Annotated in this window: 54 protein-coding genes and 2 tRNA genes (2 of these 56 cut by a window edge); 19 read left to right on the top strand and 37 right to left on the bottom strand. The window is 38.9% G+C overall.

The annotated features are described in order from the left end of the window. Nucleotides 1-60, bottom strand: the start of a protein-coding gene (locus MCBB_RS03620; RefSeq protein WP_071906492.1) for an endonuclease NucS domain-containing protein. The gene continues 1,848 nt to the left of window position 1, outside the view; only the first 60 of its 1,908 coding nucleotides appear in the window; the start codon lies at nt 58-60; its stop codon lies off the left edge, out of view. Nucleotides 61-144: 84 nt separating this feature from the next. Then, a complete protein-coding gene (locus tag MCBB_RS03615; protein WP_071906491.1) occupies nt 145-2,886 on the bottom strand; it encodes a DEAD/DEAH box helicase family protein in 2,742 nt (913 codons plus the stop codon). A gap of 263 nt (nt 2,887-3,149) precedes the next feature. On the opposite strand from MCBB_RS03615, the gene MCBB_RS03610 reads away from it, so the two are divergent. Continuing rightward, complete coding sequence (locus MCBB_RS03610) at nt 3,150-3,842, top strand: endonuclease/exonuclease/phosphatase family protein (protein WP_071906490.1); 693 nt, start codon at nt 3,150-3,152, stop codon at nt 3,840-3,842. 157 nt (nt 3,843-3,999) lie between these two features. Then, the gene (locus tag MCBB_RS03605; protein WP_071906489.1) at nt 4,000-4,848 is read left to right on the top strand and encodes an alpha/beta fold hydrolase; all 849 of its coding nucleotides are present in this window, start codon (nt 4,000-4,002) and stop codon (nt 4,846-4,848) included. Between the two features lie 81 nt (nt 4,849-4,929). Here the strand turns inward: MCBB_RS03605 and MCBB_RS03600 are convergent, their stop codons facing one another. From MCBB_RS03600 to MCBB_RS03575, 6 genes are all read right to left on the bottom strand, one after another. After that, on the bottom strand, nt 4,930-5,400 hold the full coding sequence (locus MCBB_RS03600) for a flavodoxin family protein (RefSeq protein WP_071906488.1): 471 nt from the start codon (nt 5,398-5,400) through the stop codon (nt 4,930-4,932). Nucleotides 5,401-5,509: 109 nt separating this feature from the next. Then, nucleotides 5,510-6,022 (bottom strand): hypothetical protein, encoded by a 513-nt coding sequence (locus tag MCBB_RS03595; protein WP_071906487.1) that lies wholly within the window; start codon nt 6,020-6,022, stop codon nt 5,510-5,512. Nucleotides 6,023-6,180: 158 nt separating this feature from the next. Next, nucleotides 6,181-6,963, bottom strand: a complete 783-nt coding sequence (locus MCBB_RS03590; RefSeq protein WP_071906486.1) for an EFR1 family ferrodoxin — start codon at nt 6,961-6,963, stop codon at nt 6,181-6,183. A 38-nt stretch (nt 6,964-7,001) separates the two neighbouring features. Further along, complete coding sequence (locus tag MCBB_RS03585; RefSeq protein ID WP_071906485.1) at nt 7,002-7,547, bottom strand: PadR family transcriptional regulator; 546 nt, start codon at nt 7,545-7,547, stop codon at nt 7,002-7,004. Between the two features lie 319 nt (nt 7,548-7,866). Then, nucleotides 7,867-8,196, bottom strand: a complete 330-nt coding sequence (locus MCBB_RS03580; RefSeq protein ID WP_071906484.1) for a DUF2098 domain-containing protein — start codon at nt 8,194-8,196, stop codon at nt 7,867-7,869. 26 nt (nt 8,197-8,222) lie between these two features. Then, nucleotides 8,223-8,516: a PRC-barrel domain-containing protein gene (locus MCBB_RS03575; protein WP_071906483.1), complete on the bottom strand. Its 294-nt coding sequence runs from the start codon at nt 8,514-8,516 to the stop codon at nt 8,223-8,225. Between the two features lie 207 nt (nt 8,517-8,723). Between MCBB_RS03575 and MCBB_RS03570 the strand changes: the two genes are divergently transcribed. The 4 genes from MCBB_RS03570 to MCBB_RS03555 all read left to right on the top strand — a co-directional run bounded on the left by MCBB_RS03570 (nt 8,724) and on the right by MCBB_RS03555 (nt 12,997). After that, nucleotides 8,724-9,782, top strand: coding sequence for a CBS domain-containing protein (locus tag MCBB_RS03570; RefSeq protein ID WP_071906482.1), 1,059 nt, complete (start codon nt 8,724-8,726; stop codon nt 9,780-9,782). Between the two features lie 202 nt (nt 9,783-9,984). After that, nucleotides 9,985-11,619: a tRNA uridine(34) 5-carboxymethylaminomethyl modification radical SAM/GNAT enzyme Elp3 gene (locus MCBB_RS03565; RefSeq protein WP_071906481.1), complete on the top strand. Its 1,635-nt coding sequence runs from the start codon at nt 9,985-9,987 to the stop codon at nt 11,617-11,619. Nucleotides 11,620-11,748: 129 nt separating this feature from the next. Then, nucleotides 11,749-12,417, top strand: a complete 669-nt coding sequence (deoC, locus tag MCBB_RS03560) for a deoxyribose-phosphate aldolase (protein ID WP_071906480.1) — start codon at nt 11,749-11,751, stop codon at nt 12,415-12,417. 226 nt (nt 12,418-12,643) lie between these two features. Then, entirely contained in the window at nt 12,644-12,997 is a 354-nt protein-coding gene (locus tag MCBB_RS03555) for a cyclophilin-like fold protein (RefSeq protein ID WP_071906479.1), read from the top strand. A gap of 130 nt (nt 12,998-13,127) precedes the next feature. On the opposite strand, the gene cofH is transcribed toward MCBB_RS03555, so the two are convergent. Further along, nucleotides 13,128-14,243 carry a 5-amino-6-(D-ribitylamino)uracil--L-tyrosine 4-hydroxyphenyl transferase CofH gene (gene cofH / locus MCBB_RS03550; RefSeq protein WP_071906478.1) on the bottom strand — a complete coding sequence of 372 codons (1,116 nt, stop codon included), beginning with the start codon at nt 14,241-14,243 and terminating at the stop codon, nt 13,128-13,130. Nucleotides 14,244-14,396: 153 nt separating this feature from the next. Between cofH and hfoA2 the strand changes: the two genes are divergently transcribed. Further along, a complete protein-coding gene (gene hfoA2, locus MCBB_RS03545) occupies nt 14,397-14,603 on the top strand; it encodes a histone HfoA2 (protein WP_071906477.1) in 207 nt (68 codons plus the stop codon). Between the two features lie 302 nt (nt 14,604-14,905). Next, a complete protein-coding gene (locus tag MCBB_RS03540; RefSeq protein ID WP_071906476.1) occupies nt 14,906-15,397 on the top strand; it encodes a rubrerythrin family protein in 492 nt (163 codons plus the stop codon). Nucleotides 15,398-15,597: 200 nt separating this feature from the next. Here the strand turns inward: MCBB_RS03540 and MCBB_RS03535 are convergent, their stop codons facing one another. The 3 genes from MCBB_RS03535 to MCBB_RS03525 all read right to left on the bottom strand — a co-directional run bounded on the left by MCBB_RS03535 (nt 15,598) and on the right by MCBB_RS03525 (nt 17,029). Next, nucleotides 15,598-15,891: a hypothetical protein gene (locus MCBB_RS03535; protein ID WP_071906475.1), complete on the bottom strand. Its 294-nt coding sequence runs from the start codon at nt 15,889-15,891 to the stop codon at nt 15,598-15,600. After that, nucleotides 15,839-16,474 carry a hypothetical protein gene (locus MCBB_RS03530; protein ID WP_071906474.1) on the bottom strand — a complete coding sequence of 212 codons (636 nt, stop codon included), beginning with the start codon at nt 16,472-16,474 and terminating at the stop codon, nt 15,839-15,841. Before MCBB_RS03530 ends, MCBB_RS03535 begins: the two co-directional genes overlap by 53 nt. Nucleotides 16,475-16,576: 102 nt before the next feature. Further along, on the bottom strand, nt 16,577-17,029 hold the full coding sequence (locus MCBB_RS03525) for a GerW family sporulation protein (protein WP_071906473.1): 453 nt from the start codon (nt 17,027-17,029) through the stop codon (nt 16,577-16,579). Between the two features lie 392 nt (nt 17,030-17,421). Here MCBB_RS03525 and MCBB_RS03520 point away from each other — a divergent pair. From MCBB_RS03520 to MCBB_RS03510, 3 genes are all read left to right on the top strand, one after another. Next, nucleotides 17,422-17,493 (top strand) — tRNA-Val (locus tag MCBB_RS03520). A 3-nt stretch (nt 17,494-17,496) separates the two neighbouring features. Next, nucleotides 17,497-17,569: transfer RNA gene (locus MCBB_RS03515), tRNA-Phe, on the top strand. A gap of 235 nt (nt 17,570-17,804) precedes the next feature. Next, the gene (locus tag MCBB_RS03510; protein ID WP_071906472.1) at nt 17,805-17,999 is read left to right on the top strand and encodes a hypothetical protein; all 195 of its coding nucleotides are present in this window, start codon (nt 17,805-17,807) and stop codon (nt 17,997-17,999) included. A 29-nt stretch (nt 18,000-18,028) separates the two neighbouring features. Here MCBB_RS03510 and MCBB_RS03505 read toward each other — a convergent pair whose 3' ends face one another. The 9 genes from MCBB_RS03505 to tes form a co-directional block, all read right to left on the bottom strand. After that, entirely contained in the window at nt 18,029-18,733 is a 705-nt protein-coding gene (locus MCBB_RS03505; protein ID WP_071906471.1) for a hypothetical protein, read from the bottom strand. Between the two features lie 252 nt (nt 18,734-18,985). Then, entirely contained in the window at nt 18,986-19,705 is a 720-nt protein-coding gene (locus tag MCBB_RS03500) for a zinc-ribbon domain-containing protein (protein ID WP_071906470.1), read from the bottom strand. A 92-nt stretch (nt 19,706-19,797) separates the two neighbouring features. Beyond that, on the bottom strand, nt 19,798-20,553 hold the full coding sequence (locus MCBB_RS03495; RefSeq protein WP_071906469.1) for a hypothetical protein: 756 nt from the start codon (nt 20,551-20,553) through the stop codon (nt 19,798-19,800). Nucleotides 20,554-20,663: 110 nt separating this feature from the next. After that, the gene (locus tag MCBB_RS03490; protein ID WP_071906468.1) at nt 20,664-21,938 is read right to left on the bottom strand and encodes a tRNA (N(6)-L-threonylcarbamoyladenosine(37)-C(2))-methylthiotransferase; all 1,275 of its coding nucleotides are present in this window, start codon (nt 21,936-21,938) and stop codon (nt 20,664-20,666) included. Nucleotides 21,939-22,122: 184 nt separating this feature from the next. Further along, the gene (locus MCBB_RS03485) at nt 22,123-22,776 is read right to left on the bottom strand and encodes a protein-L-isoaspartate O-methyltransferase (protein WP_071906467.1); all 654 of its coding nucleotides are present in this window, start codon (nt 22,774-22,776) and stop codon (nt 22,123-22,125) included. Between the two features lie 30 nt (nt 22,777-22,806). Further along, nucleotides 22,807-23,439: an HVO_0476 family zinc finger protein gene (locus tag MCBB_RS03480; RefSeq protein WP_071906466.1), complete on the bottom strand. Its 633-nt coding sequence runs from the start codon at nt 23,437-23,439 to the stop codon at nt 22,807-22,809. 546 nt (nt 23,440-23,985) lie between these two features. After that, nucleotides 23,986-24,486 carry a homoaconitase small subunit gene (gene hacB / locus MCBB_RS03475; protein ID WP_071906465.1) on the bottom strand — a complete coding sequence of 167 codons (501 nt, stop codon included), beginning with the start codon at nt 24,484-24,486 and terminating at the stop codon, nt 23,986-23,988. A gap of 22 nt (nt 24,487-24,508) precedes the next feature. Further along, complete coding sequence (locus tag MCBB_RS03470; protein WP_071906464.1) at nt 24,509-25,501, bottom strand: beta-ribofuranosylaminobenzene 5'-phosphate synthase; 993 nt, start codon at nt 25,499-25,501, stop codon at nt 24,509-24,511. A gap of 11 nt (nt 25,502-25,512) precedes the next feature. After that, complete coding sequence (gene tes, locus MCBB_RS03465) at nt 25,513-27,003, bottom strand: tetraether lipid synthase Tes (RefSeq protein ID WP_071906463.1); 1,491 nt, start codon at nt 27,001-27,003, stop codon at nt 25,513-25,515. A gap of 76 nt (nt 27,004-27,079) precedes the next feature. On the opposite strand from tes, the gene MCBB_RS03460 reads away from it, so the two are divergent. Beyond that, nucleotides 27,080-27,598: a CDP-2,3-bis-(O-geranylgeranyl)-sn-glycerol synthase gene (locus MCBB_RS03460; protein ID WP_071906462.1), complete on the top strand. Its 519-nt coding sequence runs from the start codon at nt 27,080-27,082 to the stop codon at nt 27,596-27,598. 436 nt (nt 27,599-28,034) lie between these two features. Here MCBB_RS03460 and MCBB_RS03455 read toward each other — a convergent pair whose 3' ends face one another. The 6 genes from MCBB_RS03455 to truA all read right to left on the bottom strand — a co-directional run bounded on the left by MCBB_RS03455 (nt 28,035) and on the right by truA (nt 35,320). Next, entirely contained in the window at nt 28,035-28,721 is a 687-nt protein-coding gene (locus MCBB_RS03455; protein WP_071906461.1) for a hypothetical protein, read from the bottom strand. Between the two features lie 290 nt (nt 28,722-29,011). Continuing rightward, nucleotides 29,012-30,037, bottom strand: a complete 1,026-nt coding sequence (locus MCBB_RS03450; RefSeq protein ID WP_071906460.1) for a hydantoinase/oxoprolinase family protein — start codon at nt 30,035-30,037, stop codon at nt 29,012-29,014. Nucleotides 30,038-30,257: 220 nt separating this feature from the next. After that, nucleotides 30,258-31,373, bottom strand: a complete 1,116-nt coding sequence (locus MCBB_RS03445) for an ATP-grasp domain-containing protein (RefSeq protein WP_071906459.1) — start codon at nt 31,371-31,373, stop codon at nt 30,258-30,260. Between the two features lie 54 nt (nt 31,374-31,427). Beyond that, on the bottom strand, nt 31,428-32,744 hold the full coding sequence (wecB, locus tag MCBB_RS03440) for a non-hydrolyzing UDP-N-acetylglucosamine 2-epimerase (RefSeq protein ID WP_071906458.1): 1,317 nt from the start codon (nt 32,742-32,744) through the stop codon (nt 31,428-31,430). Nucleotides 32,745-32,838: 94 nt separating this feature from the next. After that, complete coding sequence (locus tag MCBB_RS03435) at nt 32,839-34,260, bottom strand: DUF460 domain-containing protein (RefSeq protein ID WP_071906457.1); 1,422 nt, start codon at nt 34,258-34,260, stop codon at nt 32,839-32,841. Nucleotides 34,261-34,501: 241 nt separating this feature from the next. Continuing rightward, nucleotides 34,502-35,320, bottom strand: coding sequence for a tRNA pseudouridine(38-40) synthase TruA (truA, locus tag MCBB_RS03430; RefSeq protein WP_071906456.1), 819 nt, complete (start codon nt 35,318-35,320; stop codon nt 34,502-34,504). Between the two features lie 252 nt (nt 35,321-35,572). Here truA and MCBB_RS03425 point away from each other — a divergent pair, with 252 nt between their 5' ends. Further along, nucleotides 35,573-36,565 (top strand): DMT family transporter, encoded by a 993-nt coding sequence (locus MCBB_RS03425; RefSeq protein WP_331709799.1) that lies wholly within the window; start codon nt 35,573-35,575, stop codon nt 36,563-36,565. 280 nt (nt 36,566-36,845) lie between these two features. After that, a complete protein-coding gene (gene hisA / locus MCBB_RS03420; protein WP_071907973.1) occupies nt 36,846-37,589 on the top strand; it encodes a 1-(5-phosphoribosyl)-5-[(5-phosphoribosylamino)methylideneamino]imidazole-4-carboxamide isomerase in 744 nt (247 codons plus the stop codon). Nucleotides 37,590-37,704: 115 nt separating this feature from the next. Here hisA and MCBB_RS03415 read toward each other — a convergent pair whose 3' ends face one another. After that, nucleotides 37,705-38,946, bottom strand: a complete 1,242-nt coding sequence (locus tag MCBB_RS03415; protein WP_071906454.1) for a putative PEP-binding protein — start codon at nt 38,944-38,946, stop codon at nt 37,705-37,707. Between the two features lie 295 nt (nt 38,947-39,241). After that, nucleotides 39,242-40,813, bottom strand: coding sequence for an oligosaccharide flippase family protein (locus MCBB_RS03410; RefSeq protein WP_071906453.1), 1,572 nt, complete (start codon nt 40,811-40,813; stop codon nt 39,242-39,244). A gap of 385 nt (nt 40,814-41,198) precedes the next feature. On the opposite strand from MCBB_RS03410, the gene MCBB_RS03405 reads away from it, so the two are divergent. Next, nucleotides 41,199-41,642, top strand: a complete 444-nt coding sequence (locus MCBB_RS03405) for an adenylyltransferase/cytidyltransferase family protein (protein ID WP_071906452.1) — start codon at nt 41,199-41,201, stop codon at nt 41,640-41,642. Nucleotides 41,643-41,935: 293 nt separating this feature from the next. Here the strand turns inward: MCBB_RS03405 and MCBB_RS03400 are convergent, their stop codons facing one another. The 3 genes from MCBB_RS03400 to MCBB_RS03390 form a co-directional block, all read right to left on the bottom strand. Further along, entirely contained in the window at nt 41,936-44,230 is a 2,295-nt protein-coding gene (locus MCBB_RS03400; protein WP_231916395.1) for a transglutaminase domain-containing protein, read from the bottom strand. Between the two features lie 526 nt (nt 44,231-44,756). Further along, nucleotides 44,757-45,932, bottom strand: a complete 1,176-nt coding sequence (locus tag MCBB_RS03395; protein ID WP_071906450.1) for a putative glycoside hydrolase — start codon at nt 45,930-45,932, stop codon at nt 44,757-44,759. 465 nt (nt 45,933-46,397) lie between these two features. Beyond that, a complete protein-coding gene (locus MCBB_RS03390) occupies nt 46,398-47,552 on the bottom strand; it encodes a putative glycoside hydrolase (RefSeq protein ID WP_231916394.1) in 1,155 nt (384 codons plus the stop codon). Nucleotides 47,553-47,931: 379 nt separating this feature from the next. On the opposite strand from MCBB_RS03390, the gene MCBB_RS03385 reads away from it, so the two are divergent. Then, on the top strand, nt 47,932-49,065 hold the full coding sequence (locus MCBB_RS03385; RefSeq protein WP_071906448.1) for a thiamine-phosphate synthase family protein: 1,134 nt from the start codon (nt 47,932-47,934) through the stop codon (nt 49,063-49,065). Continuing rightward, nucleotides 49,055-50,059, top strand: coding sequence for an SIS domain-containing protein (locus tag MCBB_RS03380; protein ID WP_071906447.1), 1,005 nt, complete (start codon nt 49,055-49,057; stop codon nt 50,057-50,059). The genes MCBB_RS03385 and MCBB_RS03380 overlap by 11 nt, the downstream gene beginning before the upstream one ends. Nucleotides 50,060-50,288: 229 nt before the next feature. On the opposite strand, the gene MCBB_RS03375 is transcribed toward MCBB_RS03380, so the two are convergent. From MCBB_RS03375 to MCBB_RS03360, 4 genes are all read right to left on the bottom strand, one after another. Further along, nucleotides 50,289-50,720 carry an Hsp20/alpha crystallin family protein gene (locus tag MCBB_RS03375; RefSeq protein ID WP_171899077.1) on the bottom strand — a complete coding sequence of 144 codons (432 nt, stop codon included), beginning with the start codon at nt 50,718-50,720 and terminating at the stop codon, nt 50,289-50,291. Beyond that, a complete protein-coding gene (locus tag MCBB_RS03370) occupies nt 50,686-51,696 on the bottom strand; it encodes an NOG1 family protein (protein ID WP_071906445.1) in 1,011 nt (336 codons plus the stop codon). Before MCBB_RS03370 ends, MCBB_RS03375 begins: the two co-directional genes overlap by 35 nt. A 445-nt stretch (nt 51,697-52,141) precedes the next feature. Further along, the gene (locus MCBB_RS03365) at nt 52,142-52,768 is read right to left on the bottom strand and encodes a TIGR00296 family protein (protein ID WP_084789749.1); all 627 of its coding nucleotides are present in this window, start codon (nt 52,766-52,768) and stop codon (nt 52,142-52,144) included. Beyond that, entirely contained in the window at nt 52,768-54,141 is a 1,374-nt protein-coding gene (locus tag MCBB_RS03360) for a TldD/PmbA family protein (RefSeq protein WP_071906444.1), read from the bottom strand. Before MCBB_RS03360 ends, MCBB_RS03365 begins: the two co-directional genes overlap by 1 nt. Nucleotides 54,142-54,462: 321 nt before the next feature. Between MCBB_RS03360 and MCBB_RS03355 the strand changes: the two genes are divergently transcribed. Both MCBB_RS03355 and MCBB_RS03350 read left to right on the top strand, forming a co-directional pair. Beyond that, on the top strand, nt 54,463-56,019 hold the full coding sequence (locus tag MCBB_RS03355; protein WP_071906443.1) for a homocysteine biosynthesis protein: 1,557 nt from the start codon (nt 54,463-54,465) through the stop codon (nt 56,017-56,019). Further along, nucleotides 56,016-56,402, top strand: a complete 387-nt coding sequence (locus MCBB_RS03350) for a 4Fe-4S dicluster domain-containing protein (RefSeq protein WP_071906442.1) — start codon at nt 56,016-56,018, stop codon at nt 56,400-56,402. The genes MCBB_RS03355 and MCBB_RS03350 overlap by 4 nt, the downstream gene beginning before the upstream one ends. Nucleotides 56,403-56,686: 284 nt before the next feature. Here the strand turns inward: MCBB_RS03350 and MCBB_RS03345 are convergent, their stop codons facing one another. Further along, a protein-coding gene (locus MCBB_RS03345; RefSeq protein WP_084789748.1) for a DUF362 domain-containing protein crosses the window boundary here: on the bottom strand, nt 56,687-57,671 show its 3' portion. 155 nt of this gene lie beyond the right edge of the window; the window shows 985 of its 1,140 coding nt (coding positions 156-1,140); its start codon lies beyond the right edge, outside the window — the gene reads right to left on this strand; it ends in the stop codon at nt 56,687-56,689.

Here is a 57,671-nt window from a genome sequence, read left to right as displayed (position 1 = left end):
TTCATTTTCTTTGAATTTTTCATTTGCCTTTTCAATGTAACTTGCTACTTCTGAACTCATGTCTTTTCACCGTTTAATCTTGTATTAACTCATGAAATTGATTTAAATAAAACAAAAATTATTTATAATAATTATAATGTGGTTTCAACACATCCTAATCCTGTTACAGCAATCCACAATCCTCTCAAGCTCCCCAATCTCAAATAATTCCAGAGGATTCTCATCAGATAGTGGTGGTTCAGCCATATCCCTCAGCTCAACATGCTTCCGCTCTGCAAAGATCTTCTTCAGGAGCATTAAGAATTCCAGTTGTCTGGAGTTGTAGTGGCTCTTTTCAACTATGAACTGGGTGAATCTTTTCTCTATAAGTTCCTTCGGGTCTTCGGTACGGCTCAGACCAATTATCTCTCTCAGGAAGATTAAAAAGTCCTTGTTCTGGTGTTTCTGGACGTTGTCAATTGTGAGTCCCTCTTTGAGGTTGTTCAGTTCCCTTTCAAGTTCCAGGAGTTCTGGTGAGGTGATTCCCTGTCCCTCACGTATCTTCCAGATTGTGTTGTTCCCATTTAAGAATTCCCTGATCTTGGGATCCTCTTCAACCTCCTTCACGAACTGCTCCCTGCTCATAACGTAATCCGGTGCATCACTCTGAATGATCTCCTTCCTTTCTGGTTCGAAGTACTTCATGAGTGGTGCCAGTTCCCTGACAAGGAATTCAACATCCTCAAAGCTCAGATCCTCCCAGAAATCGTTCTGCATGGCCCTGAATATTTTATCCTCATTGTCCTTTATCGCGTTGAGGTTGTTCTTGGTGAGGATGTTCCTGAGCATTCCGCTCACGTATCGCCTGATCCTGGCTATGTCCTCATGCTTCCTCTCCAGTATGAATCCGAAGAGGTTCTCTGTTTTGAGTATGAAGGATGATACAACTGAGTTTGCACCGGGTTCAAGTATCATCAAGGGTGCAATCTCCCCCTTAAGTTCTTCAACGTAGTCTTCAAGGTTACTGGAGCGTATCTCCTGTATCACAGGCAGCTTCTCCCTGACTATGAATGAAGCCTCATCCAGTGCATCAATGTTCTCCATGACCTTACAGGATATGAGTTCCTTCTGGCTTTCTGTGAGAGATTTGGAAAGTAGTTCTGCCCTGTTTTCAAATATCTGGACCATAACACTTTTTTTGGGGTCCTTTTCAGTCACACCGTTGGATTGGGTGTGGATCCTGATGTTGGAGTAGCCACCCACCGTGAAGTCGAATATGAGAAAGTCCTTCTTGTCCCTGTTTGGAAGCCATTCAGGGTGTTTGCATGACTTGAAGTTCCGTGTTCCCCTTCCGAGCATCTGCCAGAACCTTACATTGGAGAAAACCGGTTTTATGAAGACCAGGTTGCAGACCTCTGGTATGTCCACGCCTGTGTCGAGCATTCCAACGGATAGTGCTATCCTCGGTTCTGAACCTGTTTTGAACCGTTTGACCTCATCCTCTGCCCTGTACATGTCTGAGGTTATGACCTGCACATCCCCTGAAAGTTTTGGGAACAGCTCTCCGAAGACCTTCTTAACCTGACGTGCATGGCGCTGACTTGCACAGAAGAATATGGATTTGGCTGGTTTTCCCTCATCAGATTTGTAGCAGCCATCCATGAACTCCCTTATCACCAGTTCGTTGGTCTTGTCATCCATGAATATTCTGTCGAAGTCTGAACCTGTGACCTCGAAGGTTTCAGGGTCCTCCTCTTGCCTTCTGAGCTGATCTTTAAGGCGTTTGTCCAGTTCCAGTCCGTAGATACCCAGTGATAGTACCTTGGTGTCTATGATCTCGGCGTGGTAGGGTACGAGCACACCGTCGCGTATGGCCTCGTCGTAGCTATATTCAACTGTGGGTTTGCCTTCACCACAGCCGAAGAGTTCGTAGGTGCTCTGGCTCTCCCTCTCACGTGGTGTGGCTGTGAGTCCAATCATTATGGCATCGAAGTACTGCTGTATGAGGTTGTTCTTGTCGTATATTGAACGGTGGGCCTCGTCGAAGACTATTAAATCGAAGAATCCCGGGCTGAACCTTTCATACATTTTAGCCATCTTTCCACCCATGAGTGTCTGTACTGTGGATACGTAGAGTCTTGCTGTGCTTTTATAACCGTCCCTCAGATCTGCAACTGGTTCTGTGAAGAACTGTTCAAATCCTGCTGTTTTTGTCTGGTCAACCAGTGCTATTCTGTCTGCAACGAAGAGCACGTTCCTGACAACGTTTGCATTTATGAGAAGGTCAATGACTGCCATTGCAACCCTTGTCTTTCCTGTTCCTGTTGCCATCTGCACCAGGGCTGTTCTGTGGCCGTGTGAGAAATGTTCTGCCAGTTCCTTGACTATCTTGATGCTGCGGGGTCTGTCCACGATTCTGGGGTTTACCTTAACAGCTGCAGGGTCTCTCCATTTTTTGTGGAGTTCTCTTCTGCGTTTGAGGTCTTCCTGGGAGAATGGTCCACTGACCTTTCTTTCAATCCCATCTTCATCTATGAAACGCCAGATGGCACTGTTGGTTAAAAAGATAGGAACGTTCAGTCCGATCTGACCCTCAATGTCCTTGGAGTAGGTTCTTGCCTGTATCCTTCCATTTTCAGGGTTTTTTGTGAACCTCTTGGCCTCGATGACTGCCAGGGGTGTGTTGTCCTCGTCCAGAAGTAGATAATCAATGAACCTGTCAACGTTGTGTTCAGGGTTGCCCTTAAAAAGAATGAAATCCTTGTTTTTGAAGTCTGACTTGACTGAGTTGACTTCTTCCTTGATGTACCTATCCATCCAGCCCACTTTCTTCAGCACGGGATCGATGAGTTCCTTCCTTGTTTGATATTCTGTTTTTGGCTGGAAGTTCTCAGGATAAGTACTCATAATTAATAAAATAGGATTCTTTTATTTATAAATTATCATTTTTGTTTTTCAAAGTCATAATCAAGGTTACAGGCCTTCAGAAACCCAATTAATATTAATAATATAAAAATAAGTAATAATTATTCCTTTTGCCCAACATTGTCTCGTTGAGTTCATAATCTATTCCGGAATGGAACATTCTTCATTACTATTGGTGTTTAGATGAACGGATACAACCCTTCTAATGGAATAATTTATATAGTCGAAATTTATTAAAGAGCAATATGAAATTAATAAGTTTAAATCTACGTTTCGGTGGTCAAAGGAGAACTGATTCTATTCTGGATTATTTAATCAATCAGAATGCAGATCTTTTAGTGTTGGGCGAATATAAGGACAATGAAAACGGACAGAAGATAAAGGAAACTCTCAAAAAGGAAGGTTACTCTTATGAAACTAGTGCTGATGATCTCCTGGGAGTTCTAGTGGCATCAAAACATCCTTTTTCTCTAATTAAAAGGGAAAGCAGATTGCTGGGAATCGAGCTTTCAGATTACAATCTAAGGGTTTTAGGTGTTTATGTGCCCACTGCAAGTAAAGATAAAAAATTCAAGGATGCCGTTTGGCAGAAAATTCTCCAATTTGCCCAGGAAAATAAAGATATTCCTTGTATAATCACCGGTGATTTTAACAGTTGCACCAAAGAAGATTCAATGAACAGCACCCAATACAATGCAGCTGAATTAAAAAAATTACGGGATATTGGCTGGATTGATTCATGGACCCACTACAAAAATGATGCCTCTGAATGTTATACTTGGTATAGTAATATTGGAAATGGATTCAGATTTGATTACGCTTTCTTATCCCCCACGTTAGCAAAAGAACTTGAAGTGGTGGATGTTAGACATGATTCTAAAAAAAGAGAAGAAAAAATGAGTGATCATGCGCCTTTAATAATGGAATATTCATTCTGAAAGTTTATTTTATCCAATATTTCTTTTAAAGATAGTTATATCGAATTTAATTAAAAATTACTAAAAATATAGGAGTTTTAGAAATATTTTAATATTTTAATCCAAATATATGTATAACGCACAATATAACACCAATTAAACCTACCGAGGATATAATATGAATATTAAAAAGCGTTCAGTTGTGGTTGATGGCATCAATATTATATTCTATGAATCATTTGCCCAACAATCAGACAATCCCCTGATTTTACTGCATGGCGGAGGGCTTGACTCCGCATTACTTTCCTATGGGAGCATTATGGCAACTTTAGGTGAAAAATATCATATTATTGCCCCAGATATGCCTGGATATGGTAAGAGTGATAAGCCGGATGTCCCTTACACCATAGAATGGTATCATGAATTTTTGGATAATTTATTAATAGTTTTAGGATATGAAAAAATTGATCTGGCAGGTTTATCACTGGGTGGTGGTATTGCACTGAGTTATTCCCTCAATCATCCAGAAAAAGTTAGAAAACTGGTTTTAATTGCCCCTTACGGGCTGACTGATAAAATTCCCTATGCTAAAATTACAAAATGGTTACTGGAACATCCCAGTATCTACGACAGTATAAATAATCTGACTCTTTCTAATAAAATGCTTTTAAAGACCAGTTTGAAAAGAATCATGGTAAATCCCGAGGCAATGACAGAAGCCCTTGTGGAACAAGTTATGTTGGCCGGAAGTGACTCCAAGAGCAGTCAAGCCTGGAGAACATTTCAACTAAGCGAAGTTAAAAAATCAAAGCTTAGAACATGTTTTATTGATGAATTAAATAATCTAATAATGCCCGTACTCCTTTTAACTGGGAAAAAAGATTCTTTGGTACCCAGCAGAGATGTAGAAAGAGCCCATACTCTAATTCCACATTCTAAACTGGTTGAGTTGGAGGATTGTGGTCACTGGCTTCCTCGTGACAGAAGCCCTGAATTTATTCAAGCTTTAGATGATTTTCTTAAATGAATTTTATAATATTCAGGGAATTAAAGATTAAAAGTATGGTTTTTCAGAGCATGATCAAATATTATTCTAAATAATTTTTTGTTATTCCACTGCGTTCTCCTTTAAGTTCACAGCAAAATCTTCGGCATTTTTTAAATCCCGAGCATTAGGTCTACCCTTATTCATTCCCCCAAAGAGCCTGAGAAAGCTATTGGTGTTAAAACCTTTACATTGGAATTCATCAACAATTGTGTAGCCTTTTGATTCAAGTTTTTCTCTAAGCATAGAGTGATCCTTGTGGACTTTGGATTTCCCAGTCATTCCTGCAGTTGAAAAAATGAATACATTCTTATTATTCACTCCGGGTAGCTCATCGGCAAGTTTAAGTAGAGATTTATCATGTTTTGCACTATAAATTCCTGAGCCAAAACCTATTAAATCGTATTCTTGAAGTTCGTCCGGTTTAATTTCCTGTGGAGTTTTTATTTCTGCATCAAGAACTTTAGCAAAGACTTTAGCTATCTTATCAGTATTATAATGATGATACGAATACAAAACCAAAAGAGTTTTCATTAACTCACATCCCAGATCTTTACATTCTCAAACAAATAATTCTTACCATTAAGAGTTACAGCAGAATTATACATCATCCATTTAAAAATAAAAAAAGTGGTTAATATCTCTAAATGATAGTTAGAGATTGGAGTATTGTGCTGTATGCATCTTCTGTTTCGTTTAAAGCTCCTGTAGGGGTTATGTACTCAATGGTGTAGTAGAAGTCCTGTGTTTTGATTATGGTTATCTTCTGGGACAGGTTTGGGCCGAAGTTTGCAAGTTGAGATGCCTTGAATCCAGCCACATCCACAGTTGAAACACTGGAGTTGGTTGTGTTGCCTGCGAGTGCAGATGCACTTGGTAACTGGAGAACTCCCTCTGTTCTCTTCTGCATCTGAAGTACTATGTAAGCTGTTTGGGTTGTGTTGCCTGCTGCAACATCTTTGGTCAGTGTCACCTCAGAGTACAGGGCTGTGCTGTTGAATTCTCCAACTGTATGGTCCTGACTCCATGAGCTTGGGTACTGGAAGGATACGTTTCCTGTTTTGAAGGTGTTATCCCCTGAGAACACAAAAACAAGAATAATTCCCAGAATGACCAGAACAATTAAAATTGGTACGAGTAAACCTTCTTTTTCCATTTCATCACCTTTAATATAATTTTACTTTTATAGTGGAGGATATATATTTTTTTCTAAAAAGTTACTATGCGATTTGGTTTTCTTAGTATGCATTGGAATGGAATGGTTTTTTTACAAATTTTCCAGTATAATGATAATCCCTCACAGACATCATACACTCATTTAAGCATTTCACCAGGCTTCATGGCAGCGTAGGTTTTGCCCCTGTAATTGATGAAACATGGAATTGCACCGCGAGGACAGAATGAAGCACAGCGCATGCAGTACTGACAGTTGTCCCCTGTAACTGGATGTTCATCCATTTTTATGTTTCCAACTGGACAGAGATCTGCACAGGTTCCACATCCGTTACAAAGGGACTGGTTTACCCTGAACTTAAGGTACCTCTGGTGTGGCCCCCAGGCTGCAAGCTTCAGACCACCCATTGAAACTGTTTTCATGGCATCAGAAAGGATTGGAACGCGTCCCCACTGACTTTTACCTTCGATCAATGCATACGCATATTTTTCAGCCCTTTGCAGCCCCTTTTTAACCTTTTCATCACAAACAGCCCTGTCCTGGATGTAGAATATGTTCAGGGGCATTACTATTTCACAGGCTCCAATGGGTTTGTATCCCTTCTTCTCAAGGATATTCCTCAGGGGTCCAACGATTCCCCCGGAGTATCCTCCAAGGGTGTCCAACATGAACACTTCAGTCCCCGGGGATTCTGGAAGTGCATTTATGAAGTCCCATACGAAACTGTAGGTTGAAAGTATTGCAACTGGAAATCCTATCCCCAATGTGTGGTCCAAATCCACATCTTCAGGTCGGGAATCTTCTATTTTCTTCAGGGCGGCATCAACTCCATTTTTCCCGAAAATTTCAACCATCCTCTCAACAACGAGTCTGGTGTTTCCTGTGCCTGAGAAGTAGTAGAGATCAACGTTTTTCATGCTCATTTTTATTCACCATCTATAACCAATTCATTGAAATGTTTTTATTGATTATTTTTATCGTTCAAAAGCTTAAGAGCCTCATCAGACCATTCTATCTGGGATTTATAGGACGTTATTCCAAATGACGTGATCAAAAGGAAGTACAGATTGTCCTCACTTTCATCAAGGTTTTTATGAAGATCTTCCAGTGTTTTTTCAAGTCTTTCCCTATCATGAACCCGTTTTTCACGGAATCTCTGGATTTTTTCGATGTTTTCGTCAGGGGAGAGTCTGGCTCCGAAGAAGATTTTGAGGAGTATCTCGTACTCTCCGGCTTCATCCCTCTGAAGCCATTTTATAAATTCCTGCCTTCCTTTTTCTGTTATGGTGTACTGGTTGCGTTTTGGACCTTTATCTGGTTTGAATTCCCTTTTCACTGCGAGATCCTCTGCCTCGATCTTCTGGAGCGTTGGGTATATCTGACCGTAGCTGATGCTCCAGAAGTTGGAGATTGATGCTTCAACCCATTTTTTAATTCCATAACCAGATAATGGCTGTATTGATAATAATCCAAGAATTATGTACTTTGCAATGTTCTCCCTCGCCATCCCGAACCTCCTATCTATCCAAAAGATATATATCAAAAAGATATATTTAAGTTTTATGAAAGATCTTCATAAGGGCAGGTAGATATAAATATTCAAAAACAAGGATTTGATACTCTTAAATAATCCTTTAGAAGAATTTAAAGGATTATAACTAAATTTGTAATATTTTTAATAGTGGAGTTTTTTAATAATGGAGTGAAAAAAATAGGACTTTAGATCAGTGAAAATTACCTAAAAAATTCAAAAATATATTAAAAAAGAATAAAGAGTTCATAAAGGGCAGATTAAAATTTTCAAGCAGCATCCAGTGCTCTGGACTTTATCCTCCACCATCACAGAGTTCCGAACTCATATCAACGTCATCGAGTTTGATCTTCTTGGCCTTTTCAAGCTTTTTATTGGTCATTTCCCGGTCGGTTTGGGTTTCTTCAGGTTCTGAAGTTTTTCCATGGTTCAAATTCTCGTACTTAACCTTGTCAATGATTTCGAGGTACTGGCCCTGGTACCAGAGTTCTGTTGCATCTACCTTTGCCCAGTTTCCACTTTCATCAGATTTAAGATCAATAACAGTTCCTGCACTGCCTGTTCCAGAGTATCTCACATAAAATCCCTTTGAAATGGTTTTTCCAAGTGCGTCCTTAACTTCCATTCTGAATCCCCCATTGGATTATAGGATCATTCTGATTTTTTGAGGTTGATTCTTTTCTTTGAAGGTTCTTCCTCTTCTGGTTCCTGAATTCTATCCAGTATGGTCTGTTTATCAATACTTAAAAGAACGTAGTCCCCTACTTCAGCTATGTCCTTGGATGTTACCACGAGATCGTTCTTTCTAATGGCAATTTCACCAGTTGATATGATCACTGATTCCATAAGGCCCTTTTTCGGTTCTATATCCATTTCAGAAACTTTTCCAAGTTCCAATGCGTTTTTGTCCAGAACTTTTTTGCCCAAAAATTCACTAACCTTCATTAAAACACCGAAAAATGATCTGTTTTTTTATGAGTATATAGTTTTTTGTAGGTACCCCCTTGAGATAATCAAAAGATTTCATGTTCAATTCCACATGAAACTGTAGATAAAGGAGTTTTTAAACCTGGAAAACCCTTAAAATATCTGGTTTGTCCAAAGAAATACCTTATTATATTTCTTCCGACAGAGTTAATAAAGGTGAAAAATGTGAAGTACTCCCTTAAACTCTTCACAGTATTTGGAATACCCATTGAACTCCATGTTTCCTTTCTAATTCTCATGCTGTTCATCTATGCAGTGGCAGCTTTAAACCTTTTTCCAGGGATAAATCTTCTTCTGGCTGTTTTAATAACCCTTGTCTTTGTAACTGTGGTTATACATGAATTGAGTCACTCCTACGTTGCTCAAAGGTACGGGGTTAAGATTGAGAGGATAGTTCTGCTTCCAATTGGTGGAGTATCTGCAATGGAGGAGATACCCAAGGATCCAGGACAGGAGTTCAGGATAGCAGTTGCAGGTCCAGCAACCAACTTCGTGATAGCAGGGGTGTGTTACATCCTGGTTTTTCTTGGGGCTTCCCACCTATCAGGTACTCTCCAGGATGCCATCTACTACTTCGCACTTGTGAACCTGATACTTGGAGGTTTCAACATGCTTCCGGCCTTCCCAATGGACGGTGGAAGGGTTTTAAGGGCTTACCTTGCAGGGAGAATGAGCTACGTCAGGGCAACCAGGCTCGCAGCCAACATTGGAAAACAGCTTGCAATCATCATGGCAATAGTTGGAGTGTTCTACAACATATTTCTGATACTCATAGCTGTTTTCATCTACATAGGTGCTGAGCAGGAGTACAGAACCATCATGGTGTCCACACTCCTTGAGGGAATAACTGTGGGGAACGTAATGACCCGTGACGTTCAAACCGTTACCCCTGAAACCCCCATTAGTGAGGTTTTAAACCTCATGTTCCAGAAAAAGCATATGGGGTATCCTGTTGTGGAGAATGGAAATCTGGTGGGTATTCTAACCTTCCATGATGTATCAGGGGTGGTTCCAGACAGGAGAAGTGAAGCTGTGAGGCTTTTCATGACGAGGGACATCATTTCAACCTATCCTGAAGAGCCTGTGGCCGATGCCCTTGAAAGGCTTAACAAAAAACAGATCGGAAGACTACCTGTCCTGAGTGAAGGTGTTCTTGTTGGAATAATTTCAAAAACAGATATCTTAAGGGCAGTTGAGGTTATGAACCTTAAAATTGGAGAATGAATAAATGTACCATGAAACTGATATTGAATAACTAAAGAAATTAAAAAATGAACATTCAATCATATAACCATCAATCACATATCAACATCAAATTTCATAAGAATAATACTATTGAATCTATTAAAAATACATTGAATCTAATATTTTAATTGATAAAAATTGATAATTGAATTAAGATTGCTGTTTAAGGAGAAAATTTGTTATGGAAGATGCCTGCAGGTTCATAATCAACGAAATATTATCTGGACGAATAGAAACCAAGGAAGAACTTGAAAAGGCCAAACACAGAGCCTGTCGTGATTTCAAGCTTCCCAAGTTCATGAGTAACTCCATGATACTTGGAAGTGCAACCCTCGAGGAGAGGAAGAAGATAGCACCCCTTGTGAAGAAGAAGCCAACCCGAACCATCTCAGGTGTGGCTGTGGTTGCTGTCATGTGCCAGCCCCACAAGTGCCCCCATGGAAGATGTCTCTACTGCCCTGAAAGTGAAAAGGCACCCCCAAGCTACACTGGAGAGGAACCTGCAGCTTTAAGGGCACGTATGTTTGACTTCCACCCCTACAGACAGACCTACAACAGGCTGCTTCAGCTTGAGAGTATTGGCCATCCCCTTGACAAGGTGGAACTCATAGTCATGGGCGGAACCTTCCCATCAAGGTCGCTCTGCTACCAGGAATGGTTCATAACAGGTTGTCTCAGGGCCATGAATGATTTTGGTGTAAAGGATCCTGAAGAAAAGTTAAAACTTCAGTCTGAGAAGTACATGGCAGTTCCAGGAGACTTCAGGTACCTCCGGGATGTTCAGGACACCAACGAAAGATCCAGTATCAGATGCGTAGGAATGACCTTCGAAACACGCCCTGATTACTGTAAGATACCTGATGTTGACCGCATGCTGAATATGGGTGTTACAAGGGTGGAACTGGGTGTTCAAACAGTTTACAACTTCATATACAAACGAATAGACCGTGGACATAACGTTCAGGACGTTGTTGATTCAGCAAGGATACTCAGGGATTCTGGGATCAAAGTGGCGATGCACATCATGCCTGGCCTCTTTTCAGATCCAGAGCGGGATATGAGGATATTCCACCGCGTCTTTGAGGATGAACGCTTCAAACCAGACATGCTCAAGATATACCCATGTCTTGTAACTGAAGGCTCCAAGCTGTACGAACTATGGGAGAAGGGAGAGTACAAGCCCTACACAACTGATGAAGCCGTTGATCTCATCGTTGACGTTAAGAAGATGCTCCCCAAATGGGTGAGGACCATGCGTATTCAGAGGGACATTCCATCACCCCTAATAGAGGCAGGTGTTAAAAAATCCAACCTTGGTGAGCTTGTATATAACAAAATGAAAGAACATGGTGCCAACTGTAAATGTATCAGGTGCAGGGAAGTTGGCCACAGGGCAGGAGAGGGAATATTCCCAGATTCTGACAGCGTCAAACTTCTTCGTGAGGATTACACTGCAGGTGAGGGGCATGAGGTATTCCTCTCCTTTGAGGATGTGGCATCTGACATACTCATAGGATTTTTAAGGCTCAGAATACCCTCAGATAAAGCCCACAGGGTGGAAGTTGATGATAAAACTGCACTGGTACGTGAACTTCATGTTTACGGATCCATGGTACCGCTGGGCCAGAGAGAAAATGAAAGATGGCAGCACAGAGGTTACGGTGAGGAGCTTCTGGCAGAGGCAGAGCGTATTGCACGTGAAGAGTACGGTAAAACCAAGCTCCTGGTTATAAGTGGTATAGGGGCACGTAATTACTACAGGAAATTTGGATACGAAAGGGAAGGTCCTTACATGGCCAAAAAGCTGGAGGAATGATTTCAAAGAGGGTCCTGTTCTGATCATGAATCGTTCCACACGAATCGAAATATTATAATATTAAAAAATATTAATAGTATTTCATATGCATCAAGATCTTAAGGAACTGAAAAAAAGGAGTTGATCTGGATGATATTCCCTGAAGAACTTGCAAGGATGATAGATCACACAAATGTGAAGCCTGATGCAACCTTGAAGGACATAGAAAAGCTTTGCATGGAAGCAATTGATTATGGATTTTCCAGTGCATGTGTAACACCATCAAATACTGCACTTGCAAGTCGTTTTCTTAAACAAAGTGATGTTGGAGTTTGTGTTGTTGTTGGTTTCCCATTTGGGACTCCAAAATCTGAAACAAAAACCTTTGAAACCATAATGGCCATTGAAGAGGGTGCAAGAGATATAGATATGGTCATGAACATAGGTGCAATGAAATCTGGACTAACGGATCTCGTTGCCAATGATATTGCATCTGTTGTGGATGCTGCAGAGGACACACCTGTTAAGGTCATCATTGAAACTGCACTGCTCACAGACTCCGAGAAAGTGGCTGCCTGTGAAATTTCAAAGGAATCCGGGGCAAAATTCGTTAAAACCTCCACTGGAGTGGGTTATCCCGGTGCCAATGCCTATGATGTTGAGCTCATGCGAAGAACCGTTGGGAAAGAAATGGGAGTGAAGGCATCTGGAGGAATAAGAGACCTTGAAACTGCTGTAGAAATGATAGATGCTGGCGCATCAAAAATAGGAACCTCAACAGGTGTTGGGATAATGGAGGAGATCCTCAAGGAAGGATGATCCAAGGGCATTTAACCATCATAACTTTTAGGAACATTTAAGGCCTTAAAAACAGAATAAAGTATTAAGTATATGTTAAATTAATACAGTAAAACATCTGAATCAATTAAAACTGAAAGGGTTAGTTAACGGAAGATTTATTTTAAGGTTTTAATTGAATAAGTTCAATGAAATCGGAGTTTAATCAGTGAATATTTATAAATGAATTATTTTTAAGGAGATTTACATGGAAATAGAGATAGAAGTTGTTGGAAAAGGAAAAGCCATAGCTGTTCTGGATGATAGAAACCCTGAAACTGCAAAGATGATATACGAAAACCTCCCAGTTGAGGGAAAAGCTGTTACATGGCTTCAGGAGGTTTACTTCGACATGGATCTGCAGCTGGAATATGAAAATCCCTCTCCACGTGTTCGTGAAGGTGACCTGTCCTACTGGCCTCCAGGACCAGCATTCTGCATCTTCTACGGAGGTTCACAGCCGGTTTCTGAGGTTAATAACTTCGGAAGGATCAAAGAAAACCTGGATCTCTTCTTCAAGGTTGATGATGGAGACGTGATCATCATAAAGCCTGTAGGCTGATCTCATTCATAAACAAGTAATTATTGAATTAAAAAAAAGGAATTGGAAAGGGAATTTCTAAGAAAAATGGATTTCCAATTCTAAATCTTTAATATTCGCGTTTCTTATAAAAAAAGGGACTCTGCACAAATCATACTCTTTTAATGTCCGTGTAGAGGGTGTTCCTCTCTGCAGGAACTCTTCCCATGTTTCTTATTATTCTCTGGAAGTTTTCAGGTTCTGTTTTAACTCCGTACTGTGCCCCTGCTGATTTTGATATGTTCTCCTCGCCCAGTGTTCCTCCAAGGTCGTTTGCACCGGCTGTTAGGCATACCTGGGCAAATTTGAAGCCCAGCTTAACCCATGAAACCTGTATGTTAGGTAAAAGTTCCCTGAACATCAACCTTGCAACTGCGTAGACCTTCAGGTCCTCCACACCAGTTGATCCCGGACTTGAAATTCCACTTCTGTAAATGGGGGTGTAGGTGTGCATGAACGTGAGGGGCACGAACTCTGTGAAACCACCTGTTCTCCCTTGTATTCCCCTTAAAATATCCAGATGTTCCACCCTGTGTTTAAGCTCTTCGATGTGCCCGTACATCATGGTGCATGTTGTTGGAACACCGTTTTTATGGGCAGTTTCAACGATCTCCACCCATTTATCAGTGTTCATCTTGCTGGGGCAGAGGATCTTTCTAACGTCATCGTTGAGAATTTCTGCAGCATTTCCGGGCATTGAATTAAGACCCGCTTCCTTGAGCATTTTCAGTTCATCCTTGAGGGACATTCCTGCCCCTTCTGCACCGTGAAGTATCTCCATGGGTGAGAACGCATGTATGTAAATGTCTGGACATTCTTCCCTGACCTTTTTAAGGATTTCTTCGTAGAAGTACGCATCCACATCCTCATGCAGACCTCCCTGTATGCACACTTCAATTGCCCCGTTGTCCCATGCTTTTTTAGCCCTTTTAGCAATTTCATCAGGATTTAAGAAGTATGATTCACTGCTTTCTGGTTCCCTCTTAAATGCACAGAATCCACAGGTTCCAGTGCACATGTTGGTGAAGTTTATGTTCCAGTTTTTGATGTAGGTAACCCTGTCCCCAACGAGTTCCTCACGAAGGGTATCTGCAGTCATTAAAAGTGCCTGGAAGTCTCTTCCAGTTGTTTTCATTAGTTCCAATGCTTCTTCACGTGAAATTCTGGTTTTTAATGATTTTTCCAGTATCTCCGCTATCTGTGGGTCAATGTTCAACTGCTCAAACATGAATTTTTTTATTCTACTTTGTAACCTTTAAAGTTTTGGTTGGCTAACTATCTCCATTCATGGCACAGTATATTATATCTCATGGCTGAAAAACCTATAAAAACCGATAAATTTAAATATTATTTATTCGAAGGTAAAATAGGAGGTGAAAGTATGGCTGAATTACCAATTGCTCCAGTTGGAAGGATCATAAAAAACGCTGGTGCTCAAAGGATAAGCGATGATGCAAAGGAAGCTTTAGCAAAATCCCTTGAAGAAAAAGGTGAAGAAATCGCTAAAAAAGCTGTTGAACTTGCAAAACACGCTGGAAGAAAAACTGTCAAAGCTGAAGACATCGAAATGGCTGTCAAAACAGCTTAATTTTTCTTCTTTTTTATTTATATTAATTAATATTTGTTTTTTTAAGAATACGTTTATTTTTTTAGGAATAATTTTAATTTAGTTAAATTTATACTATTCTAATTCGTTAATTTTACCATTTAAACAGTTACCAGTTTAAATCTAATAAATTGCTCAAAGGATTATTTACTTTAAAATGTTCACGCAATTGGAATCTGTTCGTATTTTTATGAAAAAATTTAAGTAACTGGTTTTTCAATATAAAATATGCAAGATTGTACATAACTTTTGTAAAAAAATTCGTGACACATGGAGGTAGCGAAATGAGCAGTATGGATAATTTAAAAGAAGCATTCGCAGGAGAATCACAGGCTAACAGAAAATACCTGGCATTTGCAAAAAAAGCTGATGAGGAAGGATTTAAACAAATAGCTAAGCTTTTCAGGGCTGCTGCTGAAGCAGAGACTGTCCATGCACACAACCACCTTGAGATCATGGGTGGAATAAAGAGCACCAAGGAAAACCTTGAAGAGGCAATAAGTGGAGAAACAGAAGAGTTTGAGGAGATGTACCCAAATTTCATAGTTGAAGCTAAGGCTGAGAAAAATGATAAGGCTGTCTGGACCTTCGATGTTGCAAACAAGGTGGAACAGATCCATGCAGTTCTCTACCAGAAGGCCCTTGAAAACATTGGAAACAACAAAGAAGTGGATTATTACGTCTGTGGATTCTGTGGTAACACAGTTGAAGATGAGGCCCCAGAAAAATGTCCAATATGTGGAGCTCCAAAATCTGAGTTCTTCAAGGTGGATTGAAAGCCCATAATTTAGAGGGAAATTTCCCTTCAATCACTATTTATTTTTTTTAAAATTTTTAATATGAATTTTAGTATTGTAAAAAGATTTTAATCACTAAAAAGTTTTGTATCTATTAACCAATTTTTAATTAACCATTTTTTAATTCAATTTAAAATTAAAAAAAAAGTTTAGAGTTTAAGAAGAGCTTTATCAGTTACTTAAACTTCCTTATTTTCCTTCACCATGTTCCAGATATTCTCTGGATCCATTCCTAAATCAAGGATTTCACCAGAATCCGAATCTTCTTCAACCGCCTCAGATTTTACAGGTTTTAAGGGTATTATGTAATCTTCAGTATCTTCAACAGCCAGGCATATTGGATTTACTTGCTGTGTGAAGTAGTTGTAGCCATCCACTGTGTATACCTCCACAATGGCGTGGATGGTTCTTCCCTCAACTTCAAGGGTTTGAGCTACCTGAATTTTTTTTACGTCCTTTAAAAATTCCATCATCACTGGTTCCCCCTGAATTCTTTGAGGACCTTCTCCTTAAAATGTACATCAACATGTTTCGAACTGGTTTGTGTGAGAGTGCACGTAAGATCTCGTAGGTTATCCTTGAAAGCCTCAAACTGATGTGTGCATTACAATCCCCAGAGACACCTTTTCCATCAAGAACAGGGATCACCTCCAGTTGAAGGTTGGGCACTGGTTTCAGGAGAGCGGCAACTGCCCATAAACATCCAATTAAAAATTCAGTGTCAACTGAACTTTCAAATCCTATATTCACCCTTAATAGAATATTTTCAATGTTTATGGAATCTATGAAACCTGTTAAAATGGGTTTAAGATGGGGTAGGGCCTTCAGTCCTAAATGAAGAAATTCTTTTGCTTCATCAAGTTTGAATCCCTTTGATTCCTTCTCGTCCTTCTTTTCTTCCCTTTCAGGTTCTTTCTTTGAAGGTTCTTTTGAAGGTTCTTCTGAAGGTATTTTCCGTGAGACTATTTTTATTCCCATCCACTTTAACTGGAAGTTTCCAACCAGTTTCATGTCATGGAATGAAAGGTCGAAGAAAATATGGAATGGAACCAACATAACAATCCCAATCAGAACTAGAAGGATTATTATGATGGCTGTTAAAAGAAACACTTATTTCCGTCCTTTTCTTCGTTTAGTTCATCAATTGGATTTTTTTATCTATTCTGATCCTTCTGCAGTTTTTGTTTCTTCAGCTTCCTCAGGTTTTTCAGTTTCCTTGTGGTGTTTGTGTTTTTTACCCTTCATCATCTTACCGCCTTGACCCATTATCTCAACGGCAGCCGTTCCAACTTCACCTATGATAGTTGCAAGGGGGTCCCGTGATCTGAGTGATAAGAGTTTAACTCCCTCTGGACCTTCAACACCCTTAAATACCACTATCATGGCTATGGGCTCTATCTTGGCACCACCACCTGATGCTGCACCTTGACCTTCTTCAGATCCTGATTTATTTTTACTTCCACCCATTCCTGCGCCGAAGGCCATTCCCATTTTGGTTACAGGTATGAGAACCTTGTCCTCGGTTTCTATTACCTCACCAATCACATTCTCAATGTTCATAACCTTCCTTAACTCATCCACAGTTGTTTTTATTGGATCTCCAATATCCATTGAATCCACCCCACAGTTTTTTTTTTACAGTGTTCATTATTTTGTAGGTAGGGAATTATAAAATTTATTAAATGGTTTTATCATTGAGAATCAAAAAAAGCAGAACTGAAAACAAAGTTCAACACCAACTGTAACTGAACCTGATTAAAGTAGGATCCTTTGAAAGAAACCCTGAACAAATGATTTTAATTAAAAACATTATAATCTTCTTAAAGGATGTAATAAAATTGTATGGTTTGGGATTGTCTGAGATTTTGGAAGAAAGGTTTTTTTAAGAACAAATTCCAAGTTTTTCATAAAGATTGATGGAATAAGCAGATTTTATGGGGATTTTTCCATGAGGAGTGGAAAAGGTTATATACTACTACAACCATAATTTGGATAGTCGAAGGGGGCCGGTGGTCTAGGGGTATGATACCTCCCTGACACGGAGGTGATCACGAGTTCGAATCTCGTCCGGCCCATTTGCCGTGGTAGTTCAGTTGGGAGAACGCCAGACTGAAGATCTGGATGTCGCTGGTTCAAGTCCGGCCCACGGCACTTAAAAATCTATTTTTTATGAAGTTTCTTTTAAATAACTCATTTTACATCACGTAACCATTCCATAATTTTATATACTCATTTAACGTTTTAAATGGATTATTGTACATGATGAATCCTTTTTCAGCCATTATTTTTATAAAATCCATTTGTTCATCACCCACCATTAAACAACGTTGCCTTGCCATCCAAATGTATTAATAATAAGATGGTTGATATGTTTCTGGAGGATAGCATGGTAAAACAAAAATTCTGTCCACAGTGCGGTTCAAAGAAGATCAAATGGATAGACCCAAACATGTCATTCTGGCAGTGCCAAAAATGTGGTTACAGGGGTTCTGGAGTAATAGAAGATGGAGATCTTGATAAAAAAGTAAAAGAAGCTAAAAAGATGGAAAAACTTCAGAAAAAGCTTATGAGGGGAAGGTAACAGATGAACTACTTCTCCCAAATTCAGGATTAGGTGTTATACTTTTTTTTAAACCAGAGATAAATGAGTCCACCCAAAGCCCCAAAAATGGCGTATAACACTGTGTTGGCCAGTAAGTAGAGAACGCTGAAGGTTAAAATTCCTGTTACACTCCCCATGATGAAACCAACGGTTAATCCATTCATAGCTCCATCAAAGTAATCATCAGTTTTACTGAGGTAGGCTGCTAAAATTCCGGAAATAGCAACTAAGGTAAGGAAGATTGCAGTTATAACTGAAAATCCGAAGGAGAAGTTTAAAGAACTGGGCATCGTCAAAAATATTATGAGTGCAGAACCTATGGCCGCTACTAAAAAGAAGATGATCCCATCAGCAACAGCTATCAACCTTATTCTTTCAAACAGCCCCCTTGTTTCCCCTGGAAAATTAATTTCCGCATCAACATCTGAAGTTGTATTGAACCCAGTTTCATGTCCAGGCTTGTGAACATTTTCTTTGAGAGTAATTAACTTTCCACCACATTTAGAACAGAAAACACCTTCATATTCCTTTTTTCCACAATTGGGACATATAAGATGCTCTTTCTCAGGGACTTGAATTTCGTCTTGAATTTCGTTGATAGAGGTTACAAGTCTTAAATTTCCACCGCACTGGCAGTTATCAAAATCTTCTGGAGATTCATTTTCCCTTAATTCGTAGTATCCACCGCAACTTTCACATATCAGATAAGGCATAAAATCACTAGATTTATATCAGTAAAAACATGTTTTATTATTTTTCATTAGGTTAAAAACAAAAAATTTATTTATAAAAAAATAGATAGATGATTAGCTTAAAAATAAAGTGATTTAATCCTTATGAAGCTTAATAAAATCCAGTTAATATATAAAACCAATTTGATTAAGTTATATCAATAGAATTCCATGAATAACCTCCTCATAAAATGTTTTAAGGGAAAATTAGAGGTTATATTTAATAAACATCCCTTAATGACCATATTTCTTTAAAAGTGTTCCGAGAATTCCTCCTAAAATCGAGAGAAATCCAAAGACTGAAAAGCCCAGTAGAAATGCTGAAGCTCCGCTTACAGCACCCATAAAAACGCTTAGGATAAATCCTACAAGGCCACCATTTATAATTCCTATTTTGTAACTTTTACTGCCTCCTATGTATGATGCCAACATTCCAGAGATGAGGGTTATGACTATGGCTAGTATTCCCAGACCTGCCAGAATATTCGGGGAAAGGTCCGAAGCAACGTGTGGAATATTTGTTCCAACGAGTAACAAAACAGCACATACCATGGAAACTATTAAGAATCCAAATCCTGTTATAACTCCTAGAAGACCCATTACACTGAATACATGTTCCTCAGTTTTTGCATCCATATTCAAAGTACCATTTGGAGGGTTTTGAATATCATTATCAGATGTGAACTTCTCTTGTTTGGAGTTGTTTAAAATTCCCAGTTCATTACCACATTCCAAACAGAACAGCGCTCCTTTAGGGTTTTCAAATCCACAGTGCGGACATTTCTTTTTATCTGCAGCAACCACCTGGATCTGTATCCTTGGAGATGTGTTCCCATTCAAAGATTCTGTGTAATGCAGTCTTCCTCCGCATTCACATTTATCGAAGTAGAAGGATTCCTTTCCCTCATTTAGTTCGTAGTATTTACCGCATTTTTCACAGACGAGATACGACATAAAATCACTGATTCCTTTATTTTGTTAAAATACCCTTTAAATGTTTGTATATTATTCTATCAAAAATGAAACAGGGTTCCAAATCCGTGGGATCATACAGGTGAAAGCATAACCAGCATCATCCCACTAATTATGACCATTAATAAGTAGAAAATGAAGGTGTAATAACAGAATAATATCAATTTATCCATTGAATTCATAAAATCTGTAGGTTCATCCATTTGAGAATTCTTCAGAAAAATAAAAGAAAAGTAAGCTGAAACAGTAACTGACAGCATATAAATAGTTGAAGATCCACCCAGACCATATTTCGGGAATAAACTATGTAAAAATTCTGTGTCCCCAAGGAGTGCCAAAAAATACAAGGTAATCGAACCGAAAATGATACCTGTAAAAATGAAACACTTCTGGAGGTAACTATTTCTAAGCTCATTTTTCATGTCCTTGAGGAAAAGGAAAGTTAAACTCAACAAGATAACAATTACAACTATTAAATAGAAAATCCAGTTGTTATACAGGAATCCATAGTAAAGGGGGATCGTTGTGAAGGTCAAAACAATGAACCCGGAATTTGTAAGGAAATTACTCGAAAATAAATTATTCAAATGTTGATCCCTGTAATTTTGTTCATCTTGAACTATTGACTGATAAAGTTTTAATTCTTTATCCACTTCTTCTTTATAGGTTTTTATATTTTCAGTTTCATGTGAATCAAAAGCGTTGCAATTAGCCAGAGTTTTGGAGTATCTTAACTTACCTCCACATTGACATCTATCAAAATCATCAGGGGATTCCCCAACATCAAGCTCGTAATATCCACCACAACGTTCACAGATAAGGTACGACAAGTAGTATCACCATTTCATCTATTGTTAAGATACCACTTAAAAACATTTGCACCAAATTAACGCATGAAACAAAAATTGTTCCAATTTTAGGCACGTGGAGGCTTTGATTTTTACTTAACGATCCCCATGAGGTAAGTGTTCTTTGTAAGGGTTATATCAGCATCAACAAAACTTCCAGGTACAGCTTCTGGAACAATTACCTGTTTATATGAATTTGTTCTGGCTACATAACCTCCTTTACTCCCTTTTCCAATTACAAGGATGTTCTGGGTTGAACCTTCAAGTTTAAGGTTGTTTTCATAGCTTATTCTGTACTTGAGATCGTTCAGGGCTTTTGAACGTTGCTTCATGGTTTTGTGGTTTATCTCCTTGAGTGAGGAGGATTTTGTTCCTGGCCTGTGCATGTACTTGGATATGTTTAAAAAGTCCGGTTTCAGCTTTCTAATTAGGTCCAAGGTGCCTTCAAAGTCTGAATCATCCTCTGTTGGGTATCCAACTATGATGTCTGTTGAGATGGATATTTCAGGAATTTCACTGCGGAACCTCCTTGCTATTTCCATGAACTCATCAACGGTGTGTCCCCTGTTCATGTCCATCAGCACCCTGTCACTTCCACACTGAATCGGCATGTGGATGAATTTGTAGACCCTTGGATTTTTAAAGGCTTCAAGAAGACCATCAACATCGTTCATCATGCTTTTGGGGTGCATCATACCCACACGTATCCTGAAATCCCCCTCAATAGCTGCAACTTCATTTATGAGATTTGATAAAGAGGTTCCATTATCTTTACCGTATGCTGCAGTGTCCTGAGCTGTTATCTCTATCTCAACACAGCCCTCTTCAACTGCCCTTCTTGCCTCTTCCACTATCATCTCCTGGGGGTAGCTTTGAAGACTTCCCCTTGCAAAGCGTGTGCAGCAGTAACTGCAGTTACCATCACATCCTTCACATATCTGAATGATGTGGATGAGCGGATTTGAACGTATTTTGGGAAGGCATACCTTGTAATCTGTACCGTAACCTGTTTCCCTAACCACTTCACCCTTTGAGATGGATTCTATTACCTCTGGTGTGGACGTTACCTTGTGGGGACCTATCCAACTTGCGAGTGGTGCCGCCCTCTGGAGTTTTTCAGGGTCTATCTCCACCATGCAGCCGGTTATAACAAGCTTCTTATGAGGATATCTGTCCTGAATCTTCTTCATATGGTTTATTATTTTTTGTTCCGTTGGTTTTTTAACGTAACATGTGTTTAAAATCAGTACATCCGCTTCTTTGGGATCTTCAACCAGTTCTTCACCCTTTTCTTTGAGAAGACCTGCCATTATCTGGGAATCTGCCTGATTAAATGTGCAGCCAAATGTTTCAATGTAAACCTTCATTTTAATCCTTTTTATCAATTTTTTTTAATGGTCTATTTCAAGTTCATGTCAATGTTAACTGAGTTGTTTAAAGAGTATATCCTAAAAAATTATCTTTTAACTTAATTTGATCATTTAATTAAGTTAAATGAGAAAAACAGAATAAGCATTTCATTTGTCCACCAGATCCGAGTAAACCCGGTTATCACTCTTCAGGCCATCCGTGCTCCCCTATCATTGGTACGAACACAACTCCACCAAGTCTACGGCTTTTGAATTCATCTGCGGAAATTCGTTCAACACAAACAAGTTCCTGGAAGTAATCTATGGATCCAACGGGCAGTATAAGTTTTCCACCTATTTTAAGCTGTTCTTTCAGGGGTTCTGGAATTTCTGGAGCACTTGCAGTTGCATATATCCTGTCGTAGGGTGCTTCTTCTGGATAACCCAATGTTCCATCACCTGTGATGACTGTGACTTTATCTGAGTATCCTGTTCTTTTAAGGTTATCCCTGGCCTGTTTTGCAAGGGATTCCAGGCGTTCTACTGTGAATAAATGCCCATCATCTCCTAAGAGTTCTGAAACAACTGCTGCATTGTATCCAAATCCAGTTCCTATCTCCAGAACCTTCATACCTTCAGTTAAATTGAGTTTTTCGCATATTATTGCCACCATGTGTGGGGCTGAGATTGTCTGACCGCCCCCTATTGGAAGGGGCTGATCAGCATAGGCATAGGGCTTGTTCTCAGGAGGTATGAACTCCTCCCTTGGAACCTTCAGCATTGCAGCCTTTACCTTTTCAGTTCTTATGTAACCCTGGTTTAAAAGTTTATCCACAAGACTGTCTCTTCTTGTCATTTTCAACCCTTTTAAACTTATTTTTTTAAGTTAGAATTCATCTTCATCCTCTTCATCACGAATGTTCACAAGTTTGGGTGTCAGGTCGTATTGATAACGGGTTTCAGGTTCAACTGGTCTTCCATAAACCCTTTTTATTACCCATGCCTTTGCAAAACCCTTCCTCATCTTTCTCTCAAGGGTTTTCATTGAATTCACCCTGAAAAGGACATCCCCAAGTTTCATGATGTCTCCAACTGTGAATTCAAATTCCCTGTCAACTTCAACCTTCCTTGAAAGAATCCTTCCATGGTAATCCACTGAAATACCCACCCTTGCAGGTATATTTGTGTATGAAGCCCATATGGTTTCTACCTCTGTTGCAATGCTTTTAGGCACTCTTCCTCCGCGCTTATTTTCCACGGATGTTACCTCTGCTGGACGTCCATCCACTTCAAAAACGTTGCCAACCTCAATGATCTCGTCTGGATAGATTTCAACTGAGGATTTATGGGACTTCTCAAATTCACTCACAACAACCCTGCATTCAAGGGGTTTTTCAGGGATAACAGTTTCCCGGAATATGTTTCCGCATTCGTTACACTGCAGAAGAAGTTCCTTTGATTTTTTACCCTTAGATTTTAATACTTCAAATGATTCTGAATTACATACAGGACATTTCATTTTTAACTCCTCATTACATTAAATTCAATATTCTCAATTCAATGAAAAATTTTTATCTACTCATTTCAACCGTACAAATTATTCTTGTACAAATTATTCTTAAAAACTGATGTTATTAATACGAATTATAACAATCCAAAATCATTGTTTTTAAATGGATTATTTGAGTATTTTTGAATAAATTGCTTAAATTTGATTATTCAAAAATTATAATAGAGTATCGTTGTTATTTAATGGGTTAATTAAACATTGTCACTCATTCTTAAAGTAAAATTATTTTAAAAATTTGATGTTCTTATTATAAGATTGGAGTGGGGTATATTTAGAATTATCTTATGACTTAAAAAAAATCTTTGGGGCTAGTAACCTTGGCTTAATATACTCCTTGATCGTATTGATGAGTCAAAAATCTTCCCAAAAATCCTTCCTTAAAATTAGTTCTTGAATAAAAATGTAATTTGAGGATTATAAGAGATTTAAAAAAGTCAGATCAATAGTTTGAAGGGTTTAGGGTTTAAATTTTTTAAATTCCCTAAATCGATCCATTTATTGTGTGGATCCTGCCTCTTTCTCCTTGAGGTAATGTTTAACCAGACCTCCATCCGCCAGTATCTCCAGCATGAAGTCTTTGAATGGCTGGATCTGAAAGTTTTTACCTGTTGTGATATTCTGGATCAATCCATTTTCAAGGTTTATCCTTAAAACATCCCCCTCCTGGGCTTCAACATCTGCAATGATCACTGGAAGTCCCACGTTTATTGCGTTTCTGTAGAATATTCTTGCAAAGGATTTTGCAACGATTGCAGATACACCTGCATGTTTGAGGGCAACTGGTGCCTGTTCACGTGATGATCCACAACCGAAATTCCAGCCTGCAACTATTATATCTCCCTTCTGGACTTTATCTGCAAATTCTGGGTCTTCTGCTTCCATGACATGGGATGCAAGGTCATCTGGGCTGAAGGTTCTGAGGTACCTGCCTGCTATGATCACGTCTGTGTCTATGCTGTCTCTGAATTTCCAAACTTTTCCTTCCATTGTTTCCATGATTTAACCTGCAAGAATTTTATCATTCACCCAATGTTGCACCATTATTCAGGGCCTTTGTTATAATAATTTTACCACCAACATCTTTCATGGCCTCCTCTGCTGCACGTGATATATCTGTGGCATAGGTATCAGTCACTGCATAAAGAGTTGGTCCAAAGGAACTCATACCCACACCTGCTGCACCTGCTTCAGTTAATGAGTTCATTATATCTTTTATGCGAGGGTTTTGAAGTTTATGTTCAATACTCTTAAAACCAACATCCTGCACCATGTTAAGGGCAGAGCCAAATGAGTCCAGATCTGCTTCAACCACCGCTGGAAGCATCTTCATGAGGAGTACGTGTGTAAGTTTCTCAACAGATCCCAGGGGTATTGGACAGTTGCTCTGGAAGATGTTGACCTCCTTGCTTCCTGATGCTCCAGGTTCAACGTTTGGTATCACAAGAACTATCTTCCAATCCTCTGGAAAATCATGCCTGGCTATTATTGGTGGAGGTGATGCGTGTGAAGCTGATGAAGGTAAGAATCCTGGCTTTTCAGCCTTATTATGACCGCCATCAACTATGAATCCTCCTTTATCAAATGCTGCAACACCTATTCCAGATGTTCCTCCCCTTCCAACTATACTGGCTATCTCACTTGCTGTTAGATCCAGGTCATTCATCTTGGATATAAGCTTTCCTGCTGCAAGGGAGAGTTGTGTTCCTGATCCAAGACCTGAATGGGAAGGATAAGTTTTATCAACTGTGAATGTGAATCCTTCATTGATCTTAAGGTGTTCAACCATCTTCAAAGCTGCTTTTTTTATTTTGATGGTGTAATCATCCATGAGTTCGCTTTCAAGCTTCTCTTTTTCACTGAAGACAACTTCAATACCAGATTCTAGGGTTTCAGCCCGAACCTGCAGTTTCGGTTTCTGAAGGGTTATGCCAACACCTCCATCGATCCTGCCGTAGGCACCGTTGAGATCTATCAATGTTACATGAAGCCTTGATGGGGTTTCTATTATCAATTCAACTACCGTTATTCTTTGTTTAATGGTTTTGAGAATTTTTTCTCGATTTCTTCTCTGTATAATGTGTTCATTGAGCAGAAGGGTATTATTCTTCCATCAGGTACTGCGTAGTGGATAACGCATCTTCTAACCCTATCCTGGTCGAAGTTCCATGGGTCCATGAAGTGCATGCATGATACAAGGAGGGATTTGTAGTGGAACTGTCCCAATGCATCGTAAGATCTTTCCTTAAATATTTGGGAGAGTATTCCCTTAATATCAACGGATTCTGGGGATTTTGACATGTCAACTGTTCTTGGAAGTTCCATTGAGGCCCTTGCAAGCACCTTTGCCTTGGCCATTATACCTCCATCAGTCAGATCCTCGCTACTGCTTTCAAGAAGATCGAAGAACCTGTCAACATCAACGAACTGTGTGATTGGAATCATTTTATGACCATTGTGGTCATCTATGAAAACGTATGTTGCAGTACCGCAGTGTGGATGGCAGGTGAATGTAACCTGAGGAGTTCCACCCTCTATTGCCTCAACGAATTCAGAAACTGGAGTGACACAGGATGCAGGATAGAAATCCTCAACCTTTATCTGAGAGTCTGTTTGTTCTTCCACGAATTTTGTGAAATCTGGAATGGTTACCCTCTGTTCCTCAACCTCTTCAGCAGGAGTTCTGCCTGCAAAGGATACTGGCTGGAAGTTCACGCCCCTGATGATATCAATGTTATCAACAGCAAAATTAATTATATCTCCAACTTGATCATGATTAATTCCCTTTATGAGTGTGGGCACAAGAACTATTCCGAGGCCTACCTTTCTACAGTTCTCTATTGCTTCTAACTTAATTGAGAGTATGTTTCTGTTTCGTATTTTGAGGTATGGCTCCTCTGTAATCCCATCGAACTGAAGGTACACTGTGTTTAATCCAGCTTCCTTGAGTTCCCCTGCAAGGTCAGGGTTTTTGGCAAGTTTTATACCGTTGGTTGCAATCTGAGTGTGTGTGAAACCCTCTTCTTTTGCAATTTTTATGAGTTCAACTATGTCCTTACGCACGGTGGGCTCTCCACCAGCGTACTGAATTGCAGGTGTTGGAACCGGCTTATTATTTCTTAAATTGCGCAGCATTTGCCTTATATCTTCCTGAGACGGTTCATATAAACGTCCGGAAACTGCTGCATTTGCAAAACAAACTGGACATTTCATGTTACATCTGTTTGTAACGTCTATAAGTCCAAGGATTGTGTGACTTTCATGTTCTGAGCACAGCCCACAGTTCTGGGGACATTCACCCTCAACAACTGTTTGAGGATTTTCAAGGCCCCTTCCCTCTTCACCGTATTCAACGGCCATTTTGTAAAGATCACTGTCACCCCAATAGGTGTTTTCAAATTTTCCATGCTCTTTACATTCTTTTTTTATTATGATCTTGTCTTCGTCCTCGCAAACTTCAGCATCTACAACCTTAAGACACTGGGGACACAGACTTTTGGTTTTCTTTATAACCATTATCTCACCCTATACAATAGTTTATTTAATAGATAACATAATTATAATCTTGTTTTAAATTGGAGGTAAACTAACTATGGACTCAAGTATTATCAGTGTTTTCAATTTAGCAGTCTATGCTATATACTTTATGTTACCAGCATATCTATCAAATGTTACAGCTTTAACCTTTGGCGGTGGAAAACCACTGGATTTCAACAGGAACTTTCGCGACGGAAGGAGACTGATCGGTAACGGTGTAACCATCAGGGGCACCATCATTGGAACCCTCATTGGAACATGCGTCGGAACGATACAGGGAATCATCTCTGGAGATATTCTGCAGGGTATACTTTTAGGCCTCTGCCTTGGCGGAGGAGCCCTTTTAGGAGATGCCTGCGGAAGTTTTATCAAACGTAGATTGAACATCGGCAGGGGAAGACCTGCACCAATCCTTGACCAGCTCGACTTCGTTGTTGGGGCTCTGCTGCTTGCATCCTTGGTGGTTGTAATTCCATTCCAACTGATAATTGTGATACTTGTTATAAGTGTATTTTTACATCTTGGAGCCAACATCATTGCGTACCTTTTAGGTATGAAGGATGTTTGGTACTGAACCCCCAAATCTAAACTATTTCAAGATAGCAACAATTTTGATATAATTGTGTTTTATAATGTATTATGTTTAGTAATAATATTTTACGATGTTAGTTTGTTGGATAAAGAATTACTAAATTTATCCTTTTTTAATTCATTCCTTTTTTTTATTTTTAAATTTTATTTTAAATGAATTGTTTAATTGTTTAAAACATATAATGAAATTTAATGACCTTTTGGTTAAAAAACGGGGCAATACGTTATATGTTTGAGTATGACAGATTTTAATTGTTTTCTCCATAATTAGGAGAGTACCCCATAATTTTGATGAAATTTTCAACCCAATGAAATTTTCAAGTTTTGCCACATTATAAAAACTCTTTCAATGGAGGGTCATACATCATGTTCATTTACAGATAGATCATTGTTAAACACTTTCTTAGATGATTCCCTAACTACAGAACCTTGAAACATGCATCTATAAGATTGTAGGACATTGTAAAAGCTTCCTGGTTTCCAATCCATTCTGGAATTTCATAAACGAACATGGGTGTTCCTCCAGAAACTATTAGTGCATCAACCTTGGTTATTGATGAGCTTTTTGGTTCGCTGCTTGTGGACCTTTTGTAGTAATTGAAGCTTGGCAGGAGCTGCTGTACACCAGTGGCCAGGGTCACTGATTCAGAATCCATAACCGGTGTTGCGATATAAAAACCTTCACCGTAACCTTTTTCATGGTCATGGCAGACAATCACAAGGTCGTAATTTGATTTATCCACATCTGGGACCACGTATTTATTCACAAGATTTTCACCGTTTGCACGGCCCACTGTGAAGTCCTGTGGACTGGCAGTAACTGTTACCTTGTAGTTAACAATTTCCACGTTGTGCGTGAGGGCATAGGCTTTTATTGAATAGGGTACAACTGTTTTTGAAACATTTTCACGGGAATGCATACCTGTTACAATTGCAATCTTTGCAGAGGGGTTTGAATAATGGGAGTAAACCTCCTTGGTAACGTAACCTGTATCATCTGAGCCAACACTTGAGGTAACACTCCAGTTTGCAAGGATAAAAACTCCTACTACCGCTGCAACTATAAAAACCAAAATTAATGGGATTAACTTGTACTTTCCTGCCATGAAATCACTCGATCCATTTTATAACTGATATCTAATGCCAATGCCAAACTTGTAAATGAACTACTGTTTCCAAATATCCGGTTTAAACTTCTCTTTTTTATCTTATATTAAAGATTAAACCAAGATAAATCGTTTAACACTCCCCTTATTAAAACTTTGCTTAAAATTAATTTTTTTAAAATAAAATAGTTCTATTTAAATAGTGAGATCATCACCTTAAAAAAGAGATCATCACCCTAAAGAATAATAAAAAATAGATTGGAGATTTAAACATACTTTAAATCCAAACTTTATTCGTTACGGAGGTATTCTTCCATTAGTATGGCTGTACCCACAGCAGGTGCTACAACACAGTCTTCAGCACTTATGATTTCATCCATTCCCCTTGATTTTAACCCTGCAAGTTCACAGGCCCTTTCACAGATTATTTTCATTCCAAGGCCTGTTGTGACAACCGTGTCAAGTTCATTTCTCTTTGAAACTTCAAGGAGGGCTTCGGCAACCCTGGCAACCTGTGCTTCATGTACGTACTCTGCTATCTCCAGAATATTGTCCCGGGTTAGAACATCCATGTCTCCACATATGACCCGTGAAATTCTTCGCATACACTCTTCGGTGGATTTTCCTGCACCGTCGGGTGTGCTGCAGATGTAATCTGATTCTTCAATGTTTCCAAGGACCATGTGAATGTCTGCAGTTAGTGCGAAGAGTTCTGAAGCCACACGTACCCATTCACCCCCGAGCGGTACTTTATCCACCAGGGCTGCTACGTTGGTTCGAAGCGTGCCTGTGTAGACAAGTTCTCCTGTTTTAAGGCGTTCAAGGTCTGATCTTCCCTTCGCACATTCTTTTCCATTTTTTATTGGGATTATGTCAGTGGTTGTGCTGCCTGTGTCTATCATTATGCAGTCTGGAGATAACTGCGCAGCTATTGGTGCTGTTGCAACCCAGTTTGCAGCTGCAGCCTTTAGAGGATCCTTCTTTATCCCTTGAAGATCCATTATGCCATCCAGCCCAACGAAGCCCACAGGAACCTTGAATGTTTCATCAGACTTCATGGCCACATCCAAAACTCCTTCTTTTTTGGTTTTATAAGCATCCACAAGTTCTGCGGTCATGGACACTGCAACTGCATCCAATTCATGGAGTTCAGATCCCAGAAGTTCCAGGAGTGCATCTCCAAGCTCATCGTTCTTCATCCACATTGGAAGATATTTAAAATCTGTTTTTATACCTTTAATTTTACCTGATTCATTGAAGTCAACAACCGCAAGGTCTGTGTTTGCACCTCCAATGTCAAAGCCTGCTATTTTCATATTATCACGTGTTAAAAGTCTTTAAAAGCATACAATGTTTTAATTCTAACGAAATCTTTTATTTAATGAAATATTTAATGGATTTAATGAGATATTGTTGAAATACTTGTTGAAAACACTTTTTTTTAATTTAAGTTTATTAATTTAAAAATTTAAAGTTTAAATTAAGTTTAACGTTCCAATCTTAACATGTTAATTAACATTAACCCATAAATCCATTTTAAACCCTTTTCATGGTCAGATCATTTCCAACCTTCTGAAATTCAATTGTTCCATCAATTGAAACATTCTCTGGAAGTTTTCCATGTACAGATTCCAGTATGGCCTCTCCAAGGTTGAAGTTCAAAATCTGCCTCAGGGCAACGTAGGGTGTTGTGAGTCTAGAATTTACTTCAACTATTTTCACATCCTCTGCAAGTATCACATCAACCCCAACATAACCCCTCAAACCGGGAATGGATTCTACAGTACTTTTTGCAATTTCCATTGCTCTTTGAGAGAGTTCGTGTTCAAGGGGTACGTGACCACCATTGTAATCTATTTTACCATTCTTCAAATGGACGTTCTGAAAGTTCAAACTCAATGGAAGTGCATTCTCACCATCAGAAAGTAAGCTGACACTTGCAGTCACTCCCTCAACGTAGTCCTGAAGAATGAAGTACGGGAGATTGGTGAACTTTTTCACAGCATCCACAGCATCATGGAAGGCCTTGAAGGAATCCACAACATGAACACCTGTGCATGAAACCCCATCTGCAGGTTTCACAACCTTGAAGATTTTTTTTCCTATTCCCTCTGAAGATCCGTAAATTTTTTCTGGATTTTTAGCCGTATCAAAGAGTGATCTGTAAATTTCAGTACCCTTAGAATCTTCAGATTCCAGATCTTTGAAACACACCTTTTCGGTTTTTATTAACGCATCTAAAACCGAATCATCATTTTTAGTTGAACCTTTGAGGGATTCGTACATCCTGTATTTATTGGTGCACGTCATCACAGCATCTGAGCTGGATCCAAGAACCTCAACTCCAGCCTCTTCAATGAGTTTGGTTAGATCGTGGAGTATGAGATCTTCCTCAGGTGCTATTAGGAGACAGGCATCGTAACCTTGAATGTTTTCAGTTAACCATGTTTCAACATCTCCTTTAATCAGTATAGGTCTGCAAATTCCTTCATTCTTCGGTATTAAGCTTTTCAAGGTTTGTGATAGCAAGTAATCCGCATCCATACTCTCAAAGTCATATATGAGTCCTGAGAGCATTGCTCTGCCTTCGGCTGTTAATGCAGGATCTTCCATGCCCATGGCTGTTGCAAATTCGAAAATGAGTAGCTTCAAATCTTTTCAACTCCAGTTAGTGTTTCTCATGAGAAAAAGGAAATTTTCATTCCCTTAGTTAATGTCAAACCTGTTCACAAGTACCTGTTTATCCTTTAAATCAAGATCAGGAACTGGAAATTGGGCTTCAGTACCATTGAAAACTATGTTTATGGTTGATCCCTTGTTTTTATCTTCAAATTCAGATACTGACATCTCCTCGTTTATTTGGAGAAGTTCTCTTCCAGCATGACTCATTATATGCTCTGGAGCAGTTATCTGAAGTTTTCCAGAACTTGAAGCATCTAAAATTGCATTTAAGATTTTCTCCGAAGCTTTCCCATCACCGTAGGGGTTGGCTGCATCACTCATCTCTTGGTAGGCTGATTCATCACCTGCTATTCTCCTGAGGTTTTCAAGGATCTTATCCTTTGATGAACCAACAAGGATGTTTCCACCTGCTGTTACAGTTTCTGGTCTTTCTGTGTTGTACCTGAGTGTTAAACATGGCACGTTCAAGGTTATGGCTTCTTCCTGAAGTCCACCTGAATCAGTCATTATGAAACGCGAATTCGAAAGCAAAACAAGGAAATCAAGGTATCCTATGGGTTTGGTCATGAGCACGTGAGGTGCGTTTTCAAGTTTCTCATAGATACCAAATTTTTTGAGGGTTTTCACGGTCCTTGGATGGACAGGGAACACCACATTGATGTTTTCAAGTTCAAGAAGGGCATCCATAACCTCCTGAAGTCTTTTAGGGTCATCAACGTTCTCTGCCCTGTGCATGGTGAGTGTTAAAATATCCCCCTGAACATCAATGTCTGATAGTACTGTTGAACTTTTCTGGGCTATTTTAAGGTTTCTTATGCATGCATCAACAACTGTGTTGCCTGTTACAAATATTTCATGTGGATCCAGTCCTTCAAATATGAGGTTGAGGGCAGATTCCTCTGTGGGTACGAAGTAAAGGTTCGATGTGACATCTGCAACCTGCCTGTTTATTTCTTCAGGCATGGTTTTATCATAGGAACGAAGTCCTGCTTCAACGTGTCCCACTGCAATGTGGAGCTTGCTTGCTGCAAGGGCTCCTGCAAGAACTGCATTGGTGTCTCCCTGAACCAGAACTATGTCAGGTTTTTCAGCCACAAGAACATCCTCTATCTTTTCCATCATTGTGGCTGTCTGTTTTCCATGGGAACCTGAACCAACACCTATGTTGAAGTCTGGTTTTTTAAGTTCCAGGTCAATAAAGAATTGGTGGGACATCTCATGGTCGTAGTGCTGTCCAGTGTGAATTAAAATATATTCTATTCCCCTTTTTTCTATTTCATCAATTACAGGGGCCATTTTGATGATTTCAGGTCGTGTGCCTATTATTATTGCTATTTTCATGTTTTATCCCTGTTAAAATGAGTTTTCCTATTTAATTGTTTGGATCTTATTTTTACCTGTTTTAAGATTTTAGTTAATATTTTTAGACATAGATTTATCTCTTTCTCTTAGCACGATATTCATCTATAACCTTTAAAAGTTTTTTCTTGTCCTCATCAAGGATCCTGGATTCCATGGTTTTGTGCCAGTTTTCAATCTCTTCTTTGAGTAGTTCAGATTCCACCACTGCAAACTCGTCTATAACCTTAAGGTTGAGGTTCTCTGCAGCGAGTATTGGGACCATGTTTCTTTCAAATTCTTCTTCAGCAGGGTGTGATATCTTATCTTTGGTTATGACTGCCTTAACCCCCATATCAATGAGCAATGATGCAGTTTGTGAACCTCCACCCTCTGAACTCATCAAAAAAACCACATCTCCCTTTTTTATTTTCCAGTACTCACATGCACGATTTATTCCATCCCTTGTGAATGATTCTATGATCTTAACTGGAACAACGTTCCCTGAAACTTCAAGGGATTCCATTCCCCTGATCAATTTTAAATTCTTTTCAAGTTCCTTTCGTCTTGATCTTTCCTCGCTGTGCTTTTTTTGAAGATTTTTTATGATTTTGACCTTTGAGGCCACCTCTTTCTGGAGCAGTACGTCAGTGGAATATTTATGGTACATCTTATCCATTTTAGATTGTAATTTCGACACTTCAGACTGTTTCATGGTGATTGCACTTTCAAGGGATCTGTTTTTGGCCTTCAATTTTTTTATGGCTCTTTTCTGTGATTTTATCTGCTTTTTAAGTCTTGAAACTGTTTCCCTGTAACCTTCCAGTTCAGATTCATACGAATCTTCAGAGGTTCCAGATACTTCCATGGACATTGGAACATCCATAACTTTCCTTTCAAATCCTATTTCAACAGTGGAAAGCTTACGGGATTTTTCAGCTTCAATATTCTCTAAAACCTGTTTTATTGCCTTGGTTATGGGAACATCATTTATAACCATTATCTTTACAGTGTCCACTGCATCTGCAGGTAAATTGAAACTTTTTGCCCGTTTTTCGATCTGCAGAAGTTTATTTTGATAGTCCTTGTAGGTTTTAACAGCCGCTGCCAGAGCATCCCTTTCATGAGCATTCTGAGAGATCTCATGGGAAGGTACAACCTTTGAACGGTCAACAGATGATTTTAATTTTAGATAGGCATCCACAAGTTCTGTCTTTGATTCCACAGACATTACCTGGTAAGGCGAATGTATCCTGGAGTTTAGGATTGAAGCAAGTTTTTTAACAGTTTTTGGCGGTGGATAAACATCTGTTGCAATTAAAGCGGTTTTACCATATTTTATTATATTTTTTATCACATCTGCACGTGATATCTCCTTAAAACTACCTATAAAAAGAATTTTACCTTCAAGGTCCAGGATCGCCAGGCCTACCGTAAGTCCTGGATCGAAACCAACGATTATGCCCCTCTGCCCATCAAGGGTTTTTTCATCCTTTAAAAATCTATCTGAACCTGTCATCTGATTTAAACCATGAATATTCTTATAAACCAGTTAATTTCCCCCGAATATTCTTTTAATATCAATCCACATGTTTATTATAGGTTTATCTAATACTTATTATTTTCTTGTTCCATTTTCACGGAGTATCATTCCTGATTTTTGTAAAAATGCTTAAAAAATGTAAAAAATGTTTAAAAAAGGTTATATTTAATAAAACGTTGCCAAGTTAAAATTGATTAAAAATTAACGTTATATCTAGTTATTCTAAGCTCAAACTTCGAATTATTTCCATTTCAACTGCCGCAGCCCGTATTTTCTTGAGGTATTCCTCATGAATGCTCTTTAAAAACTTGGTTTTTGCATAGGAATCCTCCTTAAATTCGATTCCATCATAAACAACATCCATGAGTATGAGATTTTCTGGAGGTGCCGGGAGAACTATCTGGTTTATACTGGGATTGAGGAGTGTTTCAAGTTCATCCACATCCATTTCATCAGTTCCAACCATTAAAAGAACATTGACCATCTTTCTTACCATGTTCCAAAGGAAACTCTGCCCCACCACATCGAAAACCATACAGCCCGGGTCTTCAAATATTTCAATGGATTTTATGGTTCTAACAGGACTTCTCTCACTTTTCTTTGATAGGTTGTGGAAGTCATGGGTCCCCACAAAGATTTTTGAGGCAGACTTCATCTTTTCAATGTTGAAGGACGATCCACTCAGGGGATCCTGGGTAAAAACATATCTGTAATGCCTTTCCATTGCAAAACGCGGATTGAAGTTGGATGGAACCTCTGTGTATGCCAGGATTCTTATGCTTTGAGGTAGTAGATCGTTTATCTGGTTCACTATCAAGTTCTGATCCGTGTCAAACGACACAACATTTCCAAGGGCATGAACTCCCCTATCAGTTCTTCCAGCTATTGAATAACCTGATTTTTCCGGTGCATCCATTAGATCCACCTTCTTGAAGGCTTTGATAAGCTCTCCCTCGACTGTCTGGAAATTTAACTGCCTCTGAAATCCGTGAAAGCCATCTCCAATATAACCTACCTTCAAAGCTACCCTTACCACTTCATCACCCTTAAAAAACTATTCAAACCAATGCAATTAAAATAATTTATATTTCAATTCATTAATTGTTTTTAATCCGTTAATCTCTTTAAATATCTCCTTTAACTGATATTCTCAATGACCTGTGGTTATTTCCCTAAAATTTTTGTTCCAAATTCAAATATTATTTAAATTGGAAGAGAAGATCAACATCCTGATTTTATCATTGTTTTTATGATTGTTTTATATAATATTTTAATTCAATATGTTCCCATGAAAGGTTCGATTCCCGGAATACCCATGGAAGACCCCGGAGAGCAAGAGTGCACTCCCAGTGATTCTAAGCGTTTTATGAGTAAAAAATGGGGATATTTGAGCGTAATAGCTGCAACTCTTCTATTTGGAATCTGGAACACCTTCAATAAAATTTTACTGCAGTATCTAGATCCAATAGCCCTTTCAGCAATTGTTTACTGTATTGCAGGTGCTTTTCTATTTACAATACGTTTTTCGCCCATTAACAATAGGATAATGTCCTTTTTAGATGCGGACTGTAGTGCTGAAACCCATATTTCACGAAGAGATTACATGATACTGATAGTGACCGCAGTTTCAGGGTCCGTTGTTGCACCTATCATCTATTTGAACGGTTTAAAGATGATAACAGCTGTCACCGGCTCTTTGCTCATGAACGCTGAAATACTTTTTATAATCCTTATTGGAGTGTTCTTTTTAGGGGAAACTTTGAAAAGAAAGGACATATTTGGGTTTCTCTGCCTTGTAATTGGAACAGTGTTTCTTGCAACCAATGGAGGTTCAGGGAATCTTTCAGGAAATTTAACAGGTAACCCTGGAACACTACTTGTGATAGTTGCAGCGTTCTTCTGGAGTATAGACACGAGTTTGAGCAAATTTTTAAGTGGAAAAAGAGATTTACTCTTTGTAAGTGCACTTAAATGCTCCATAGGTGGCTTGATCCTTCTATCACTCTCCATATTAGTGGGATCAAGCTTCAACGTTCCAATGAACCACCTTCCATACCTTCTCTTCATAGGGCTTGTTAGTATTGGTTTCTCATTCGTGCTTGTTTACTTCGCCATCAGAAAGATCGGGTCAACAAGAACAGGATCCCTGTTCTCACTTTCATCCCTCTTTGGAGCCATATTCGCCTTTGCAATCTTAAGTGAACCATTCACCCTGCTCCAGCTTGCATTTGGACTTTTAATGCTTCTTGGAGTTTTTATCCTCTACAAGAATGGTACATGAAAAAAATTTAAGGAACGGAAAGAACCGGATTATTAAGAATTGATATTATTACAAATTGGTTTATTTCAAGAATAGATAAATGGTTATTGATAAAAGGAAATAGAATTTAATACTACAATTGGAATGAAATTCATTGAACTATGATTTATACAAATTAATTCGTTGATAAAATTAACGTTGTCAGTCAAAAGAAAATCAGGGTTCAAAGAGAAAAAATTGAAAAAAAGATGAAATTTTATGCTCATGAAAAGAGCTCATGAAAAGGAATGAAGTGATGAAAATGGTTCTTTCAAAGGATGATATGCTCATAATTCCAGCGGTGGATATAAAGAATGGTAAGTGTGTTCAGCTGGTTCAGGGAAAACCTGGAACTGAACAGGTGATAATAGAAAACCCTGAAAAGGTTGCAAAGGACTGGGAAGATAGGGGAGCTCAAGTTTTACACATAATAAACCTTGATGGTGCCTTCGGTGACTCTGAGAGGAATGCAGCAGTTATAGATAAGGTCCTCCATGAGGTTTCTGTCCCTGTACAGCTTGGAGGAGGTATAAGAACCATCGAAGATGCTGTCAAACTCCTGAATATGGGCGTTGAACGGGTTATACTCGGTACAATGGCTGTTGAGAACCCTGAAAATGTCAGCATGCTTGCAGATGATTTTGGAAGTGATAGGGTGATGGTTGCCCTTGACAGCAAGGATTCTCAGGTTGTTGTGAAGGGTTGGACTGAAAAAACAGATAAAACAGCCCCACAGTTTGGTAAGCTCTTTGAAGAGAAAGGTGCAGGAGGTATACTCTTCACAAACGTTGATGTTGAAGGTTTGCTCCAGGGATTTGACACCCAACCGCTAATTGAACTTCTTGAAGCAGTTGAAATACCTGTTGTATATTCTGGAGGAGTTACATCTATTGAAGATGTTGCAAAACTCAGCAGGACAGATGCTGCAGGTGTTGTGATTGGATCAGCACTCTACAGGGGCAAAATGAAGTTCGAGGATGCACTGAAGTATCAGAGAATATCATGAAACGTGCCCCTACTTCTTACTTTTTTACTTAATTTTACTTAATTTAATTAATTTAATTAATTTTAGTTTTGATTCAATTTAAGTTAAAATGACGCCATTGAATTTATAATGGAAGTTAAATAGCTTTGAATCCCCTCATGAGAATGCCTTTTTCTGCAGTTTCAACCACTTTCCTCATTCTGAGTATCTGATCTGGATTGGTGGAGATCGAGGTTATCCCATAATCAACGAGTTTTTTAACGATTTCTTCATTGGATGCTGCATGTCCACAGATGCAAGTTTCAATTTTCCACTGGTTGCACATTCTTATGATACGTTCAACCATCTTCATAACTGAACTGTGCATTAAATCGAAGTGTTTGGCCACTTTAACACCTCTACGGTCAACTGCAAGGGAACACATGGCCAGATCACTCATTCCAATACTTACGAAGTCCATGCCTTCATCCATGAGCTCGTCCAGGGTGAAGACTGCTGAAGGTGTTTCAATGGATGCACCCACCTCCAAATCTTTGTGGGGTTTTATTCCAACTTCTTTCATTGCCCTTTTTGCTTCCCGGTACTCTGAAACATCCCTTATGAAGGGTATCTTAACTCCAAGATTGTCGTAGCCCTGATCAAGAAGTGTTCTCACTGCCCGGAATTCCGACATGAGAATCTCCGGGTTTTGAAGATCTTTCTGTATTGCCCGGAGCCCTATTAGTGGATTGGATTCATCTGGTTCAATTTCACCACCTTCAACCCGTTTCAGTTCATCGGTTGGTATATCAAATGTCCTGAACCATACTGGTTTGGGATAGAAAGCATCCACAATCTTTTTCACACCCTTCACAATAACTCCGGTTAATCTTCCCTCTTTCTGGAGTAGAGCTGGATGTTTTCCGGTGTTGAGTATCATGTTCTCGATCCTTATGGATCCCACTCCATCTGCAAAGGGTGCGACGCTTGCTGCAATTTCAGGCACGTTTATGTTCACCTTAACACTGGTTGAGGGCCTGCAGACTTCTAAAAATTCCCTTTGAGATTCAATTTCAATGAAGCCAGCATATATGTTACCTGTTTTTCCATCAACCGTTACTATCATTCCATCTTCCAGGATGGAAGTTCCCTTCTCTGTTCCAACTATACATGGAACCTGCATTTCCCTTAGAACTATGGCAACGTGGCTGGTTATTCCGCCGTAGTCGGTAATCACAGCCCCTGCATTTTTGAGGTGGGAAAGCATGTCCCTTGATGCCCTTGAAACCACAACGATCTCCCCACCCTCAAGTCCATGGAGATCCTCATGAGTTTCAACCTTTTTAACCTTCCCTATGCCAATATAAGAACTTGTACCAATTCCTTTAAGAATTATCATACATTATATTCTTTATTTTTTGTTGTAGAAATATTTTGGGTATTTGGATATTTAGAGAGTTGGAAACATCTTTTATCCTGGAAAAGTGGATTTTGAAGTGTTAAAACTCAATAAAATAATTAAAAACTCTTTTTTTCAGATTAAAATGAAAGTATAGTTTGCTTGGGAAGATCTCTTTAAATTGAAGGTCCTCAGATTATCTAAAAAATTATCTAAAAAAATAGGAATGTCGAAACTAGCGGATCATGCAAATTAAAAAAAGATAAAAAAAAAGAATGAAAAATCATCCGAAGGTTCAGGTTGCAAACCTCTCAAAGAGACCCACAAATCTGTTTACAACACCACTTAATGGACCCATCTTCTCTCCAAACTTATACATAACATGCACATCATCCTTTTTAAGCCCTCCAATGAATGCTAAAACTGCAACGTATATGAATGGAGCTAGTGCTATTCCTAAAAGTAGGAATAAACGTGTTTTTGGGAAGGGTATGAATGCTATTCCCATTACTATGGAAGCAGCTATTATCTTTGTGAAGTCTCCCTTTGGAAGCTGTGCATCAGTCATTTTAAGGGTTTTACCCAGGACCGTGACCATTATGAAGATTGCAGCTATGGTTGTTGCAAGTGCTGCACCGTTTATACCGTACACTGGTACCAGTATGAAACTTAAAACCAGATCTATTATGGTTCCCAGAACAAGGGCTGTCATTGGAAGGTTGGGTTTTCCAAGTCCCTGGCATATGCTGGCTGAGACAACGTAAACAGTGAAACATAACATTCCTGCTGAGAGTATCTGCAGTGCCCCAGTTCCATTCAGGAATGCAGGATTTGGGAAGAGGAGGCTTATTATTGGTGCTGCAAAGACTATGGTTCCAACGGAGAGTGGGAGCACGAGTAGTGTTACGTATCTGTAGGACTGTAAAATGTAGGTTCTTAACATGTGTTTATCATTTAGTGTGAATGCTTCTGAAGCAGCAGGTAAAGCAGCCGTTGCAATTGACATGGATATTACAAGGGGTAGTCTTGCAATTGGACTTGCTGCATTGTAGTATCCCACGTATTCACTTGCCATGAAGTGACCTATAACATAGGTTCCAATATCGTAGAGGGCCAGTTCTGCAAATCCTGCTATAACAACAGGTATTGAAAATATCAAAAGCCTTTTTGCTATTGAAACTTCTTCTCTCCAGGTTATGCTTGTTTTTTGATGTGGTTTAAGACTTCCATGTTCTTTTATCTTTGATATCCGTTTCAAGGTGATCCTTTTGAATATGTAAAACCCGATTATTGTGGAAACAATGAAACCAATGGCAGTTCCAACAACTGCTCCTGCAACGTACCAGCCCAGGAGAACAAGAATTACAGCTCCAGTTATGGTGAATATTTGCTCTGTAGCACGTGTTATGAGGATGTTGGTCATCTCATACATTCCCTGAAAAACACCTCTTAAAGCACCTACAATCACACTGAATGGAGTTATGATGGATATTAATTGTAAGGGTAGCACTGCTTCAGGTTTATGTAAAAAACCTATTGCAATGGGTTCGGCCAAAAAGAATATCAGGATACTTGCAAGTATCGAGAACATGACCATGATCTTGGTTGAGGTTTTTATAATCTGTTTTACCATGAAGGCATCTTCCTTTGCAGAGTACTGTGAGACGTACTTTGCAATGGCAGGTGGAAGACCTCCTGCAGCAAGCAAAATCAGAATATTCTGGGCGGGCAGGGTTAAACCTAAAATACCGTAGCCTGCAGGGCCAAGAAGAATTGCCATTAATGAACGGTAAATGTAGCCACCTATACGGAATATGAATGAACCTAAAAGGATTACGAAGCTTCCCTTTGCTATCTTTGAACTCATGATATTACCAACTTACACATCCTCAAAAAAGAAGTTATCTATGATTTCTATCTTATAACCCAAATATTAATTGTTGAAGGGTTGCTGATTTAAGATTGAGATGTACTCCTTATAAAAGATACTCATTGATTAAAATATTGTCCTAATTCTTTTTTTAAAATTTTAAAATTGAACTGTGAGAAATAGTTTTTATTGATTTAGAACTTTATAAATATTTAAGAATAAGTTAGAGATTAAAGCAAAAAAAATGCTTAAAATGAAAATATCTTAAATTCTTTATAGGGTTAAGATAATAAAGAAAAATTGATACAAAGCTACAAAAAAATCAGAAAAAAATTAAAGTTTGAATCAGTGAAACATTTGGGGTGTAAACATTAAACTCGTAATGGCAACAGGAACATTTGACATAATACATTCAGGTCATGGATATTACCTTCAAGAATCCAAGAAGCTCGGTGGAAAAGATGCAAAACTAGTTGTGGTTGTTGCAAGGGATGCAACTGTACGATCCAAAAAGAGGGTTCCTGTGGTTGGAGAAAAACAGCGCTTGGAAGTTGTGAAGATGCTGAAACCTGTTGACGAAGCTTACCTTGGAAGCACAACAGACATGTTTGAGATAGTGGAGAAACTGAAACCTGATATAATCTCAATAGGTCCTGATCAAACTTTTAACATTGATCAGCTTAAAATGGAACTTGAAAAACGTGGATTAAACGCTGAAGTCCTGAAGGTAGAGGGTTACAGAGAAGCAGACCTTGACAGTTCCTGCAAGATCATAAAGAAGATAAGGAAGATGGATTTCGATGAAAAGATCTTTGAAAAATGTTAAACATTGATGTTTGTTAAGGATTTTTTTTATGAAATATAGAAGATTAAAGAGTTAAAAAATCTTAAAGAGTTTAAACAAAAACTCTTTTTACGGCTCATTTTGGATTTGTTTAAATAAAACTGGTTAAAATCAGTTAAATGAAAATTTCCAGGTTAAAATAAAAATTTCAATGGATTATAGAAGTTATTTTTTATAGAATGATTTTATTGTTATTTGAATTTATTTAAAATTGAATTTACTATAAAAATTGGTTTTTAAAAGTTGTTTTAAAAAAAAAAGAAAAAAGAAAAGGTTTAAAAAGGCAATTCTGAGTAGATACCTTTTAACGTCCACGAGGTTGTGTTCCAATTCTTTATAACTCCCAGGGAGTTTCTTAGACTTATTGCATCTGCATCGTACCATTTACCATTCACGTAGAGCTGAGCCCAAACATGTCCATATACATTTCCACTGGAAAATGTACATTTTCCATGTACGTATCGTGCTGGGATTCCTGCAGCCCGGGATAATGCTATCAACAGGTGAGAAGTGTCAACACAGTTTCCTGTCTTGGCGTTCAGTGTCCCTACTGCACCATATTTGGTGTCGTAGTAGAAGGAATAGCCGAGATTATCCCTTACCCAGTTGAATATCTTGGTTGCTTTATCGTAGCTTGATGTTGCACCGCTTGTTATTGATTTTGAAAGTGCAACTATGGTTGCATTCGTTGACTGACAGTTTTTAGTCGCAGCTAGATACTTCTGCAGTTCTGCAGGTATAGTATCGGTTGTACCATTTTGGGTTGTGTTCTTCCATGTGTTCATTGAAACATAGCTTGGGATGTATTTTTTTGTCCCGTAGAAGTTCAGTATCTTCGAATACATGTAGACCAACGATTCGAACTGAATTTTTCCAAGAGAACTTGCTGCATAGTTCGGAGCTACTCCATTTGCATTTATGAAGGAGCTCAGTTTACTTGCAATTGCAAGGTACTCTGTTTTGTTAATGTTTCCACTTTTAAGGTCTTCTGTTGGATTCGAAGGAGCGTCCACACTTTTCAGTGCTACAGATGCTTTTGAACCTTTGCTAATATTCAACAAACTATCTGTCAGTAATTTCAGAAATTCAGGCATTTCTACCTGTACTGAACCTATCTGAACATAGTTCGGAAGTTTTTTATTTGTTTCAACGTATGTTTTAACCCTTAAAGCTGCGTCCTTGATCTGATCCAAAGTAAATGTTGTTACCTTGGTTGTGTTTGTTGATGGTTTCCCATTGTTCGCCTGTGTGTAGTTGAAGGCTTTATTGATCAAACCGTACCTGAAGAGTACATATCCTGATGCACCATTTTTCCAAGCAGATTTGACATCAGCATTTAATTCAGCTCCGGATATTGGGGTCACGTTGGCATCGGACTCGTAGGTCTGAAGACCTGCCAGTACCGGTTTTCCATTGGAATGACTTACTATGTAAGCCACTTTTTCACCTATCCAATCCGTATTCTCATTGTAGTTTCCCTTGTAGATCATTGGTACAAGGAAATCAAGATACTTGGAGAGTTGACTGTAATCCTGTCCATAGTAATAACCATTCACAGCACCTTCAGGCATTAAAGCTGCTGAAACTGCTACCTTTGGCTTTATGGACTTAACTGTGTCATGCACCCTTTTAACGAAGTTCGTTATGGTCTGGGTTCCATTGGTATATTTGTAAGCTGTTCCAGGATACCTGATGTAATCAAGGTGTATCCCATCGATGTTGTAGTTGGTTGTTATGGTTTTTATGAAGCTTATCAGATTGTCCTGATATGCTGTGCTGGTACCTGTCCTGTTTTCAGTTGTTGTAACCTGTTTGTAGGTTGTAACGTTCTTCAACTTGTATTTCCAAACGTACTTCCAAGTGTACTTCCAACTGTACTTCCATTTACCACTGTACTTGTACCATTTTTTGTACCATGACTTGTACCAGGATTTGTACCATGACTTCACTGCTGTTGTCTGTTTAACTGTTTTGGTTACATTCACCTTGTAGGTGTACGTACCCTGAGGATCAACCCATTTTCCGTTTTCATCAACGAAACAGGTTATCCACGCATGAACCCTTATTCCAGTACCACTGAGTTTACTCAGGATTGTTTGCAGTATGCTTTGGTATGTCGGATCCTTGATCCTGTTCGTTTTTACGAACACATCTGTTATTCCATTTTTTATTAATTCATCAGCACTGATCTTACTCACATCGTACGTGCTGAGCCAGATCCCGTGGACATTATTATATGATTCATCTCCTGCTGCCTCTGAACTTTGATTTGTTCCTGAAACGTTACTGTTAACACTATCGTTACTACTGGTTGTGTTTGAATTCGTGCTGCCCTCTGTGTACTGATTTTTCACTGCATCGCTAACTGCAGTTCCATTGCTGGAATTTCCTGCAGTTGTACTCTGAATTATGCTTGTGTTCTGTAGGTCAGTTAGGTTTTCCGTGATGTTGCTGGCGTTCGTGATATCTTCTGAGACTTGCTGGTTTGCTGTGGTGGCATATATAATGCTTGTACTGGGTAGCACCATGCCAAAAAGCAATAGCACTACAAGCAACAAATGTCGCTTCATAAGTACTGCCCCCCAAATGATTCAGCAAATGTCAGATGAACACCTTATGTGGTTCTGACAAGTAATATGATCTTTTTTTGAACATATAAATCTTTTGATTTAAAATTCCGAAAAACAAGAGCAAATATCTTCTTTAATGATTTAAAGCCATTAAAATGAGAATTGAAACTGGTGTTGAGGATTATTTCCAGTCCATTTAGGACATTGATATGAAAAAATATCTTCTTTTAAGGTTCATCACTTCAAAACATGATGTTCTGAATTTTAAAACCCGGTGAATTATAAATATCATCAAATGGAATGTTAAAATTATTAAAAAATTTTTAAAATTTAAAAAACGTTATTAAACTTAGTTATTTCTACTTATTTTAATGATTAATACATTTAAAATAGTTATTTTAATGATTAGTACTGATAAAACTGTTTTAAAGATAAAAAAAGATATTTTTAAAAAAAAGAATAAAAAAGAGGTTTATGAAAGTTCATATGAAAAAAAGATTGGTTCTAGTGTCCCCAGTTCCTGTATCTACGTTAAAACGTATTTTCCATAGGTCCTGGAGGTGTAGAGCCATTTGGTTTTCCATACCTTCTTCCATTTGTACTTGGTTACGTACTTGCGCACCCATTTTCCGTGCCTTTTAACCCACTTCTTAACTTTGTATGCCTTTTTAACCCATGCTCGGTACTTGACTTTTTTGTAGGGCACTGTAACACTATAAGCTACGTACTTTGCAATTCCATATCGAAATACAACGTATCCTGAAGCTCCACAAGTCATTGCGTATGCTGCATCTGCATTCACTTCAGCTGCTGAGAGAAGCTGTAAGTTTCCATCACCCTTGTAATTCTGGATTCCTGCGAGTACTGGTATTGAGTTGCCGTTTTTATCCTTTGCCAGGGATTTTATGTGGGCTACTTTAGTGCCTATCCACTGGGTGTTGGTGTTGTAGTTTCCTTTGTAGGTCATTGGAACAAGAAAGTTAAGGTAGTCAGCCAATTCATCGTAGCTCTGTCCGTAGTATTTTCCTGCGCCGTTGGATAGAATAACCTCATCTGGCATCACTGCGGCTGATAGGTATATCGATTTTCCAGAGAGTATACTCCGTATTGACGCAACGAAGTCTGTTATGATCCTGGTTGAATTAGCGTATTTGTAGGCTGTTCCAGGATATCTGACGTAGTCCAAATGAATTCCCTGTATGTTGTAGTTGTTAACTAGGGTAGACACATCTGTACGGATCAGGCCCTGAATATTTTTACCCGCAGTGGTATTTGGATCAAGGTTTATCCAACCATCTGATCCCTTGAAACAGATTATCCATGCGTGGATCCTCAATCCACCGGTCCCTCCAAACTTATCTATGAAGGGTTGTATGGCCTTCAGATTATCCTTTGGAGTTAAAACGAATAGATCCGTAACTTTCTGGGATCTGAGGGTGGCCAGACTGACACTGTCAAGGTAACGGGTTTCGTAACGTATCCAATAGCCCTTCACCGTTCCAATGGGGGGTGCGGATGTTTTAAAATCAGATTCATCTGTTGAACCCGCAGCATTTAGACTATTAGTTCCATTGGTTGAACCATTGCCCGAGGAATTTAAATCATTAATAACAGGTTCATCTGAACCGTTTATTGGATCCTCTGCACACACAGATCCTGCAGTCAAAACAACTGCAAAAATCAATGCGAAGGCTGCAAGCAATATTTTTTTCTTATAAATAAATAACGCCTCCAATATCCATAGAACAAAAAAAAGTATTTGAACTATGGAACACAATTTACAAGATTTAATAAACAATTTAATATCTTTTTTTGGAGTACATATAAATTTTTTTATTTAAAGCTAAAATAAAGCCAGATTTGAATATTGAAAGTTTTTCAGGGACTTAAAGAAATGATTTAGTTTACAAGGTTTGGAACTGGAAATGAAATGAAAAATAGGATCAAAGGAGTCGTAATAATCTGAAATAAACAGATATGTTAATTTAAACCTTCTAAAACAAGATTATTAAAATTTTAATGGAATAACTGATTTTTTTAATGGAATAAACTATGAAGATGTTTAATTAATGAAAAATGTTTAATCAAAAAATTAAAAAAAAGAAAAAAAGAAAAAAATAGTTAAATACCTTACTTTTCGCCTATTGAAGTTCGATCAACTGAACAATCAGGGTAGAACTTTGAGTAAACTGAGTCCGTACCTGAAGAGCATGTAACCAGAAGCTCCACTGGTCATTGCAGCCTTTATATCTCCTGTTAACTCATCTGCAGGGACGAGTGAAGACCAGTTAGTATCGGATCTGTAGGTTTGAAGACCTGCGAGAACTGGAATTCCATTTGAGTGCTGAACTATCCATGCAGTTTTACTGGCAATCCATGCTGTTCCACTTGCACCAGTGGTACTTGTGCCGTTTGTGTGGCTGTACCCGTAGTTTCCCTTGTATATCATTGGTACTATGAAATCCAAGTACCGGGACATCTGACTGTAATCCTGTCCATAGTAGTAACTGTTTGAACTACCCTCAGGCATAACAGCTGCTGAGAGGATTATATTTGAGTTTACTGCTTTTACGGTGTTATGAACCCTTGCAACAAAGGATGTTATTGTTGAAGTGGCTCCAGAGTACTTGTAAGCTGTTCCAGGATATCTGACGTAGTCAAGGTGTATGCCGTCAACTCCTGTTTTGGCAACGGTTGCAATGTAGTTCACAAGTCCATTGTTGAATGAACTGTCGTAGTTGTATACAGTCTTGGTTTGATACAACCATTTGTAAGTCCATCCCTTTTTCCATTTGTACTTGGTAACGTAGGAATAGGTTACCTTGTACTTGGTTCTCCATTTGCCCAGGTACTTGTATTTGACCTTGGTGTAATGCTTGACTTTGACCTTGTAGGCAACCTTGTACCATCCCTTGTACCAGTACTTGTATTTAACTGAAACTTTGGATGATTTAAGGCCCTGCGGGTCAACCCAGTTACCACTGGCATCCTTGAAGCACGTGATCCATGCATGGACGTTTATGCCTCTGGCATGGGCGTAAGGGATCACTGCCGCCAAGACCTTATCGTAGGAATAGGATGCTGAGTACCTTGAGCAGGATACAAAAACATCTGTCACTCCACCCTTTTGAAGCTCGTCCCAATTTGAGGAGTTCATTCCAAGTGCAGTATCTCCACGTATCCAGTATCCACGGACAGTTGTATTTTTAGTTTCTGCAAGTTGATTCACTGACTGAGTTTGGTTCAAGGAATTGTTTTGTGTTACATTGGTAACGTTATCTGCACTAACGGTACCAACACTTATAACTACAAAACAAAGCATTAAGGCAGATATAAGTATCAAATGCTTTTTGCTTTTAATTTTATGAATGATATCGCCTCCACTCTAAGAAATAATTAGAATAAATAAGAATTTATTGAAAGATTTCTTAGATTAACGTAGAATCTAAATCACCAATATATAAATATTTTCAGAAATAAAACAGAATAAAATCACAAAATACACATGTTTCTACCTAAAATTTTGGAATTGACTATTAGAAAGGGGTTGTTAATTTAGTCATTCAAAACCAGAAATTTAGGGTATAAAAAAAATTGATATAATTTTTAAAAGCCTTATTTTAAAGGTTCTGATGAAATTCCAGCTTTAATCTGTTAATCCCAAAACTTATATCTAAAAAAGTCAAGATATATTGATTCATATGGAGATACAAAACATTGAAATGGCCATTGAAATCCTTGAAAAATCCCCTGAATTTGCTGATATCGTTCCTGAAGTGAGGAGCAACATAGTCATGGCAAAGGAAGGTGCAAAGGATATAAGAGACGTTGCAGGCATCCCCGGACGTATCACAACAGTTAAAGGATGGGCCAAATCATTTATAAAACCAGAATTTGGGGTTTCATCCCACATGGCCCGGCTTGTGCTGAGTATGATGAAACATGACCCCCAGAGGCGAAGTGCCCTTAACATACGCTACGATGATGAGATAATTGACATATGCCAGAAACTTGGTTTGAAGGTTTCCTCCTACAACAGACAAGACGAACCTGAGGACGTTATGAAGTTTGAAGGCGGAACCATTCCATGGGGTGTTGAGGAGGCAATAAAAAAGCTGGGAGACATTCCAGATGTTGTATATCACACAGGATCTTGGGGAAAAGAACCCATGATCTGTTTAACTGGACCAGATGCTGTTGAAGTTGCTAGAACTGCTGTTTGCATTTCAAAGCTTTACAGGGTAAGGGTCCAAAAGAATAAAAATGAAAGTAACACTAAATCCACTGAAAATCTTTTAAAAAATTCCATGACTGTTTCAGGCAGTTTTGAAGATAGTTACAGTGTTGTTTTTGCACCATCACGAAGCGCATACGTGGGTAAAAAAGCACATGTTTCCTGCATCTTCTGTGCAATAGCTGAAGGTGATGAAAGGGTGGATTCCAGGGTTTTGTATAAAGATGACAAAAACATGGTAATTATGAACATGTTTCCCTACAACAGGGGGCACCTTGAAGTTGTGCCCTTGAAACATGTTACAGATTTAAATGAAATGAAATCTGAAGAGATAAAAGATATATTCATCCTTGTACAAAGATCCATAAGACTCGTTAGGGAAGTTATAAAGGCAGAGGGCATCAACGTTGGGATAAACCTCGGTGAAGCTGCAGGTTCCAGTATAAACCATTTACACATTCATATTGTGCCTCGTTTCAAATATGAATCCGGTTTCATGGAAACAACTGCAAATACAAGGGTTGTTGAAGAGAGTATCAATGAAACTTACACCAGGTTCATGGAAAAAATTGATATTTTGAGGGAAAACCATGAAGTATGATATGTACTACGAAATATTAGAACAGCCTAAATCATTGAAGAATACATTGAAAGCTGAAAAAGCTCATATGAAAGAAATTGCAGATAAATTTGCAGAATTTGATAAAATTCACCTCGTAGGATGTGGAAGCTCCCTCTCAACCTGCTTCTCAGCAAGGGATGCCATGGGATTTTTATCTGATAAGGATATCGATGCACATACAGGATACGAGTTCTTCTACCATAAAAATCTTGGGAAGGACAACTGTGGAGTTCTTTTAACATCACAGTCTGGAGAAACTTCAGACACAGTTGCAGCACTGCGTAAAGCCAAAGAAAATGGACTTTACACCGTTTCCATAACCAACGAGGAAGACAGCACCATGATGCATGAATCTGATGATGCTGTACTCACCCGTTGTAACAGGGAAACAGCCATACTGGGAACTAAAACATACATGACCCAGTTGATGTCCCTGTATGAGATTCTCTTCAGCATGGAGGGATCGGATGATGCTAAGGATGTTCTGAAGGATCTTGAAAAGATACCCTCAATAACTGAGGATCTCCTATCAAGTACAGAGGATGAAAACCGGATTCTTGCAGAGAAATTCAAGGACGATGAGATTTTTTACTGTATGGGAAGCGGTCCAAACTACGGCCTTGCATACAAGGTTGCAATGACCATGTTCATGGAAGGTGCCCTTAAACATGCCTGTCCACTTTATTCAGGAGAGTTCAGACATGGATTAATTGAAAGGGCTGAAAAAGATGTTCCAATAATGTTTTTAGATGCCGATTATTCTGGAGATGAATTGACCCATAAATCACTGGAATTTTCAAACAAAATTGGTGTGAAAAAGATTTTATATAAAATGGAAGACTATGCAAATGTTAATCCGCTTCTTGCACCATTAGTGCTTGTAATTCCAATAGAATGGTTCATATATTACCTTGCACACTTCAATGGTGAGGATCCAGGAAGTACAAGGCACATAGGTAAGGTTAGATATTAACTAACTTTACACATCTCATTCCAACTGATAGAAAATTTTATTTTTCAATTTAATTGATCAACAAGTTTTAAAAATAGTTATTTTACCTTTTTTAGTTGTAATTATAGTTGTATATAGTTTTAATTAACTTTTTTTAGTTGAAGGTACAGTTTATAGATTCAAAAATGAATTAAACAAAAAGAATTAAAAATAGGGAATTAAGGACAGTTCACTCTTCAGCACTGTTCTTTCAGTCCACTTTAACTTCAAAACTTTCACTCTTTTCTAGTTTTGGAAGTGTGACTGTTAATACTCCGTTTTCAAATTTTGCAGTTGAGTCGTTCATCAGTATTTTTGCAGGAAGCTTCATCAACCTTCTTGCTTCACCGTACCTTCTTTCCCTCCGGAGGTAGTTAACATCCTCAACTTCAGTTTCTTCTTCGAAGTTTGCAGTGATTTCAAGGGTGTCTTCGGTTATATCAATCTTTATATCCTCTTTTTTGACACCTGGAAGGTCTGTTTTGACGATTATATTTTCATCATCCTCAATAACATCCATCACTGGTTTTGCTGGAACATTCGAAGTGTAATCAGCTACTGCCTTCTCAAGCTCCTCCTGTTTCTCACGGATGGTGCCAACCATGTCATTAAACATCTGTTCTGCTACGCCTCTTCTTTTCATTATTAAATTCCTCCAGCTTATCCATTATTTCAGATATTCCAGTTCCCTCTGCTGCTGTAATTAACAGAGGATCTTCCACTTTATTAATATATTCATCCAAATACTTAACCCTTTCCACGAGGTCCATTTTGTTAAAAATACAGACAATAGGGGTTTTAAATATGTGTTTTATCTCCTCAAAAAGTCTGAACTGACTTTCAAGTGGATATCCGGAGGTTTCAGATGCATCGAAGATGAATAGAATAACATCTGCAAGGTGCTCCAGTGCAACCATTGCATTTAATTCTATTTCATTCATATCCTTAACAGGTCTGTCAAGAAGTCCGGGAGTGTCTATTATCTGGTAACTTTGCCATCTACGTTCATAATGTCCTATCTGAATTCCTGTTGTTGTAAATGGATAATCTGCAACTTTAGGCTCTGCAGTGGTTATGTGTCTGAGCAGGGTGGATTTTCCAACGTTTGGAAAGCCTGCTATCACTGCTGTTGTTGCATCGAAGTCTATGGTGGGCATGTTACGTAGTTTGGACTTTGCAAAGTCCAGGAAGTTCAGTTCATCCTCTATCCTGTAAACAACTGAAGCTATACGGCCAAATGCTTCCCTTCTGACTTTTGAAGCATCCTGGGGGCTTGATCTTCTTACTTTAAAGACGTACTGATTTTCAAATTTTGATAGAAGTTCCACAGCCCAGTTCAAGGCTCCAAGGGATTTTTTCAGCTCATCAACTCCCACCACAACGTCGATGTAGTCCTGGTAAAACATGTGCAGTTCTTCTATCTTTGGAACCCTCTCAAGTATCATGTTGAAGCTTTCCTCTATAACCTGACAGGCAGTCTTAATCCTTGCCTCCTCAGTTTTCTTGGACTTCTGCTGGCGAGGAATATTAGAAGACCTCACCTTGTTTGCAGCCTTTTTAGCCCGTCTAAAACCCTTGTCCAAAACTTCCTCTGGTGTTGGGATGGTTGGTATAATCATTTCATCACTCTCTCTCTTATCTCTTAATATTCAGTTAAAACCCGTTTTAGCCAATTAACTTTTTTAAGTACTGATCCGCTTAATTTGTAAGTTATTTAAGTTTATACTATATTTTTAAAAGTGTTAATCATCTTATGTTAAAATAAGGTTCTAAAAATTTTAAATAATTAAAAACTTGTTTTGATTTGGGGATATCAAAATCATGAACATAACTTGATCATCTTTATTAGTGTATGAGTACTTTGACTTATAAAATGATCATGGAACTGAGTAGATAGTTAATATGATATTATGCATTGAATTACAATAATATATTATATAAACTGATTAATTCAGTACCAATGCACAACTTACCTTCTTTTTTTAAAATTAGAATATGAAAGGATGGAATTCAGTATACAGATTAAATAGCCCTTTAAAAACTATATGACATTCCCATGTATTCTTATTGTTCATTGAATATCTGGGAGTGGAACCTGTATATCTTCACATCATCAGCAAGCCAGCAGTCGGGTTGAAGCCCTGCTTTCATACAGGTGTTGGAGAGAAACTCTTCAGCATTCCAGCACCATTCAACTGCAACCTGAGGAAGTAAAAGTCCTTTGTACGGTCCAATTTCAACTATCAACCCATCTCTACCAATCTCAACGTTTTCGATGTACTCCTTTGGATTTTCAACCCGGATGATCTCGGGTTTTGTGAGTACACTCACTTCAACAGTGATATCTTCAAATTCCCTTAAAGTTACAGGTGGAAAACGTGGATCCCTTGTTGCTGCAGATATGGCTGCATCGATAAGAGCTTCTATGAGGGGCATTACAGGTTCAGGGTAACCTATACATCCCCTGAGATCTCCCTTCTCTTCCAGGGTTACAAAAACACCCCGGAACTCCTTCAGCTTCTCATCGATGTCCTCTGGAACTTCGAGGATCCTCTTTTCGTTGAGGTAGGTTTCTATGGTTTTTCGTGCAATTTTTACTATTGTTTCTCCATCTTCATTTGATAGAAGGTTTGTTTCCAGTTTTTTCTCTTCTGTATTTTCTTTCAGTTCTCCAGATCTATCTGGTTTCATTACATTGCTCCTCCAACCATTGCTTTTGTAACTCTTATGTGGGGGCCGCCGTCTCCAACAGGTACTGTTTGACCTGCCTTTCCACAGAAACCAACTCCCAGTTTGAAGTCAGATGCAACGGCGTCCACGTTCATCAGGGTTTCCATAATGTTTCCAGACAGTGAAACATCACGCAGTGGCTCTCCAATTTCCCCATTCTTAATGGTGAATGATTCTGCAGCGTTGAACTGGAATATTCCCTTTCCAGTGTCCACCTGTCCTCCCCTTGAACCCTTGAGGTAAATTCCATCCTTCATGCCTTCAAGTAGTTCTTCAAAGCTTTTATCACCGGGTTTCAGGTAGGTGTTGCTCATACGAACCACCGGCTGATCTCCAACAGCGGATCTGGCATTTCCTGATGGTTCAATTCCGAGTTTGGATGCAGATTCCCTTGAACTCATGAGGGATGTGAGGATTCCATCATTAACCAGTAGGTTTTTGCGTGTTTTAACCCCCTCAGCATCGTAGGGGTAGTAACCGAAGGCATCCATGCTGGCGTCATCGATTATTGTAACATGTTCTGAGCCTATTCTGGTGCCCATTTTTCCTTTGAGTATTGAATCGTTCTGAAGTATAAGATCAGCCTCTGCAGCATGTCCAAGTGCTTCATGTATGAACACTCCTGTTAGTTCTGAGTCAAAAACAACAGGAAAACTTCCTGAAGGTGGTGTGTTTGCATTGAGGAGTCGCACTGCCTTTGATGCGGCGGTTCTTCCAAAGCTTTCCAAATCCTCATTTTTTATGGCTTCAAAGCCTTTTGCTCCCCCAATACTTTTGTGTCCAAACTGTATCATGCCGTTCTCTGAGGCCACTGCATTTAAAAACATTGCAACCCTTGATTCATTGAGGGTTAATGCTGAGCCCTCTGAGCTCAGGAAAGCTGTTCTTCCCTCTGCATCAACGTAGTTGACACTGGTACTCACAACCTTTTCAAGTTTTGCAGCTTTATCTGCATCCTGCATTACCTCTTTTTTCTCATCAAGTGAAACATCTGATGGTTTGAGTTTTGCACGGGATTTAACATTATCCACCACGGTTGGAACATCAGCAAGTTCAACATCACTTTTTATTGAATCTGCAAGGCGCAGTGCAGACTCTGCCACTTCCCCCATCCTTTCCATCTGGGTTGTGAATGCAAATCCCCATGCACCACCCTTTAAAACCCTCACACATCCACTGAGATCGGATCCAGACCTGATTTCCTGGATCTTACTATCTTTCATTATTATTGCAGTGCTGTAAGTTTCATTAACCCTTATATCCACATAATCTGCTCTTTTTTCAATTGAATTAATTGTTTTCTCCAGTAAATCTAAGTCTAATTGATCGTCCATGGTATCTACCTTCATCTTAATGAGTATAATCTTTGATCTTCCTTTCATTATAATTTATTGATTTTAAGGTTGATTTTTTTCATAAAATATTAATTTTCATAAAACTAACAGGATGGATTCAGGAAGGGGTTGATATTGATTTGAGTGAGGATTCATTAAAAGGATCATATCATAAAAACTAATTTATATTATAAAACTTAACAGTAGACCGTGGATATAAATTGAATGGGTGTAATTTCTAATTTTCACCATTTCATTACTTTTATAGAATTGTAAGTGTGTTTAATTGAATTACCTTTTATTAAAGCACCAGGTGACAATATGAGAACTGTTAAGGAGATAAACCAAAAAATCAAAGATGGAGATGCAGTGGTTGTGACTGCTGCAGAGATGACCCAGATTGTAAGGGAAAATGGTGCAGGAGAAGCTGCACGTGACGTTGATGTTGTGACAACAGGGACATTTGGTGCTATGTGCTCTTCAGGAGCATTCTTAAACTTCGGACATTCAGATCCTCCTATAAAAATGTCCAAAACATATCTGAACGGTGTTGAAGCCTACTCTGGACTTGCAGCTGTGGATGCTTACATCGGTGCAACCCAACCAAACAGAAACCCTGAAATTGGTCTTGATTACGGTGGATCTCATATAATTGAAGACCTCATAAGGGGTAAGGAGATTGAATTTGTTGCAGAGGCCTACGGAACTGATTGTTATCCTCTTACAGAGGTTAAAACCAGTTTAACCCTTGATAAATTGAACCAGGCAATAATGGTGAATCCAAGGAATTCATACCAGAACTACGCTGCAGCAACCAACTCCACAGATGAAACCATCTACACATACATGGGCACACTTCTGCCTAAAATGGGTAACGTGAGTTATTCAAGTGCTGGAGAGCTCAGCCCACTCCTGAATGATCCATACTTTGAAACCATTGGTCTTGGAAGTCGTATATTCCTCTGCGGTGCAGAGGGTTACATCATTGGTGAGGGAACCCAGCACGAGACCGATGTTGAACGTGAAAATGGTGTTCCAACAGGGGGTGCAGGTACCCTCATGCTCAAGGGAGACATGAAGCAGATGGATGCAGAGTATGTTAGAGGTGCAAGCATGCCCAAGTACGGCCCAACACTCTACGTTGGTGTGGGAATACCCATACCCATCCTGAATGAAGATATAGCTCAGAGAACAGGTATAAGCAACGAAGAGATCGTGTGTAACGTTGTGGATTATGGAGTTCCAAGGAGGAGCAGACCCACAATCCTTAAAACCAATTACATGGAACTTCAAACCGGTAAGATCGAACTCAACGGCAGGGAGGTTCCAACTTCACCACTGTCGTCACTTAAGAAGGCCAGGAAGATTGCAGGTGAACTTAAAACCTGGATAGACAATGGGGAGTTCTTCCTAACAGAACCTATTTCCAGGCTCCAGTCTGAGGGTTCCACTGTGAGACCCCTTGAGATTAAGAAGCCTTCAATTCTTGTGAAGAACGTGAGGACCAAACCTGTGATAACAGCCCTTCCAACTGATGATGTTGAGGATGTTGCAGGGAAACTGGTTAAAAATAACATAAACCACCTTCCTGTTGTTGATGGTGAAGGTAAACTTCGAGGTATTGTAACCTCATGGGACATAGCAAATGCAGTTGCAAAGGGTAAAAAGAAACTTGCAGATGTTATGACACGTAAGGTTGTGATAGCACGGGAGGATGAATCTGTGGATGTGGTGGCAAGGCGCCTGAACAAACACGAAATTTCAGGACTCCCAATCATCGATAAGGACAACAAGGTGAAGGGTATGATAACAGCAGAGGATATTTCAATGTTGATTTGTAACGGTCAGAGAAGAGGTAAAAATGGAGGGTCACTATGAAAGCATGGTTAAACTTTTCCCCGAATATCGTGAACAAGGCAGTGATCTCGGATCTCATTAAAAACTACGATGTAACCTTCAACATACTCAAGGCAAACATAACACCCAAGGGTGGGAAGATGCTCATTGAGTTAAGCGGAACCCAGAGGGATGAAGGCATAGCATTCCTTGAGAAAAGCGGAATTCACCTGGATCCTGTGATAAACGTTGTTAAAAAGGATGATGATAAATGTGTGGACTGCGGTGAGTGCGTTTCACTGTGCCCTGTGAAGGCCATATCCATTGAAGAAGACTGGACAGTTGAAGTGGATGATAAGCAATGCATTGGATGCGGTTTCTGCACAAAATCATGCCCTATGAAAGCTATAAATGTTGCAGAGTAATATCCAGTGCATTTATAAGCTTTAAACTCTTTTTTTAAAATCTTTTTCATTATTTTTTTAAGTTATATCCGTTTTTTTTTATTGATTTAAATTTAGTTTTAGACCTCTATTTTATTTTAAGAGATAATATTTTTTTAAAATTTTTTTAAAGTCGTAAAAATTTATTTTTTAATTATAAACCCTAACATTTATCATCAATTTTTAATTTAAAAAAATAGAAGGAGTGTACTTTAAAATAACAAATCAATGAGATGACGAATGAATAGAAAAATAAATGTAAATATTTAATCAGACCCTGAAAATCTGGAAATAAATCTGTAAATACTGTTTTTATCATCAAAAACTGCCTTTTCAGGGCACATCTCCATGCAGCATAGGCAGTTTATGCATCTCTCATATTCAAAAATGGGTGTGGGTCTTTTCTCGAGGATCGCATCTGTTGGGCAGCTTTGAACACAGGTGTTACAGTTCGTGCAGAGATCTGGGTTTATTGCAGGTCTTGAATAGTACAATTTCATTAAAGCCCTTGAAATAAATGATGGAACCACTTCAATGGAACCTGCAACGTTCAGAGGCCATTTAAAGGCATCAACAATTGGAAATTCTCCCAAGACGTTTATATTTTCAATTGAGGCTTCTCCAAGTCCCTGTTCATATGCTATCCTGTTTGTGGGCACTTCCATCGGATCTTTGCCCAGGTAGTGGCAGAGGATACTGTCTACTGCAACTGCATCGTCAGATGCAACTATAACCCCTATCTCTTTGGGATTTCCAGCTGAAGGTCCCATTCCATCCATTCCGATCACTCCATCGATAATGTTGAGGTGGGGTTTGGAAAGCGCAAATACATCAACGATTATCTCTGCAAAATCCGATGGCTTCGGTGCCAATTTGTGGTACTCAGTTTTTTGAAGTCCTGGAATAACTCCATAGATGTTTTTAATGGCACAGCTGAACTTAGTGAGTCCGTGAGTTTTGATCTTGGGCATGTTGATTATCACATCTGCGTCAAGGACAGGCCTTGCAACTCTGTAGGTTCTCCCATTTCTTTCAAATTCATAGATCCCTGATTTCTCAAAGTTAACGAGTTGCGTGTCTGTACGTTTGCAGACATCAGCAAACCCTGTGATCTCCCAAAATCTTTCCATTCCCCTTGCAGGACCACCAGGACTATCTCCAAGCATTGGTACTGCACCTGCATCTTTTACAATGTTTATAACAGCTTCAACAACTGCAGGATGGGTTGTTATGAATACTTCAGGAGATTTT

This window comes from Methanobacterium congolense (genome assembly GCF_900095295.1).
In the GTDB taxonomy this organism is placed as follows: Archaea; Methanobacteriota; Methanobacteria; order Methanobacteriales; family Methanobacteriaceae; genus Methanobacterium_C; species Methanobacterium_C congolense.
This window is presented reverse-complemented; position numbering and strand designations above follow the sequence as displayed.

Excerpts from the sequence above, each read along its gene's own strand:
- MCBB_RS03365 (WP_084789749.1), bottom strand. The coding sequence starts at position 52,768 with ATGAAACCAGATAGATCTGGAGAACTGAAAGAAAATACAGAAGAGAAA.
- MCBB_RS03605 (WP_071906489.1), top strand. The coding sequence starts at position 4,000 with ATGAATATTAAAAAGCGTTCAGTTGTGGTTGATGGCATCAATATTATA.
- MCBB_RS03390 (WP_231916394.1), bottom strand. The coding sequence starts at position 47,552 with ATGCTTTGTTTTGTAGTTATAAGTGTTGGTACCGTTAGTGCAGATAAC.
- MCBB_RS03525 (WP_071906473.1), bottom strand. The coding sequence starts at position 17,029 with ATGGATATTGGAGATCCAATAAAAACAACTGTGGATGAGTTAAGGAAG.
- MCBB_RS03380 (WP_071906447.1), top strand. The coding sequence starts at position 49,055 with ATGAAGTATGATATGTACTACGAAATATTAGAACAGCCTAAATCATTG.
- MCBB_RS03455 (WP_071906461.1), bottom strand. The coding sequence starts at position 28,721 with ATGGCAGGAAAGTACAAGTTAATCCCATTAATTTTGGTTTTTATAGTT.
- MCBB_RS03450 (WP_071906460.1), bottom strand. The coding sequence starts at position 30,037 with ATGAAAATAGCAGGCTTTGACATTGGAGGTGCAAACACAGACCTTGCG.
- MCBB_RS03385 (WP_071906448.1), top strand. The coding sequence starts at position 47,932 with ATGGAGATACAAAACATTGAAATGGCCATTGAAATCCTTGAAAAATCC.
- MCBB_RS03530 (WP_071906474.1), bottom strand. The coding sequence starts at position 16,474 with ATGTTGGTTCCATTCCATATTTTCTTCGACCTTTCATTCCATGACATG.
- MCBB_RS03425 (WP_331709799.1), top strand. The coding sequence starts at position 35,573 with ATGAAAGGTTCGATTCCCGGAATACCCATGGAAGACCCCGGAGAGCAA.
- MCBB_RS03460 (WP_071906462.1), top strand. The coding sequence starts at position 27,080 with ATGGACTCAAGTATTATCAGTGTTTTCAATTTAGCAGTCTATGCTATA.
- MCBB_RS03540 (WP_071906476.1), top strand. The coding sequence starts at position 14,906 with ATGAGCAGTATGGATAATTTAAAAGAAGCATTCGCAGGAGAATCACAG.
- wecB (WP_071906458.1), bottom strand. The coding sequence starts at position 32,744 with ATGAAAATAGCAATAATAATAGGCACACGACCTGAAATCATCAAAATG.
- MCBB_RS03575 (WP_071906483.1), bottom strand. The coding sequence starts at position 8,516 with ATGAAGGTTAGTGAATTTTTGGGCAAAAAAGTTCTGGACAAAAACGCA.
- MCBB_RS03580 (WP_071906484.1), bottom strand. The coding sequence starts at position 8,196 with ATGGAAGTTAAGGACGCACTTGGAAAAACCATTTCAAAGGGATTTTAT.
- MCBB_RS03610 (WP_071906490.1), top strand. The coding sequence starts at position 3,150 with ATGAAATTAATAAGTTTAAATCTACGTTTCGGTGGTCAAAGGAGAACT.
- MCBB_RS03500 (WP_071906470.1), bottom strand. The coding sequence starts at position 19,705 with ATGTCGTATCTCGTCTGTGAAAAATGCGGTAAATACTACGAACTAAAT.
- MCBB_RS03360 (WP_071906444.1), bottom strand. The coding sequence starts at position 54,141 with ATGGACGATCAATTAGACTTAGATTTACTGGAGAAAACAATTAATTCA.
- MCBB_RS03415 (WP_071906454.1), bottom strand. The coding sequence starts at position 38,946 with ATGATAATTCTTAAAGGAATTGGTACAAGTTCTTATATTGGCATAGGG.
- MCBB_RS03480 (WP_071906466.1), bottom strand. The coding sequence starts at position 23,439 with ATGAAATGTCCTGTATGTAATTCAGAATCATTTGAAGTATTAAAATCT.
- MCBB_RS03615 (WP_071906491.1), bottom strand. The coding sequence starts at position 2,886 with ATGAGTACTTATCCTGAGAACTTCCAGCCAAAAACAGAATATCAAACA.
- MCBB_RS03350 (WP_071906442.1), top strand. The coding sequence starts at position 56,016 with ATGAAAGCATGGTTAAACTTTTCCCCGAATATCGTGAACAAGGCAGTG.
- MCBB_RS03585 (WP_071906485.1), bottom strand. The coding sequence starts at position 7,547 with ATGGCGAGGGAGAACATTGCAAAGTACATAATTCTTGGATTATTATCA.
- MCBB_RS03410 (WP_071906453.1), bottom strand. The coding sequence starts at position 40,813 with ATGAGTTCAAAGATAGCAAAGGGAAGCTTCGTAATCCTTTTAGGTTCA.
- MCBB_RS03510 (WP_071906472.1), top strand. The coding sequence starts at position 17,805 with ATGGTAAAACAAAAATTCTGTCCACAGTGCGGTTCAAAGAAGATCAAA.
- MCBB_RS03400 (WP_231916395.1), bottom strand. The coding sequence starts at position 44,230 with ATGAAGCGACATTTGTTGCTTGTAGTGCTATTGCTTTTTGGCATGGTG.
- MCBB_RS03590 (WP_071906486.1), bottom strand. The coding sequence starts at position 6,963 with ATGAGCATGAAAAACGTTGATCTCTACTACTTCTCAGGCACAGGAAAC.
- hacB (WP_071906465.1), bottom strand. The coding sequence starts at position 24,486 with ATGGAAACAATGGAAGGAAAAGTTTGGAAATTCAGAGACAGCATAGAC.
- hisA (WP_071907973.1), top strand. The coding sequence starts at position 36,846 with ATGGTTCTTTCAAAGGATGATATGCTCATAATTCCAGCGGTGGATATA.
- MCBB_RS03485 (WP_071906467.1), bottom strand. The coding sequence starts at position 22,776 with ATGACAAGAAGAGACAGTCTTGTGGATAAACTTTTAAACCAGGGTTAC.
- MCBB_RS03505 (WP_071906471.1), bottom strand. The coding sequence starts at position 18,733 with ATGCCTTATCTGATATGTGAAAGTTGCGGTGGATACTACGAATTAAGG.
- MCBB_RS03535 (WP_071906475.1), bottom strand. The coding sequence starts at position 15,891 with ATGATGGAATTTTTAAAGGACGTAAAAAAAATTCAGGTAGCTCAAACC.
- hfoA2 (WP_071906477.1), top strand. The coding sequence starts at position 14,397 with ATGGCTGAATTACCAATTGCTCCAGTTGGAAGGATCATAAAAAACGCT.
- tes (WP_071906463.1), bottom strand. The coding sequence starts at position 27,003 with ATGGTTATAAAGAAAACCAAAAGTCTGTGTCCCCAGTGTCTTAAGGTT.
- MCBB_RS03370 (WP_071906445.1), bottom strand. The coding sequence starts at position 51,696 with ATGATTATACCAACCATCCCAACACCAGAGGAAGTTTTGGACAAGGGT.
- deoC (WP_071906480.1), top strand. The coding sequence starts at position 11,749 with ATGATATTCCCTGAAGAACTTGCAAGGATGATAGATCACACAAATGTG.
- MCBB_RS03595 (WP_071906487.1), bottom strand. The coding sequence starts at position 6,022 with ATGGAAAAAGAAGGTTTACTCGTACCAATTTTAATTGTTCTGGTCATT.
- MCBB_RS03435 (WP_071906457.1), bottom strand. The coding sequence starts at position 34,260 with ATGACAGGTTCAGATAGATTTTTAAAGGATGAAAAAACCCTTGATGGG.
- MCBB_RS03375 (WP_171899077.1), bottom strand. The coding sequence starts at position 50,720 with ATGAAAAGAAGAGGCGTAGCAGAACAGATGTTTAATGACATGGTTGGC.
- MCBB_RS03405 (WP_071906452.1), top strand. The coding sequence starts at position 41,199 with ATGGCAACAGGAACATTTGACATAATACATTCAGGTCATGGATATTAC.
- MCBB_RS03565 (WP_071906481.1), top strand. The coding sequence starts at position 9,985 with ATGGAAGATGCCTGCAGGTTCATAATCAACGAAATATTATCTGGACGA.
- MCBB_RS03355 (WP_071906443.1), top strand. The coding sequence starts at position 54,463 with ATGAGAACTGTTAAGGAGATAAACCAAAAAATCAAAGATGGAGATGCA.
- MCBB_RS03490 (WP_071906468.1), bottom strand. The coding sequence starts at position 21,938 with ATGAAGGTTTACATTGAAACATTTGGCTGCACATTTAATCAGGCAGAT.
- MCBB_RS03555 (WP_071906479.1), top strand. The coding sequence starts at position 12,644 with ATGGAAATAGAGATAGAAGTTGTTGGAAAAGGAAAAGCCATAGCTGTT.
- cofH (WP_071906478.1), bottom strand. The coding sequence starts at position 14,243 with ATGTTTGAGCAGTTGAACATTGACCCACAGATAGCGGAGATACTGGAA.
- MCBB_RS03600 (WP_071906488.1), bottom strand. The coding sequence starts at position 5,400 with ATGAAAACTCTTTTGGTTTTGTATTCGTATCATCATTATAATACTGAT.